We start from the raw sequence: 55,372 nt of genomic DNA, 5'->3' as shown, positions 1-55,372 counted from the left end.
CGCGCATAAAGTCTCTGCGCGACCGCATCACGGTCGAAGCAGATGAAAGCTTGTCAGAAACGCAGGCGCATCTGTCCTTGCTGCGTCGCGACGGAATCCGCCTCGACGCTACCCATGATCTGCTAACCCCGATGTCGATATCTGACCGCGAGGATCGCGTGCGCGCCAAAGCGGCCAAGCTGATCGGAGCGGATGACTCGGACGCGATCTGGTCGATGCTGCGCACCGGTGGTCGCGCCCTTGATTTGGCCAACTGCGTGGCGGGTTAAGCCACGCGCCAATGCAGTGGAAAGCCAGGGTCAAACACTGTGACAGGGCCGTCGCCCGAGTCGATCTTTGACGGATATTCCACCGGTTCGCCCTTGGTCAGAGTAATTGTCTCTTCGTTGACCGGCAGACAGTAAAAGTCCGGCCCGTTGAGCGAGACAAAGCTTTCCAGCTTGTCCAATGCGTCTTCCCGCTCAAACATTTCGGTCACCAGCGACATAGTATTGGTCGCGGTGAAACATCCCGCACAGCCGCAGGCCATTTCTTTATTCGCATCAGTGTGCGGTGCGCTGTCTGTGCCCAGAAAGAACCGTGTGTCGCCCGAGGTTGCGGCGGCCAGCAGTGCCAGGCGGTGTTCTTCGCGCTTGGCGACCGGAAGGCAATAGTAATGCGGCTTGATCCCACCTACCAGGATGTGGTTGCGGTTTATGATCAGGTGGTGCGCCGTGATCGTTGCGCCCAGATCGGTCTCGTTGGCTTTGACATAGTCCACACCGTTCGACGTGGTGATATGCTCCATCACCACACGCAGACCCGGCGTCGCTTTGCGGATCGGGTCCAGAACACGGTCGATGAACACGGCCTCGCGGTCAAAGATGTCGATCTCGGCATCCGTCACTTCGCCATGCACACACATGGGCAGGCCGATCTCGGCCATCTTGTCCAGAACCGGACGCACTTTGTCAAAGTCACGCACGCCCGAAGCCGAATTGGTCGTGGCGCCTGCCGGGTACAGCTTGACGGCTTTGATCAGCCCGCTGGCATGGGCTGCTGCCACGTCCTCGGCGTCGGTGTCTTCTGTCAAATACAAGGTCATCAGCGGCTCAAACGTCATGCCGTCGGGCAGGGCGGCCAAGATGCGCTCGCGATAAGCGACGGCCTCATCTCCGCGCACAACAGGCGGCACGAGGTTCGGCATGATAATCGCGCGGGCGAAATGACGCGCAGTTTCGGGCAGGACGGCCTGCAACATGGCGCCATCGCGCAGATGCAGATGCCAATCGTCGGGGCGGCGGATCGTGAGGGTATCGGTCATGATATCCCGCTAGCATAGCTGCCACGAAAGACCAACCGGGGCTGCGCGGGTTGCCGAAAAAACTTGTCAACCAACCGGAACGTCGTAGCTCTGACAGGGGCTGAGGCCTTGACGCACAGGCGCTTGCGTGACCTGTTTGTCCGCGAAGAAGACGAGGGGTTCTATGACTCAGCCAAATTCCATCGAAGCCGTGCAGCAGATGCTGGGAAGTCAGGGCTATGTATGTGGCCGTGCCCTGGCGACGGTTGTGTTCCTGTCGCTGAAGCTTGGACGCCCGTTGTTCCTGGAAGGTGAAGCGGGTGTCGGCAAGACCGAGATCGCCAAGGCTCTGGCATCCGGGCTGAACCGTCGTTTGATCCGGTTACAGTGCTACGAAGGGTTGGACGCGTCCTCTGCAGTTTACGAATGGAACTTTCCGGCGCAGATGGTCGCTATACGAACGGCTGAGGCCTCGGGCGGAGCTGACCGAGGCGCCTTGCAGGCGGAATTGTTCTCGGATGAATATCTGATTGAACGTCCGTTGCTGCAGGCGATGCGTCCGGACGAAAATGGCGCCCCGGTTCTGTTGATCGACGAGCTGGACCGAACCGATGAACCGTTCGAAGCGTTTCTGCTGGAAGCTCTCAGCGATTTTCAAGTCACCATTCCCGAACTGGGAACCGTCAAGGCACCTGAACCGCCCGTCGTGATCGTCACGTCAAATCGTACTCGGGAAGTGCATGATGCGCTAAAGCGCAGGTGTCTTTACCATTGGGTCGACTACCCCGATTTTGACCGCGAAATTGAAATCCTTCACGCTCGCGCGCCTGAAGCTGCCGATGCGCTCAGTCGCGAGGTAGTGGCTTTCGTTCAGCGTTTGCGCACCGAAGACCTTTTCAAGAAACCCGGCGTGGCCGAAACCATCGACTGGGCCAAATGCTTGCTGGCGCTGGACGTGATGAACCTCAGCCCTGAGGTGATCGGCGATACGCTGGGGGCGATCCTCAAATATCAGGACGACATTCAAAAACTGCAGGGTTCCGAGGCAAAACGCATTCTCGACGAGGCAAAAGCCACATTGGAACCGGCCTGATGTTTCATATTTTCCAAAATACTCCGGGGGTATGGGGGCAGAGCCCCCGTAACGGCTGATGGCCGAACAACTTCCGCTGGATATTCCGGACAATCCAAAGCTGGCGCAGAACATCACGCATTTTGCCCGTGCGCTGCGGAAAGCGGGGCTGCCCATTGGTCCGGGCCGCGTGATTGACGCAATTCGCGCCGTTCAAGCGGCAGGTTTTTCCGAGAAACGGGATTTCTACTGGACCCTGCATGCCTGTTTCGTAAACCGTCCTGAACATCGCACCGTGTTTGCGCAAGTCTTCCGTATGTACTGGCGCGACCCGCGTTACATGGAGCACATGATGGCCATGATGCTTCCCGCCATTCGGGGTGTTCAGGAAGAGCGCAAGGCGGATGCCGGAGAAAAACGTGCGGCTGAGGCTTTGTTGGATGGTGTCGAACGTGACGTGCCAGAACCGGCCACGCAAGACGAAGGCGAAACCGAAATTGAGATTGACGCAACCCAAACGGCATCGTCCGAGGAGCGTCTGCGTAATCTGGATTTTGAACAGATGAGCACGGCAGAAATCGCACACGCCAAACGTGTATTGGCGCGGATGACCCTGCCGGTCAAACCTATTAAATCGCGGCGGGGTCAGGCCAGTCATCTGGGACACCGCATTGACCGAGCCCGCACCTTGCGCGCTGCCATGCGGCAAGGGGGGGAGTTGCGCGATATCGCCCGGCTACAGCCTAAACCGCGGTGGCCAAATCTTGTGGCCCTTTGCGACATTTCAGGTTCGATGAGCCAATACAGCCGTATTATCCTGCATTTCCTGCACACGGTATCGAACGCCAAGGGTGCCGGTTGGGCAAGGGTTCATGCCTTCACTTTCGGCACACGCCTGACCAACATAACCCGTCACCTGCATCACAGGGACGTTGACGCAGCTCTTGCCGCTGCCGGGGCCGAAGCGCAGGACTGGGAGGGGGGCACGCGCATAGGGGATTGTCTGCACCAGTTCAACAGGGACTGGTCAAGACGCGTCATGGGGCAGGGGGCCGTTGTTCTGCTGATCACCGATGGATTGGAGCGGGGTGACCCAGAGAGCCTGGAGAAAGAGATTGAGCGTCTGCATCTGTCTTCCAATCGCCTGATCTGGTTGAACCCGCTGCTGCGTTGGGACGGGTTCGCGCCCAAAGCTCAGGGGGTGGCGGCAATGTTACCCCATGTCGACAGTTTCAGGGCGGGTCATTCCATCGCCTCGCTCGAGGATCTGGCCGCCGTGATCTCTCAACCCGACGACCAGGGGCAGAAAGCACGGCTGATGGCCGCGCTTTCCGAATAGTAATTACGACAATTGTTCTTCGTTGCATTTACGGGCCATTTCCATGGCCTTGTAGGTGCCGGTCAGATCGACAGTGAAGGCGTAGGATGTCTCGGGGAACACGATCATGACCTTTTTCTTGGCTAGATCATCCGCGAATTGAGCGCTGTCCGACAGAACGTAGCCACCGGAATAGCCTTTGGTGATATTGCCCTTCATACCCGTGGCTTCACCCAAATAGATGTTGTCGCCAATCAGGATGGCCACCTCTTGTGTTTCGCCACGTTTGATATCGGTATCGGCTTTGGTGAAAACACCCACATAGCCGACGCCACGATCCTCGGTCAGGCCCATTTGAACGACGTTTTCCGCATCGTCCACGGCCTCGATCAGGCAGGATTTCTTTTCGTTATCAATAAAGACTTTCCAGCCCTCAACCTCTCCATAACGTTCGAAAGTGTCCGCCCATGCCGCGGTCGAGGTCAAAAGGCCAACCGCCGCGCCCAATGTAAGAAAACGTTTCAACTGCTTGTCTCCGATCTATAAATTGTTCGATATGCAGTCCGGTCTTATGGCCGGTTGCCCGCGCAGGCTAAAACCCGGATCGCTAACAATCAATGCTATGATTTATTGAATGTAGTTTGGGCCTTGGCGTTGGCCCGCAAGGCTAAATATAGACGTTTTGGTGAGGCTGCCGCGCTTTTCATCGCGCCAATCCTGCCTATGTTGGTCACTGACGGCATCTGGAGGTTCTGATGGAGCGATTCGACAACAGCCCGGAAACGGCACTGGATTGGCACCGCAATGGCAGCGGTGCCGCGCTTGCCACGGTCGTCGAAACCTGGGGTAGCGCGCCGCGGCGGGTCGGTTCCCAACTGGTGATCGGTGGCGATGGCCGGATCGAAGGTTCCGTGTCGGGGGGGTGTGTCGAAGGCGCGGTGATCGTCGAAGCTCTTGAAGCCATTGACGAAGGCGAAGCCCGGTTGCTGGAATTCGGAGTGAGCGACGAGGACGCCTTTGCTGTCGGACTGGCCTGTGGCGGAACCATACGCGTTCTTGTCGAACCTGTTGGGAAGGTTTTGCCCGAGCCGATGCTGGCTGAACTGGTTGCCGCCCGTGCGGCGCGCGAGCCCGTCGCTTACGAAGTCAATATCGACACCGGGCACAGGGCTTTGCGCCGAAATGTCTATGCCGAAAGGCTGCGCATGGATCGGTCGGGTTTTGAAGAGGACGGCCAGACATTTGTGGCGGTACATAACCCGCCACTACGGCTGATCGTTGTCGGAGCGGTTCATATCGCGCAGGCTCTGGTGCCGATGGCGCGGATTGCAGGGTATGATCCTGCTATTATCGACCCGCGCGATGCATTTGCCTCCAGCGCCCGTTTTCCAGGGGAATCGATCCTGACGGATTGGCCGGACGAAGCCGTGGCAAATCTCGGGTTGGATGCGCGCACCGCAATTGTCTTGCTGACGCATGATCCGAAACTGGATGATCCGGCGCTACAGGCCGCGTTGGGCGCAGGTGTGTTCTATATTGGCGCACTGGGCTCGACACGTACCCAAGCCAAACGTGTTGAGCGTATGAAGGCAGCCGGGTTCACTGAGCCGCAGATCTCCAGAATTCACGGACCCATCGGTTTGGACATCGGGGCCGCTGGGCCATCCGAGATAGCCGTCGCGATTTTGGCGCAGATGACGGCCGTTTTGCGAGGCAAGGCATGAAGTTTGGACCGGTAACCGTCTCCGAATCGAAAGGAGCCATTCTGGCGCATTCGGTTACGGCGGACGGTCAAAAGTTGCGTAAGGGCCTGTCGTTGCAGGCGGAGCATGTGGCTCAACTGGCTCAGGCGGGGATCACCGAAGTCATAGTTGCCCGCCTTGAACCCGGTGATTGCAACGAAGATGAAGCCGCACGTGTTTTGGCATCGGCCCTTGCACCCGATGCGGGTTCGGCCAACCTGCGCGTGACCGACTCGTTTACCGGCCGGGTCAACCTGTTGGCGGACGGGCCGGGGGTGGCAGTGCTGGATGTAGACGCGCTGGAGATGTTCAATCGGGTCAACCCGATGATCACGGTCGCGACAGTTCCCCAATACCAGCAGATGGGTCCGAAAGGGATGGTGGCCACCATCAAAGTGATCTCGTATGCCGTGCCAGAGACTGATGTTCGGCGTGCAGCCAATCTGGCGCAGGGGGCCGTTCGTCTGGCAAGGCCAGTTCATAGGACTGCCGGACTAATCGTGACAGATATCCCCGGAGGCCCCCCGAACGAAAAAGGGATCGCGGCCATTCGCGGTCGAACCGAGGCTTTGGGGTTGGACCTTTGCGATGTTCAGATCGTACCTCACCGTGCAGACGCGTTGGCCAAGGCGGTTTCTACAACACGTGGCGATCTTTTGATGATCCTGACCGGATCTGCGACTTCGGACCCGGATGATGTTGCCCCATCAGCTGTTCGGCTTGCAGGTGGACGGGTGGATCGGTTTGGTATGCCGGTTGATCCGGGAAACCTGCTGTTTCTGGGGGCTATACAGAACCGGCCCGTGATCGGGTTGCCGGGATGCGCGCGATCTCCGGCTTTGAATGGGGCCGATTGGGTATTGTCACGGGTCGCTTGCGGGATCGAAACGACCGGAGCGGATATTGCCGGAATGGGTGTTGGGGGATTGCTGAAGGAAATCCCAACCAGACCTCAACCGCGTGCTAAGCGCATGGAATAGTCCGTCTCTATACCTGCGATGACGCAAATCTGCTACTTGATCAGCAGAGGTGTAACCGTGTTCCCTCAAGTTTCTCAGCCTTGGAAACGCATCGGGCCGCCGGTAATCTGCAGTTTCGCGGCGCACTTTATCTGCCAAGGTAATGAGGGTGCGCGTCATACACTCAAAAAAACATTTGTTTTCTTATGGCCAAATTGAAAAAGAAATCGATGGGTATTAGCTGGGGCTAGAAGAATCAGAGGGTGCAATGACAGCGAACGCAGCGAAAAACTTTAGTCGACCGTATATTCTGGTCGCACCCAACGGGGCCCGGCGGAGCAGGCGGGATCACCCTGCTTTGCCAGTCACGACGGATGAGATCGTAAGGGCCGCACGGAACTGCCATGCCGCAAGTGCGAATGGTGTGCACCTGCATGTCCGGGATGCTGACGGCAACCATACGCTGGACGCCGGATTGTATGGCGAAACGCTGGCAGAGCTGCAGCGCGCGGTGCCGGAAATGGATGTTCAGATCACTACCGAAGCGGCGGGTGTGTTCGATGTGCCGTCGCAATTTGAGTGTCTGCAACAGGTTCAACCTGAATGGGCTTCAATTTCAGTGAGAGAGATTGCGCGAGACTCTGATCTTGTGCCTCGGGTCTATGCTTTGTGTGCGGATCAGGGCACGCGGGTTCAGCATATTCTGTATGATATGGAAGATGTGCGATTGCTGGAAAACTGGCAGGCCGAAGGCGTTGTGAAGGCGGATCAGACAGATCGTTTGCTGGTGCTGGGGCGATACAGCGATGGCCAGCAATCTGTTCCATCGGATTTGGATGTCTTTCCCTCCAGCCCGCACAACTGGATGGTGTGCGCCTTTGGGGCACAGGAACATGTGTGTCTGGCCGAAACTGCGCGTCGTGGTGGCGACGTACGTGTCGGATTTGAAAACAGCCTGACGGCACCAGATGGCACGTCTTGGGCGGACAACGCGGCATCGGTCGCGGCTTTGGTTGAAACACTTGGAAGGATTGAAACATGAGTCATGTTTTCCCGCGCCACACGAAATCTGACCTTCCCATAGCGGCCAGCGGAGATGGCTGTTACCTGATCGACGCCGAAGGCAAGCGGTATCTGGATTGCGGCGATGCGGCTGTGTCCTGCCTGGGGCATTCAAACCCAGCGGTAATACAGGCTGTGCAACAGCAGGTGGAACAGATCGCTTTTGCGCATACCGGGTTCATGACGTCGGAACCGGCCGAGGCGCTGGCGGACTTGCTGATCCAGCATGCGCCGGGGGATCTGGATCGTGTGTATTTCGTCTCAGGCGGGTCCGAGGCAACCGAAGCGGCGATCAAGCTGGCTCGGCAATATTTTCTGGAAATTGGTCAACCTGAACGCCGGCATGTCATCGCCCGCAAACAGAGCTATCATGGCAACACGCTAGGGGCCTTGTCAGCCGGTGGCAATGCCTGGAGACGAGCACAGTTCGCGCCGATGTTGATCGAAATGACTCATATCTCGGCCTGTTATGAATATGCTGAGAAGCCTGAGGGCGAGGGCAGTTTTGACTACGGCCAACGCGTCGCCAATGAGCTTGAGGCGGAAATTCTGCGCCTTGGGCCGGATACGGTGATGGCTTTCATGGCCGAACCGGTTGTCGGTGCAACCCTTGGCGCAGTTCCGGCGGTTGAGGGGTATTTCAAACGCATTCGGGAAATCTGCGATCAATATGGTGTGTTATTGATACTGGATGAAGTGATGTGCGGCATGGGGCGTACCGGCCACCTGTTTGCCTGCGATCATGACGGCATCGCGCCAGATATTCTGTGCGTCGCCAAAGGGCTGGGTGCAGGGTATCAGCCGATTGGGGCCATGCTGTGTACCGGAAAAATCTATGACGCGATCCGCGATGGATCAGGGTTTTTCCAGCATGGGCATACCTATATTGGACACCCGGTTGCCACAGCTGCTGCGCTGGCAGTGGTTCGTGAGCTAACAGAACGCGAATTACCGGCGCGCGCCGGGGTTATGGGCACCAAACTGCAATCCGCATTGGAGGCCGCTTTCGGACAACATCCCAACGTGGGTGACCTGCGGGGGCGTGGCCTGTTTCGCGGGGTTGAACTGGTGGCGGATCGTGAAACCAGAACTCCATTTGATCCATCTATGGGTATTGCTGGAAAGGTGAAAAAGGCAGCACTGACCGAGGGGCTGATCTGCTACCCCATGGCTGGCACGCGGGATGGTCGGAACGGAGATCATATCCTGCTCGCGCCACCCTTTGTTATTGAAGACGAGCAGATTGGCGAGCTTGTCAGTAAACTGGAGCGCGCCCTTTCAGCAGTGCTCTGACATTACTGTGACCTCCCTTTTCGCCCGCATCACATTCACTAGTGTCGCGGGCGAAGGATCGGTAAAGGGCGACGTCTATGGTGCTGGATATCTGGTGCAGTTTCCGAACGCTTCCCATGTGGGTGCAGGTTTGGGTGGCCGTGATATTGGTGCCGGTCAATCTGGTTCCGATGGCATTTCTGGATCAGCCACCGGGACAGGTTGTCGCCTTTCTCGCCATAACCGGCATGGCGCTGAACGTTCCGATCATGGTGGCTGCGCGCGGGATGAGCGGCGCGATGGCTTTGCCGCACATCGTCTGCTGGGTACCACTTGTCGTTATCGTCGCGCTTCTTCTGTCTTCAGAAGAGATCCTGAGCCCAGCCTTTGTTCGCTTTCTTTGGGTGCTTCTGATCGTCGACATCGTCTCTTTGATCTTCGACTTTAGGGATGCCGCCCATTGGTTTCGAGGCAGGCAGGCGAACTGAACAAAAAAGCCCCTCCGCGCGCGAAGGGGCTTTGATCGTTTCGGCCCTTGGACCGGATTATTTCTGCGGAAGCGGGCCGATCATCATGATCATCTGACGACCTTCCATCTTGGGCATGTTTTCGATCTTACCCAGTTCCTTGACGTCCTCAGCAACACGTTCCAGCAATTCGCGGCCCAAATTCTGGTGCGCCATTTCGCGGCCACGAAAGCGCAGGGTGATTTTGACCTTGTCGCCGTTCTCCAGAAACTTGAACACATTGCGCATCTTCACGTCATAGTCATGCGTGTCGGTGTTAGGGCGGAACTTGACCTCTTTCACCTCGATGATTTTTTGTTTCTTGCGCGCTTCGGCTTCGCGTTTCTGCGTTTCGTATTTGAACTTGCCGAAGTCCATGATCTTGCAGACCGGAGGGTTCGCATTGGGCGAAATCTCAACCAGATCAAGACCGGCATCTGCGGCCATTTGCATGGCTTTGGCGGGATGAACCACCCCGACATTTTCACCTTCGGCGCCAATCAGGCGAATTTCGGGGGCACGGATCTTATCATTGACGCGCGGGCCGGTATCTCTTTGTGGCGGCGCGTTGTGAGGTCTGCGAGCTATGGGTTCATTCCTTTGATAATTGCAGAATTTCGAGCCCGGAATTTAGACCGGGCCGGGCCGCACTTCAAGCGGCATAAACGCAGGCAACAACGAAAAAACGGTGTTTTGTTCGGTGTTTTTCGCGTTCGGGACCGCAAAGCCCCGAACGCGGGGTCACTTTAGCCGACAAAGGCTTTTTCGATCACGAATTCCTTGGGTTCCGAATTCGCACCTTCGCGCAGACCAAAACCTTCGAGGATTTCTTTGATGTCCAGGTTGAAAGCCAGCGAACCGCAGACCATCGCGCGGTCGGTTTCGGGTTTGATGCCGCCTTCGATGCCCAGATCGGCAAACACTTCGCCGTCCTGCAGCAGGGTGGTGATACGGCCCATCTTGGGGCTCTCTTCCCGAGTGGTGGTCGGGTAATAGCGGATCTTGTCGGCAAAGCCTTCGCCCATCAGCTCGGCCAGCATTTCGTCCTGACGGATGCCGTCGATTAGCTGACGGCCATATTCCAGTTCGGCCACTTCGCGACAGGTGTGGGTAATGATGACCTCGTCGTAATCTTCATAGGTTTGCGGTTCACGCAGCAACGACGCAAACGGGGCAAAACCGGTGCCGGTAGCGAAGAACCACAGGCGTTTGCCGGGCAGCAGAGCGTCATGAACCAGCGTGCCAACAGGTTTGGGCCGCAGGATGATCTGATCGCCAGGCTTGATATGCTGCAACTTCGATGTCAGCGGGCCGTCCTGCACCTTGATCGAATAAAACTCCAGCTCTTCGTCCCACGAAGGCGAGGCAATCGAATAGGCGCGCAACAGTGGCTTGCCGTTGTCGCCCAGCAGGCCAATCATCACGAACTCGCCCGAGCGGAAACGCAGCGAGGCGGGACGCGACACCTTGAAAGAGAACAGGCTGTCTGTCCAGTGCTTGACGTCGGTTACTGTTTGCGCGTCCGGCAGGACGGGGGCCTTTACGGCAGTTACTTCGCTCACGGGCTTCATCTCTGTCATCGTTTACCTGCCGGTCTGCTAAACCGACATCTCCGTTTAATCGTTGATCCAAGTCAGGAAAAGGGGACAGATTGCCCCCTTTGTGTCACAAGCTTGCGATTGGCGGCTTTTAACCGCGCAGGCGGGCCTGATAGTTGTTTTCTTTCCAGTTGGCGCGGGCCAGCCATTGATCTTCAGACTGGCGATCGGCCAGGTCCCCACCGATTTCAACCTCATCAAAACCGCTGCGGCGCGCCATTGCATATTGGTCCGCCAGCACATGGCCCTTCGCACGCAGCCGACCGGTGTACCCTTTCAGGCGCAGTGTGCGCGCGATGGTAAATCCGCGACCATCCGCGAAGGACGGGAAATCCACCCGAACCAGCTTGGCGCTGCCCAGCCGGTCAAAAAGTTCATCCGGGTCCGTGTCCGAGCTGACATCCAGCGCGACCACGTCATTTGCGGCATCGTCCAGAGTGACAAAGCCGTCGGTCCAGTCATCGGGCGAAAAGCCCTCATCCGTTACGATTACGTTCATGTTTTCTCTCCGGCGCGCACCATCTTGCCATCGACAAAGTGGATGCCGCATTCTTCCTTGTTCTGATCGCGCCAACGACCGGCGCGGGGGTCTTCGCCCTCTTTGACTGGCGATGTGCAGGGCGCACAGCCGATCGAAGGGTATCCTTTGGCCACCAGCGGATGCCGGGGCAGGTTGTTCTCAATCATATACGTGCGCACGTCCTCGGGCGCCCAATGGGCCAGCGGATTGACTTTGATCCGGCCTGTTCCGTCCTCGACCTCGAAGAAATCGAGCATGGCGCGAGTCCCGGCCTGAAAGCGTTTTCGTCCTGTGATCCAACCACAAAAGCCCGTCAGAGCCAGCTGCAACGGAAACGTTTTGCGTAGATTGCAGCACGCATCCGTATCCCGCAGGCGCAGCGCGCCATAGGGGTCTTCCCGCTGAATGTCCTCGTCATCCGCGTGGATAATGCGAACGTTCTTCAGGCCCAGACGCTCGCTGACCTCCTGCTGGTATTCCAGCGTTTCGGTGAACAGCATCTGGGTGTCCACGAACAGCACCGGGGTCATCTTGTCGACGACCGCCGCCATGTGCAGCAGCACCACCGATTCCGCGCCAAAGCTTGACACAAGCGCAAGCTCGTCGATCTCTTCAATGGCTCCATGCATCACGTCATGGGCGCTATGATGACGGAACCGGGCGTTCAGTGCGTTGACCTTCTCGGTCAAGTCGGCACGGTCGGCCCCCAGTTCCGTCTGGATCAGGTCAAGCGGCATTTGCGCGGGCCTCTGGGTAGAGAGCAACCTTGAACGGTGCCATGCCCACCCGGCGATATGTCTCCAGGAATGTCTCCTCGGCGCTTTCACGTTGGTTCAGATAGGTTTCTACGATGCGCTCAACGGCCGGCACGATCTCGTCATAGGCAAAGCCCGGACCCGTGCGATCGCCAATTGCTGCCGTTTCTGTCGAGTCGCCGCCCAGAGTGATCTGGTAGTTCTCGACGCCTGCGCGGTCCAGACCCAGGATGCCGATATGGCCCACATGGTGGTGACCACAGGCGTTGATGCAGCCCGAGATCTTGATCTTCAGGTGGCCGATATCATGCTCAAGCTTCATATCTTCAAAGCGTGTCGCGATTTCCTGCGCAACCGGGATCGAACGCGCTGTCGCCAGCGCGCAATAGTCCATGCCGGGGCAGGCGATGATGTCGCTGATCAGGCCGAAATTGGCGGTGGCCAGCTCGTGCTCCTTCAGTTTGGCGTGGATCGCAGGCAGGTCCGATTTGTGGACATGCGGCAGGATCACGTTCTGCTCGTGGCTGATGCGCAGCTCGTCATAGGCGAACAGTTCGGCCAGATCGGCCATCACGCGCATCTGTTCAGCTGTCGCATCGCCTGGCGTTTGACCGTGCTTCTTGATCGAGATCGTGACAATCGCGTGGTCGGCGTTCTTGTGTGGTGCGATGTTGGTATCGACCCACGACCGGAAAACCGGATCGTTGGTATAGGCACTTTCAAATGACGCAACCGAACCTTCGCGGAAGGCTGGAGGGGCAAAATGGCCTTTGATCTCTTCCAGCAAGTTCATGTCAGCGCCCTTGAACTGCGGGCGAACCTGCAAAAAGCGCTCGTTGACCTTGGCGCGGATCGTGTCGATGCCGTTTTCGTGCACAGTGATCTTGATACGCGCTTTGTATTTGTTGTCACGTCGGCCGATCTGGTTCCACACGGAAACGGTTGCTTCAAGGTAAGCCAACAGGTCGTCAAAGGCGACGAATTCGGACAGTTCCTTGCCGATCATCGGCGTACGGCCCAGACCGCCGCCAACAATCACGCGCGCGCCCAAAACGCCGTCGCGCTCGACCAGTTGAAGGCCGATGTCATGCGCTTTGATCACGGCGCGGTCGTTTTCCGAGCCGGTAATGGCGATCTTGAATTTGCGCGGCATGAACTGGAATTCCGGGTGGTCGGTCGACCACTGGCGCAGCAGTTCGGCATAGGGGCGGGGATCGGCGACCTCATCCGCAGCGGCACCGGCAAAGTGGTCGGCGGTCACGTTACGGATGGTGTTGCCCGAGGTCTGGATTGCGTGCATGCCAACCTCGGCCAGCGCGTCCAGCATATCCGGCACGTCGTTCAGTTTCGGCCAGTTGTACTGGATGTTCTGGCGGGTGGTGAAATGGCCATAGCCTTTGTCCCACTTTTCGGCCAGCAGAGCCAGCTGACGCATCTGCGCGCTGTTCAGTGTCCCATAGGGAATGGCGACCCTCAGCATGTAAGCGTGCAGCTGTAGATACAGGCCGTTCATCAGGCGCAGGGGTTTGAACTCGTCTTCGGTCAGCGACCCGTCAATGCGGCGCTCGACCTGGGCGCGGAACTGTGCGTTGCGCTCTGCCAGAAACTCATGGTCAAACTCGGAGTAGCGATACATGTCTAGCTGTCCTTGGTTGCAGCCCCGAACCGGGGCCTTGAAGGGGAGAGAGAAGGGCCAGAGGTCAGGCCCGGGGCTGCGGGGAAGTTTCCTGTTTGCCGTGGGCATAGTTGGACGGACCAGTCCGGCGGAAATCTTCCCGAAAGTGTGTGGGCTCGGGGCCGTTCTCGCCGACAACGGCATCAGCCAGGTAAGCGCCCACGATTTTGTTTGCCTGGCGCGCCGCGTCCAGCAGGCGCACCTGAGCATGTGCTTCGTCGGTGATCAGTTCCGCGTCAGACAGTTCACGCGACCAGCGGTCATCTTCAGTCTGGTAAATAACGTCACCTTCCAGCAAATCATTTGCGGTGACGACTTTGGGGGTAAAAGCGCGGGCCATCAGGCAAGCTCCTTGTTGAATTCAGATACAGCCTGTGCCGCTTCGCGCGGTGCAAGGCCATAGAAAGTCAGGGCCGGGCCGTCCATTTCGGTGGCAGCCAGATCGGTGGGCAATTGGTCCAGCGTCGTGGCCAGAATGCGTTGGTCGGGACGCGAGGCATTCTCGACCAGAGTGACAGGCGTGGCGCGATCGGCACCATGCATGATCAGACGACCCTGAATGAAACGGGCCGATTTCTTGCCCATATAGATCGCAGCAACCGATCCTGCGCGCGCCAAAGCCGCCCAGTCATGATCGGCGAAACCTTTCATGTCGTGCCCGGTCATAAATCGTACGGATGAGTTGCGGCCCCGGCGGGTCAGGCTTTGACCGATGCTGGCGACTGCGGCTGATGCGGCTGTGACGCCAGGGATAATCTGCCATGAGATACCAGCCGCCTCTACGGCTTCTATCTCTTCGTCCAGACGGCCAAAGACAGTTGGGTCGCCTGACTTCAGGCGCACCACGTGGTTGCCCTTCAGGGCATATTCGACCAGAAGCGCGTCGATATCACTTTGCTTCCATGACGGGCCGAACCCGGCCTTGCCGACATCGACCAGCACGGCGCTTTGTCCAGCCAGCTCCAGCACCGGCGCGCTGATGAGGCGGTCGTGCAATACGACATCCGCCCGCTCAAACGCAGTCAGCGCCTTGAGCGTCAATAGTTCGGGATCGCCTGGACCAGCGCCGACAAAATCGACATGTCCTATGGGGCTGATTGTGTGAAAATCCTGCATCGGATCATCCCGGGTGTGGTTTGACTTACCCTGCAATATAGGAAATATTCCCACCAAAGCGCCATATGTTGGCCTAAATAAGAACATATGTTCCGAAATTTCCAGAAACTGGAACAGGAACGTTGAAACGGAAGGAAATTTGGAATGGCGGTGCGGATAGACGACACGGATCGGAAAATTCTGGCCGAGCTGCAGCGCGATGCGGGGCAATCTCTGGACGAAATAGCAGCCCGCGTCGGCAGTTCAAAGACGCCCGTCTGGAATCGTATCCGCAAGCTCAAGAGTGCCGGAATTATCGGCCAGCAGACAGTTCTTCTGGATGCTGAAGCCCTTGGGTTTGAAGCGACGTTCTTTGTTTTGATCCGAACCTCAGAGCATGAGGCGGATTGGCAGCGCAAGTTCCTGAAAGCACTGCGAGATCACCCGGAAGTGCAAGAAGCTCATCGGCTGGCAGGCGATATCGACTACATCCTGAAGGTCAGAGTTAAAAACGCGCGCGCCTATGATGAGTTTTACCAATCGCTGATCTCGGAAGTCCGGGTTCATAACGTTACAGCATTACTTTCAATGGAAGAGATCAAATCCACGACGATGCTGCCGCTGAGTGCTTTGGCAGAAGGGGCGTGAAAAGGGGCGCGCTGCCCCCGGCCGGAAGCATCGCGCATACGTGGATATGTGCAGGTTAGATTTTAACCAGCAACTGATTCAGGCCGTGAAAGTGATAACTGTCCGAATAAACCGGCGGCGCGGCCAGTTGCAGGTTCGGACAGCTTTCGAACAGGATCGGTAAAGCAATGCGCATTTCCAAACGTGCTAATGGCGCGCCTAAGCAGAAATGAATGCCTCCGCCAAAACTCGTATTTATCTCGGTCGGGCGGGTCGGTTGGAACGTGTTTGAGTCTTCCCAGATAGCAGGGTCGCGGTTCGCCGACCCAAGCAACAGTGCCACCTGATCGCCTCGTTTGAAGGAATGACCAAAGACTTCGGAATCCTCATACGCGTAGCGGGTGAACATATGCAAAGGCGGATCGTAACGCAGGATCTCTTCGATTGTTGCGTCGATTCCATCTGCTGCCAGTACGTCGGGGTTGGTATTGGTCTGCAACAGGGTCTTCACACCGTTCCCCAGTGAATGCACAGTTGCCTCATGGCCAGCGTTCAGCAGCAAGATGCAGGTCGCGACCAGTTCGTCGAGGGATAGTTTTTCACCTTCTTCTTCGGCGCTTATCAGTCGTGTAATCAGATCATCGCGCGGATCACTGCGTCGCAACTTTATGTACCCTTGCAGGAACTCGGTGAATTCCTGAGACGACCTGGCGGCTTGGTCTTCGGTGTCCCGTTTGCGGTTGGCCTGATACATCGCAACCATGTCATGGGACCACTGCAACAAATCGGGCGCCATGGCTTCGGGAACGCCGAGAAGTCGACAGATCGTGATCACCGGGACCTGAGTGCAATAGGCATTCAACAGGTCGAAAGGACCATCGGGAAACGCCTTGATCAGATCATGGCACAAGGTTTCGATGGTTAGTTGTAAGGCCGAAATGGCGCGCGATGTGAAGGCACGCATGACGAGTGAGCGTAAACGCGTGTGCCGTGGAGGTTCAGCTTCCAGCAGCGAATGAGCTTCGACCGCCAGCCAGGGCGCCAGATGGGAAGGGCCTTGCGTTGCGCGTTCGGGCGGTTCTTCTCGTCCAAATCTGCGGTCCCGAAACAAGGCCCGAACCGCCCGATTGGAGACCGCTGCGACCATGCCATAATCCCGCCAATAAATCAGGTCGCCGGCGTTTCGGGCCTGATCGTAAAACAGGTAAGGGTTTTGAACGAAACCCGGGTCGGTCGGAGTTTGTGAGAATGACTTCATGCGCCGCACACTTGCCATGCGGCGCGTTGAATGCAAGACCCATGTCTATGCAAAGGGTTTGGTTCATTGCCAGTTTCGTACTCGCCGTTGGATTTCTGTCGGCCTCCGTATGGTCATACGGTTATAGGCAGGCGCTGTCTCAACTGAGTGAAAAGGCCGAGGCCGACCTTGAGCTTGCGGCCGACCGGTTGAGCACGCAAATGCAAGTGTATCAGGAACTTGCGGTGTTGATGGCAACGCACCCCATTCTGCATGAGTTGGATACACAGGCTGACATACGCCAAGCTCAGGCGATGCTTCTTGACGTTGCGGACAAGACTGCAGCGGTCAATATGATGTACCTGAACAAGAGCGGTCAGGTCTTGGTTGCGGCGCAGCCGGTGTCCCAGCGAAACATGGCCGGGCACCCCGCTTTCCGTCGTGCGATGCAGGGTGCCTTGGGTAATGCGCATGAGGTCGTGCCCTTGGGCGATGACCGGATTTATTCCTACGCCGCACCAGCCTTCGGCCCGTCTGGCCATATTGAAGGCGCGCTGATGGTCGTTGCTGATGTTCAGGACGTTGAACAGACTTGGCGTGGCAGTACCGAAGCGGTTTTCTTTGTCGATTCAGATGGTGTTGTCTTCATCTCCAACAGGTCGGACCTGCTGTTCTGGTACCGGGCGGAGGGTGAACCGGGGCTGACACCGCCAGATGGCGCGACCGTTGATTTTGCTTCGACGCAAGTTGGTAGGCACGAACTATGGCAATTGAATTGGGGGCGTTATCTGCCGCGCGATGCCCTGCACCTTACCCTTGATTTGCCGGTCATAGATATGACGGCTGAGGTTTTGGTGGATGTGGCGCCAGCCCTGCAACTTGCCAGGCTTCAGGCGGCAGCAGTCGCGGCGATCTGTCTGGCTTTCGGCGCAATGCTCTTTCTTGCCATGGAGCGGCGGCGGACTCTGGCACAGGCGAATGCCGTTCTGGAAAGTCGCGTGGCCAAACGCACCCGTGACCTGACAGTTGCCAATGCCAGCTTACGCAGGGAAGTGACGGAACGGGAAGAAGCCGAGGCAGCCCTGCGGCGGGCTCAGGCGGATCTGGTGCAAGCGGGGAAACTCAGCGCTTTGGGGCAAATGTCGGCCGGGATCAGTCATGAATTGAATCAGCCCCTTATGGCGATCCGGCAATTTGCGGACAACGGCTCGGCATTCATGACGCGTGGAAAACCCGAGAAAGCAGCCGATAATCTGGGGCGCATATCCGAAATGGCGGCGCGTATGGCGCGGATCATCAAGAACCTCCGCGCTTTTGCCCGCAACGAAAGCGAACCGATGGGGCGTGTCGATCTGGTTCAGGTTCTGAATACGGCTGTCGAACTGACCGCAGCCCGCCTGCGAGACGATAGTATGACCTTGAACTGGGAACCGCCCATAAGTGCTGTGTATGCGTGGGGGGGGGATGTACGTCTAGTGCAGGTCTTTGTGAATCTGATCAACAATGCGGCGGATGCAATGTTGGGACGACCCGAACGGAACATAACGATTTCGCTGCGAGAAGGCGCGCGGTTGAGCGTTTCTGTGCAGGATACAGGCCCCGGCATTGAAGACCCCGACCGGATGTTCGAACCGTTCTATTCAACCAAGAGTGTGGGGTCGTCAGAAGGATTGGGGCTGGGGCTTTCGATTTCCTACGGGCTGGTTCAAAGTTTCGGCGGCGATATTCGAGGGGCGAATACGGCGGATGGGGCCATGTTTACCGTCGAACTGGAACCCTGTGACAAAGAAGAGGCAGCGTGATGCGAAGGGTTTTGTTGGTCGATGATGATGCTGCCGTTCGCGAGGCCCTGTTTCAAACTCTGGAATTAGCGGATTACCTGCCAACGACCGCAGGGTCTTTTGTGGCCGCCAAGGATCATATCCGTCGGGATTTTCCCGGTGTCATCATCTCGGATATCCGCATGCCGGGGCGGGACGGGTTCCACCTTTTGTCTTATGCACGAGAAATCGATCCGGACCTGCCCGTAGTTTTGCTGACGGGAGAGGGCGACATACCCATGGCTGTGGAGGCCATGGGAAAGGGCGCATTCGACTTTCTGGAAAAGCCGTGCGCGGCGTCTGACCTGCTGGAGGTACTTGAGCGTGCCTTTGCAGCCCGTTCCCAAGTCTTGGAGCAAAGAGCGGTGAAATCCGAGCTGGAGCGTGGAGATCCTGCCGCGCGGCTGCTGTTTGGCTTGTCGCCGCAGGCCGAGGCTCTGCGCGAGCGGGTCCGGACCGTTGCACCGACAGGGGCCGAGGTACTAGTGACGGGACCGCCGGGAAGTGGCATCTCAAAGGTCGCTGAGGTCGTACACCTGATGTCATCCGCAGGGCAGGGACCGTTTGTCAAACGCACGGCCTCTAGCCTTAGTCCCGATGATCTGGCCAAAAGCTGCGATGACGCCGCTGGCGGTTCTTTGTTTCTGGACGAAGTCTCTGCCATGCCCCGAGCTACGCAATTTGCGGCTTTGGAGCTAATTGAACATGGGCCGGGCGGGCGCATCATTGCGGGCACCACTGCCGATCTGTCCGTGTTAAGTTCCGAAGGGCGGTTCAACGCAGACTTGTTTTACAGGCTGGATGTTATGCGCGTGCGCATCCCATCCTTCGCGGAACGTCCTGACGACATTCCGGTGATTTTCCGCCATTACGTCGCACAGTCGGCGGAACAGGCAGGGATCGCCGCACCGGAGATTTCGTCCGAACATCTGGCGTCGCTGATGGCCAGCGACTGGCCTGGAAATGCACGATCGCTGATGTCAGCCGCCATGCGCTTTGTGCTGGGGATGCCAGAGGAGGTTGCGCAGGCGGCGGACCTTGGGCTGAGCGAACAAATGGCACGGGTGGAACGGTCACTGCTGATCGCAGCACTGGGGCGGCACAATGGCAAAGCATCCGATGCCGCGAAGGCGCTGAAGCTACCTCGCAAAACCTTCTATGACAAGCTGGCCCGCTATCAGATTCGGGCCGAGGACTACCGACGGTAACGAGCGGGCTCCCGCCACCTTTTTCGCATTATCATGTGATGAAAGCTGTTGGGCCGGGCAGTCCGCTGTTGCGGACTGCGGTTGTGTAAGCAGTGATTCGGCCATTTGATTCGTGAGTTGTGCGGAATCTCGCACAACATGGTGTTTTGCTGTGCGGATTTTCGCACTCGGCAGTTACGGTATTTCGGATGCATGTTTTTTGGTGTGCTCGAGAGCACTGAAATCAAATGAAAAATAGGAAAGTCCGAATGCAGAAAACAAATCGTTGAGCGGTGCACATCGAATCGTTTCACTTCGCGGCATCCGATGCCGAACTGGCGTCGAAGGACAGTTTCTAGGAAGTCTGGGAGGAAAAGACAGATGAAATTCCTGACAACGGCCGCAACCGCTCTGGCCCTTAGCGTCACAGCCACTGCAGGCATGGCAGCCTGTGATGATGGTGAAATCGTCGTTAAGTTCGCACATGTGACAAACACAGACAAACATCCCAAAGGCATCGCTGCTTCGCTGCTGGAACAGCGCGTCAATGATGAGATGAACGGCGTGATGTGCATGGAGGTCTATCCGAACTCGACGCTCTACAATGACGACAAAGTTCTTGAGGCGATGCTGCAAGGCGACGTTCAATTGGCTGCGCCTTCGCTGTCGAAGTTCGAGAAGTTCACCAAGCAGTTCCGCCTGTTCGACCTGCCGTTTATGTTCAAGAACATCGATGCTGTGGACGCGTTCCAGGCTTCGGCTGACGGTCAGGCGATGAAGGACAGCATGCAGCGCCGCGGCCTGCAGGGACTGGCCTTCTGGCACAATGGCATGAAACAGATGTCTGCAAACAAACCGCTGGAAAATCCGTCGGATGCCAATGGCCTGAAATTCCGCGTGCAATCCTCGGACGTGCTAGTGGCACAGATGGAAGCCATTGGCGGCAGCCCGCAGAAAATGGCGTTCTCGGAAGTCTATGGCGCGCTGCAGCAGGGTGTTGTGGACGGTCAGGAAAACACCTGGTCGAACATCTATGGCAAGAAGTTCTTTGAGGTTCAGGACGGTATCACCGAAACCAACCACGGCATCATCGACTATCTGGTCGTGACCTCCGTTGACTGGCTGGACAGTCTGGATCCGGCAGTGCGTGACCAGTTCGTGACCATTCTGGGTGAAGTGACTGAAACCCGCAACAAGGAAGCCTTTTCCGTGAACGAAGCCGCCAAGGCATCGATCACAAATGCGGGTGGCATCATTCGTGAGTTAAACCCGGAGCAGCGGCAGGCTTGGGTCGACGCGATGAAGCCTGTATGGGACCAGTTCGCCGGTGACGTTGGTCAGGACAAGATCGACGCCGCACAGGCCATCAACGCCGGGTTCTAAACCGGGCAGAGGCCGCGCGTCCGGGACTGGGGAGTATTTGACGCGATGGCCGGGCGGGCTGATCAAGCCCGCCCCACACTCTCTCATACAAAAAATGCGGGGACAGAAAGATGTCTGGTGCGAATTCCGGCCAAGGCGGGCTGGTCGACCATATCGAAGAAACCCTGATTGCGTTGCTGTTGGGCCTGATGACGGTCGTGACATTTGCAAACGTGATCGCGCGGTTTGTTTTCAATTCCAATATCCTGTGGGCGCTTGAACTTACGGTGTTCACCTTTGGCTGGCTGGTGCTGCTTGGCGCATCTTATGCGGTCAAGAAACACTCCCATCTGGGTGTGGACGCTATCCTGAACATGCTGGCGCCTGCGCCACGGCGCGTTCTGGCTTTGATCGCAGTGGGGTGCTGTCTGGTGTTCTCGTTGCTGTTGCTGAAAGGCGCCTATGACTATTGGGCCGTCTTTGCTGACTTGCCTCCAACCTCGGGTCGTTGGTTCCCGACCGGATTCAATTTCGATGCACGCAGCCAAAGCTTCTACGAGGTGGATGACATTCCAATGGTCGCCCCCCTGCGTTTTCTGGAAGGCCTGATCAACTATGGCGAAGGGTACGAGAAGCTGCCCAAGGTCGTGCCGTATCTGGTGCTTCCGGTGTCGATGCTGCTGCTGGTGATCCGGTTCGCGCAGGTTGCCGTTCAAATCTGGCGCGGTGAGACAGACCGCCTTGTCGCCAGTCATGAAGTCGAGGACGAGATCGAAGAAGTCCGCGCTCAGCAGGGAGAGCAAAACTAATGGACGTCATTCTTCTTTTCTCGATGGTCATCGGCCTGCTGCTGATCGGTGTTCCGATCGCAGTTGCGCTAGGCCTAAGCTCGACCCTGTTCCTTCTGATCTACTCTGACAGTTCGCTGGCATCGGTCGCGGGTACGCTTTTTGAGGCATTCGAGGGTCACTTTACGCTGCTCGCGATCCCGTTCTTCATCCTGGCTTCGTCATTCATGACGACCGGTGGCGTGGCGCGGCGGATCATCCGGTTCTCAATCGCCTGTGTGGGGCATCTGCCAGGTGGTCTGGCGATTGCGGGTGTTTTTGCCTGTATGCTGTTTGCTGCCTTGTCCGGGTCTTCTCCGGCTACGGTTGTGGCCATTGGGTCCATTGTGATCGCAGGAATGCGTCAGGTTGGCTATTCAAAGGAATTCGCCGCCGGTGTGATCTGTAATGCCGGCACGCTGGGCATCCTGATCCCTCCGTCCATTGTGATGGTTGTGTATGCCGCAGCCGTTGAGGTCTCGGTTGGTCGTATGTTCCTGGCAGGTGTTATTCCGGGATTGATGGCGGGTCTGATGTTGATGATCACCATCTATGTGATGGCCAAGGTCAAGAACCTACCAAAGGGTGAATGGAAAGGCTGGGGAGAGATCTTTACGTCAGCCCGCGAAGCCGGTTGGGGTCTATTCCTGATTGTCATCATTCTGGGCGGTATCTATGGGGGCATCTTTACTCCAACCGAAGCTGCTGCGGTTGCTGCTGTTTACGCGTTCTTCATTGCAAGTTTTGTCTACAAGGACATGGGGCCGCTGAGCACGGAAGAGGGCGCACAAAACCTGCCGCTGCTGAAAAAGCCTTACGCGCTGATTACGGCGTTCTTCCACCCCGACACCAAGCATACACTGTTCGAGGCTGGCAAGCTGACCGTGACGCTGCTGTTTGTAATCGCGAACGCGCTGATCCTCAAGCATGTGCTGACCGATGAACAAGTGCCGCAACACATCGCCAGCGCCATGCTGTCGGCGGGTCTGGGGCCCGTGACCTTCCTGATCGTGGTCAATGTGATCCTGCTGATCGGTGGTCAGTTTATGGAACCCTCGGGCCTGCTGGTCATTGTGGCCCCGCTGGTGTTTCCAATCGCAATTGAGCTGGGCATTGATCCGATCCATCTGGGCATCATCATGGTGGTGAACATGGAGATCGGGATGATCACACCTCCGGTCGGGCTGAACCTGTTCGTAACTTCGGGTGTCGCGGGAATGCCAATGATGAGCGTTGTGAAGGCGGCGCTGCCGTTCCTGGCTGTTCTGTTCGTCTTCCTGATCATGGTGACGTATATTCCCTGGATCTCGACCTTCTTGCCCAACACCTTCATGGGACCGGAAATAATAACAAATTAGATGGTCTGACGATGAACACAGCCGGGCGGTTTCGACCGCCTGGCTTTTTCATGTCTTGAATCCACGTGCCGGGTTCATATCTGGAGTTCAGAGGACGACCTCCCCATTTTGGGACATCATTCGGGACGACCCGAACGGATGCGAGGTTGCCTTATGCCCTGGATTTTTCTTTTAATTGCTGGCCTGTTGGAAATCGTCTGGGCGGTTGCCATGAAGCAATCGGCTGGTTTCACACGTTTGTGGCCTACGGCCGTTATGGGCGTTTCGATGGTCGGCTCTTTCGGTCTGCTGGCTCTGGCGATGCGCGATCTGCCTTTGGGCACGGCCTACACCATCTGGACCGGAATCGGAGCGGTCGGGGCGTTTACGCTGGGTATTCTTTTTTTGGGCGAGGCGCTGACCCCAATGCGTGTATTTGCAGCGGTTTTGATAGTGACCGGCTTGATTGTAATGAAGCTGGCATAAGCCCTTCATTGACCCTGGCTGTGCTCTTGGGCAGGCTGTAGGAAACCCACTGAATGGAGCTCAGAATGCTGAGCGAGACTGACAAACACCTGCTACGTATGGCCTATCAGGAGGCCAAAGCCGGATTTGATGAGGGTGGAACCCCATCGGTTCGGTTCTTGTCAGAGGCGGCGAGCTCGTATCGCAAGGCCGCAATCAGCGCGTGCAGGGCGGCGATCCGATTGCACATGGTGAAATGGACGCTCTGCGCAAGGCAGGGCGTCAGAAAACGTATCGCGATACGGTCCTGTACACCTCGCTGTCACCCTGCATGATGTGTTCGGGCACCATCGTTCAGTTCGGAATCCCGCGCGTGGTGATCGGTGACACACTGAATTTCGGCGGCAACGAAGACTTTCTGCGTGAACGCGGGGTCGAAGTGATCATTGTCGATGACCCCGACTGCATCGCACTAATGCAACGGTTTATTGAAGAAAAGCCAGAACTCTGGGCCGAAGATATTGCAGAATAAAGCTTTTCAGACGCTTTCCAGCGCCTGAACAATGCCTGAGAAATCTGCAGCCTTCAGGCTGGCCCCGCCCACCAGTGCACCATCGACATTCGAAACTGCGAAGATGTCGGGCGCATTCCCGGGTTTCACGGAACCACCATAGAGTAGGCGGACGGAACGGCCCACACCTTCTCCAAAGCGACGCTCCAGTCGTGCACGCATGAAGTCGTGAACCTCTCCGATTTCTTCCAGGGTTGGGACTTTTCCGGTGCCAATCGCCCAGATCGGTTCATAAGCCACGATCAGGTTCTCGCCGGTGGACAGATCAGGGATCGAACCGGACATCTGGCCGCCAATGATGTCGAGCGTGTTAGCTGCCTCACGCTGCTCTAGGCTTTCACCGACACAGATGATCGTCTTCAATCCGGCTTCCATCGCTGCACGGGCCTTGGTGCGCACATCTTCATCATGCTCGCCATGATCCACACGACGTTCGGAATGGCCCAGAATGACCGAGGTCGCACCGGCATCCACCAGCATTTCCGCGCTGATATCTCCGGTATGTGCGCCTGACGTCGCTGCATGGCAATCCTGTCCACCGACAGAGATTGCAGTTCCTTGTATCGCAACTGATGCGCGGCTGAGCAATGTGGCCGGGGGGCAAATCAGGATATCGACTGATGCTTTGGGATGGTGTTGAGACAGCGCTTTCAATTCACTGAGCTCTGCGCCGGTGCCATTCATTTTCCAGTTTCCAGCCGCCAGCTTTCGCCGCATATCCGTATCTCCCTGATCATTCGGTGATTTAAGGATGCGGATAACATTGTCGAGACCATCTTACAATTCTGCGCGCAGGATAGGCTCAGATGCATAAATCGCCGACTGGGCCACCAGGCGAGGCGAACAAGCTGAATTGCGATGCCCGTTTAGCTTTGCTGAGCGATGTTCTCGTCGAACTTTATAGACTCTCCGCAGCCGCAAGCATCGACAACGTTAGGGTTCTTGAATTTGAAACCCGCCTCCAACAAGGACACTTCATAGTCGATTTCGGTTCCAAACAGGAACATTTGCGCCATGGGTGCAATCATGATGCGTGCGCCGTCTTGTTCGACGACTTCGTCATGAGGATCTGACTGATCGACATATTCCATGGTATATTCCATGCCTGCACAGCCGCCTTTTTTTACGCCAATGCGCAAGCCAGCGTGGCCACCTGAACTCATCAGGCGGGTGATCTGCTCTGCGGCTTTAGGCGTAATGGTCACAGCCTGTTTGCCGGGAATGCCGAACATATAAATCTCCAATTTCGCGCGCTACGTCTAATCTAAGGTCCAAGGCCCCCGGGCTCAAGTCGATGAGGGGTAAAGAAATTGAATTTGCTGAGGTGATTGGCCTTTCTGTTTTGTGGAACCGTAACTTGCTTTGGCACGGAATGCAGGCTTAGCATTGGTTGCAGAGACGTAACGGAGCAATGCGCGTTCTTGGCGTTTGATGGGAAAGGTTATTGATATGAATGTTTTGCGGGGTGTTGTTAAAGTATCGCCACACAGGCCGGTGCTATTTGCGGTGTTTGCATGCTTGGTGTCTGCGGGCGTTTCAGCGGCCACGGAGGCCGAAAGGCATCCAGTGAACTGTGCGACTGCAGAAGGGGACTTGCGTGCCATTGAGGCTGAAAAGAAACACGCGGAGGACAAACAATTGGAAAGTGTCGCCGCTATCACTCCTGCTGGGGCGCTATTGGGCTTGGTCACCGGTACCGAACACAAAAGGCTTCAAATGCTGTCTGGCGACTATGTAAAACAGCTGGACGCCAGAGCCGCAGAAATCAAAGAAACCTGCAATCTGAAGTAATCGCCATTTCGTGTGCAAGAAAGGAAAGGACCGTTCTCGGGCAAGAACGGTCCCAGTTCCTGAGCCGGGGAATCGGGGGGCGATCATAGCGAACCCGGCCCGAGGCACAGCATCCGTTAATGCCGTCCGAAAGCATTTTCCGCTAATTTTGTGACAGGTACCGCACGATTGAGTAACGAAAGTGCCAATGTTTTGTGATAGTTGGCCAGGGCGCAGTGCCAGGTAGCTACATAAAACCCAGTTCCAGACGAGCCTCGTCGGACATCATTTCCATGCCCCAGGGCGGTTCCCAAGTCAGTTCAACGTCAACCTCTTTGACGCCTGCAACGGGTTCGATGGCCTCCATGATCCAGCCGGGCATGTCGCCAGCGACCGGACATCCAGGTGCCGTCAAGGTCATGATGACCTTCACTGCGTTGTCGGCCGCAATGTCGATCGTGTAAATCAACCCAAGGTCATAGATATTAACCGGAATTTCCGGATCGTAGACCGTGCGGCACGCATCGACCACCGGTTCATAAAGAGGGTGTTCAATCGTTGACGGCGCAATCAGCGGTGTGCCTTCAAACTGTTCGCTCGGGTGAGTCATCTTTGCCTCGGGTCAGTTGCCTGAGTGATTATATAGGGAATACCCGCAACAGCGTCCAGTGGGGCAGCGACGCCCAAGTGGGCGCCGCGGCAATTTAGTCATTGATATCGTGCGTGAAGGTTTTGACCTGACCATGCGGCAAGGCAAAAAGCTTGCGCAGAACAAGCCATGCGATTAGCGAAAGCACTGCGAAGATCAGCGCAAGAACATGCAGCGACAATGTCAGACCGGGAATGAAAAGGATAAGACCCGTAATCGCCGCCCCGATTGCAAAGCCCAGAAAAATGAATCCGGGCAGAACGATTTCCAGGATACCCAGTGCCAGCGCGGCGGCCAGCCAGATCCACCAGGTCAGCCAGAACGGGTCAGCCATCATTTTCCTCCTTTGAGCATCTTGAACGCGTCACCAAAGGCTTCAAGCGCATTGGCGGGTACGACAATGGTTTGCTTGCCAGTACCGTTGCCCAAAGCGTTCAGCGCTTCAACCTGCTTCAACGCAACCTGATACTGAGCCGCCTCGATCCCGTTGTCCTGAATTGCCTTGGCTACAACGCCGGTCGCGTAAGCTTCGGCCTCGGCTTGAATACGTCTCGCCTTGGCGGTTTGTTCTGCCGCATAGAGCTCAGCATCAGCCTGCAGTTCAACAGAGCGCTTCTGACCTTCGGCTTCGGTCACCTGCGCACGGCGGGCGCGTTCAGCGTTCAGCTGTTGCAGCATCGCGTCGCGGGTGGCCTGATCCAGATTTACGTCCAGAATTTCGGCCCGGGTGACTTCGATCCCCCAGTCATCAACGGCGGTTTCAACGCTTTCCTGAATGCGATCAATCAGTTGTGACCGGTTAGATTGTACTTCGTCCAGGTCCATCTTGCCGATCTCGGCGCGGACGATACCGGCCACAGTGGTCGCAATCGCACCATCGACGTCACGGATTCGATAAACCGTCTTTTCTGGCTCAAGAATACGATAGAAGACCGACGTATCGATCTGAACCAGTACGTTGTCTTTGGTGATTGCGTCCTGCGTTGCATTTGGCAACTGACGTTCGAGGATCGAGATCTTGTGGCGCGCAACGTCCAGAAAAGGGACAATAAAGTTGATGCCGGGGCCAAGCACGGAATGCAGCCGTCCGAACCGTTCGACCACGTATTTCTCGGATTGAGGCACAATCTTGATGCCCTTGAGAATAACGATAACCACCAGCACCGCGGCCAGCAGGTAAATGATGTTTGATGAAAGTAATCCGATGATCTGTTCTTCGGTCATTCTGTCCTCTTATTATTATTGTGTACTATGGTATACATATGGGGGTTGAGTCGCCCAATTTCAACTCTGGTATGGAGGGTAAACAACCGGATGCAAATGTCCCAATATGGGAATGCGACTTTGAATATGGCCTCTGTGGCTGCTTTGCATCCCGGCTTGATTGCGGTATCGGGCTAGGATGAAACTGATTATCGACACAGATCCCGGCATCGACGATGCCATGGCCATCGCCTATGCTGTCGCCGCACCTGAAATTGACCTGATCGGCCTGACCACAGTATTCGGCAATACACATGTTCACCAATCCAGTCGCAATGCCCGGTTCCTTTTGAACAAGCTGGGTCTGGACATTCCGGTTGCAGAAGGGGCCGCGTACCCGCTGGGGTCTGACACGCACGCACCGTCTGAACATGTACACGGCCCCGAGGGATTTGGTGACCTGACCGAGATTCTCGAGATCGGATCGAACCATGATCTTCCAGCCGCAGAGTTTCTGGTTGAGATGGCCCGGATACACAAAGGTGAGCTGGTCGTTTGTGCAGTCGGACCATTGACCAACATTGCCAACGCCATGCGGTTGGACCCGGAATTTACCGGTAATCTAGGTCAACTGGTGATCATGGGCGGCGCTGTATTCTGTTCAGGCAACATCACTGAACATGCTGAGGCCAATATCTATCACGATGCCCTCGCGGCCGATGAGGTCTTTTCCGCTCCGCCCGACACCGTTTTGGTCGGGTTGGATGTCACATTAAAAACGCTCTACGAGACTGCGGATTTCGAGGATTTGGCAAGACGCTCGCCTGACATGGGGGCTTTCCTGCGTGACATCTCTCGCTTCTACCTGAACTTCTATAGAGAAGTTGGCGGATTGGAAGGGTGCGGGTTGCACGATTCAACCGCCGTGATCGCGTGTTCTCACGGGTCAATGTTCAACATGGTTGAAACGGGCCTGCGGGTCGAGACCGAAGGAGACCGGTTGGGGGCGACGCAGCCTGATCCTGCGCGTTCCGTGGTTCGTGTCTGTCGTAATGTGGATGGGGCAGGGGTTGTTCGTCTGTTTACGGAACGCGTTGCCTCGCTGCCTTGATGGGTTGCAAAGACCAATCGGATCGGGCAAAGCCTGCCCGGTTCGGCGATCCGAGGCGATGATATGACCCTGCAATTCTCATTTAACCTGAAGGCCACTGACGGCAAGGCCCGCACCGGCGTGATCAGCACGCCCCGCGGCGATGTACGTACGCCGGCCTTTATGCCCGTTGGCACCGCAGCTACGGTCAAGGCGATGATGCCTGAGAGCGTCCGGGCGACCGGAGCGGATATTCTGCTGGGTAACACCTATCACCTGATGCTGCGCCCAACTGCGGAACGGATTGACCGTTTGGGCGGGTTGCATAAGTTCATGAACTGGGAACGTCCTATTCTGACGGATTCCGGCGGATTTCAGGTCATGTCGCTGGCCGGGCTGCGCAAGCTGACTGAAAAAGGTGTGACCTTCAAATCCCATATCGACGGGTCAAAACATGAGCTGACTCCGGAACGGTCGATGGAGATTCAGCGCCTGTTGGGCTCGGATATTGTCATGTGTTTCGACGAGTGTCCCGCGCTGCCAGCCGACCGGGACCGGATTGCCGAGTCCATGCGCCTGTCGATGCGTTGGGCCGCACGGTCGCGTGAAGCATTCGGGGATCGTCCGGGTCATGCGCTTTTCGGCATTATGCAGGGTGGTCTTGAACAAGATTTGCGCGAAGAAAGCGCCGAGGCGTTAAAAAAGATCGGCTTCGAAGGGTACGCCGTTGGTGGTTTGGCCGTGGGCGAGGGGCAGGAGGCCATGTTCTCTTGTCTCAATTATGCGCCCGAATTCCTACCCAAGGATAAGCCGCGATATCTGATGGGCGTCGGAAAGCCGGACGATATTGTCGGTGCCGTCGCGCGTGGGATCGACATGATGGACTGCGTTTTGCCTTCGCGGTCCGGGCGCACGGGGCAGGTGTTCACGCGCTACGGTGTTGTGAACATCAAGAACGCGCGACATGCTGACGACCTGCGTCCGCTGGATGAGAATTGCACATGTCCGGCCTGTTCGAGTTACTCGCGGGCCTATCTGCACCATGTTTTCCGCGCCAATGAGATGATATCGGGCATGTTGCTGACCTGGCATAACCTGCATTACTTTCAGGAAATCATGCAGGGCATGCGCGATGCGATTGCGGCAGGTACCTTTGAGGCTTGGCAGGCCGAGTTCCATGCGCAGCGCGCGCAGGGGGATATCGAGCCCTTGTAAGTTCTCCCTTCAGGTGACAATTGCGTAGTTTTCCAGTAATCTTGGGTCACTTCAAGCAATACTATTTTAGTTTGTGACCCGGAGATTTTTTATGTTTCGCCTTTTTCTGGGCGCCGTGCTTTTGAGCGCCACACCCGCCACTTCAGACGTTTGGAGTTTTGAAACCCCATCTGAGAACATTCAGTGTTCGGTTGGTTTAAGTGCAGATTCCTCTGACATCCAATGCACGATCATCGAGAAATCGGGCCAGCCCGCCATGCCGCGACCGGCGAATTGTCAATCTGACTGGGGGCATGACTTCCTGATGTTCGATACCGGTTCAGTTGAAATGTTGTGCCAACCTCTGAGCCGAAATAGAGATGCACAAGGCCGGGCGGAATACGGAGCCACCGAAAACTTTGGAGGGTTCACCTGCAGCTCTTCCACCAAGGGACTGGAATGTCGCAACCGGAACGGCCATGGATTCTTCCTGTCACGCGCGGTGCAACGGGTGTTCTGACCTAAAAATTACGCTGCACTCAGGAGCGTTGTGTCAATTTCGGTGGATATGTTCGCGGGACGCCTTGCAGTCGGTCAAACCTCGGTTCATTCTGAATGACGATACATGGCGGTAAGGTTGAAAAAGGGCGATGAGGCCCCACCTTTATCGTCCAAGACAGGAGACGGCCAAGTGTTGCCTCGATGAGGGACAGGAGCCGTCTTGCCAACGATAAGGATAGAGCATGCAAGAGCCTCTGAATTCCTCATACCCCGTCCTGCCGCTGCGCGATATTGTGGTGTTTCCACATATGATCGTGCCGCTTTTCGTAGGCCGTGACAAATCGGTCCGCGCCCTGGAAGAGGTGATGCAGGATGACAAGCAAATTCTTTTGTCCAGCCAGATTGATCCAGGCGTTGATGATCCCGATGAAGATGGGATTTATCGTGCAGGCGTATTGGCCAATGTGCTGCAACTGCTGAAGCTGCCCGATGGAACCGTGAAGGTGCTGGTCGAAGGTCAGGCGCGGGTGCAGATCACGGAATTCCTTGAAAACCAGGACTTCTTCGAAGCCCGAGCCGAATATCTGACCGAAATTCCCGGTGACGTCACCACGACTGAAGCCCTGTTGCGAACGGTCACGGATGAGTTCGAACGCTATGCCAAAGTGCGTAAGAACATTCCGGAAGAAGCTCTGACCGCCGTGGGTGAAACCACAGAGCCCGCAAAGTTGGCTGACCTTGTGTCGGGTCATCTGGGCATCGAGGTTGAGCAAAAACAGGAACTGCTGGAAACCTTGTCCGTCAGTGAGCGGCTCGAGAAGGTCTATGGCCTGATGCAGGGCGAAATGTCGGTTCTGCAGGTCGAGAAAAAGATCAAGACGCGCGTTAAATCCCAGATGGAAAAGACGCAGCGCGAATATTATCTGAATGAACAGATGAAGGCCATTCAGAAAGAGCTTGGCGATGGTGAAGACGGCGGCAATGAGGTTGCGGAACTGGAAGCCAAGATCGCTGAGACAAAGCTGTCGAAAGAAGCGCTGGAAAAGGCCGAAGGCGAGCTGAAGAAGCTCAAGAACATGTCGCCGATGTCGGCCGAAGCCACGGTTGTGCGCAATTATCTGGACTGGATTCTCGCATTGCCGTGGGGCACCAAATCCCGCGTCAAAAAGGATCTGGCGCGCGCTCAGGACATTCTGGATGCCGATCACTATGGCCTTGAGAAGGTCAAAGAGCGGATCGTTGAGTATCTGGCGGTTCAACAGCGTTCGAAAAAGCTGAAAGGCCCGATCATGTGCCTTGTCGGCCCTCCGGGTGTGGGTAAAACTTCACTGGGTAAGTCGGTTGCACGTGCAACTGGACGCGAGTTCATTCGCATTTCGCTGGGTGGTGTGCGCGACGAATCCGAGATCCGTGGCCACCGTCGGACCTATATCGGGTCGATGCCGGGCAAGATTATTCAGGCGCTGAAAAAGGCCAAAACCACGAATCCGCTGATCTTGTTGGATGAAATCGACAAGATGGGGCAGGATTTCCGTGGCGACCCGGCTTCGGCGATGCTTGAAGTGTTGGACCCAGAACAAAACAGCACGTTCATGGATCACTATCTGGAGGTCGAGTATGACCTGTCCAACGTAATGTTCCTGACCACGTCGAACAGCTACAACATGCCCGGGCCTCTGCTCGACCGGATGGAGATTATCCCGCTGGCCGGCTACACCGAGGACGAGAAAAGCGAGATTGCCAAGCAACACCTGATCGGCAAGCAGGTCAAAAACCACGGTCTGAAAGACAAGGAATTTGAACTGACCGATGCAGCGCTGCAGAAGATGATCCGCACATATACCCGCGAGGCGGGTGTGCGGAACCTCGAACGTGAAATCGCCAAGGTGGCGCGGAAGTCGCTGACCAAGATCATCAAGAAACAGGCGGAAACCGTTAAGGTCACGCCGGAAAACCTGGATGAGTTTCTGGGGGTTCCGAAGTTCCGATATGGCCTGGCCGAGCAGGATGATCAGATCGGTGTTGTGACTGGATTGGCCTGGACGTCGGTCGGGGGTGATCTGCTGCAAATCGAGGCGCTGAAACTACCCGGTAAGGGGCGGATGAAGACCACCGGTAAGTTGGGCGATGTGATGAAGGAATCCATCGACGCGGCCTCATCCTATGTCCGTTCGATCTCGCCCAAAATCGGTGTGAAACCACCAAAGTTCGACAAGCTGGACATCCACGTGCACGTGCCGGATGGTGCAACGCCCAAGGATGGTCCGTCAGCGGGTCTGGCGATGGTGACATCGATCGTTTCGGTTCTGACTGGAATTCCGGTACGCAAGGACATCGCCATGACGGGTGAAGTATCGCTGCGTGGGAATGCAATGCCGATTGGCGGTTTGAAAGAGAAACTGCTGGCTGCGCTGCGCGGGGGCATCAAGACCGTCCTGATCCCAGAGGAAAACGAAAAGGATCTGGCGGATATCCCGGACAATGTGAAGGAAGGTTTGAAGATCATCCCGGTAAAGCACGTCTCGGAAGTTCTGGAGCAATCTCTGGTGCGCACTCCCGAACCGATTGAATGGGACGAAGCCGCCGAGGAGGCTGCGGCGGCCGCAGCTGCCTCGCCCGAAGCGACCGGGCCATCGGCCACTGCACACTAAGAAGACGGATTGAACGAATGAAAAAGGCGGGGCAATTGCTCCGCCTTTTTACAATCCAACGACGGGCTTCTTTGGATCAAGTATCTCTTCTTCAGCGATGTATTCTTTGAACTTTTCTTGCGAAAGCGCTGAGCGGACCGCAAGAACGAAGATGATTGATGAAAACAGGATGCAAAGCAGAATATCCCATCCAAACGGAATTTGCTTCAACGATCCGGTTCCAAACTGCCCAAGGAAAGAGATAAACCCAAGACCGGCGAAGTAAGGCATCAGCCACAAGGCCTCGGTAACATCCATTTCGTCTAAACGCCCTCGGAAACGGATAAGCAACAGAACCATGCCGACGATCAGCGCGATGCCAAGCCGCCAGACCGTGTCCCATCCGCTCCAATAGACAATTAACGTGGCAATGGTAAAGGCAGACAGCGCGACAAGGCGAACGGACGGTATGCGGATCGACCGAGGATGTTCAGGTAAAAGATCCCGCAGACAAACCACCGCAACCGGTCCGACAGCAAATGACAAGACGATGGCCGCACCGTTCAAAGCAATGACGGTGGTAAAGGGCACTGTCAGCAAGAACAGCGTTCCGATCAGGAAGTTCATTGCAAGCGCCCACAAGGGGACCCCGAATGATGATAAGGTTTGTAGTCGTTTGGGCAGGAACCCATTTTGCGAGAGGGCGAGGGCGATACGGGCATTCGACCCGGTTGCAACTAGCCCGTTGCCGAAGGGGCCGATCACAGACCCGACATTCAGCAGGCTCAGAAACCAAACCAAGCCAACGGACATGATAACCGCGTCCAATGGACCCTCGCCACCAAAGCGCAACTGTGCCCACCCTTTGGATAACATAGAAGGGTCCAGCGCGCCGATGAAAGCCACTTGCAGGCCAAGGTAAATGGCGGCGCACATGACAATCGACAGCACCAAGGCGGCTGGAATGGCAAATTGCGGATTTCGAACTTCGCCTGCCATATCGACCACATGGCGAAAACCTATGAACGAAAAGATAACACCTCCGGTTGAAACAGCGGCCATGATCCCTTGCAAGCCGTAAGGTGCAAACCCTTCCGGCTGGGTGAAGTTCTCAACGTTGAATCGGCTTGTGATAAGCAGAATTGACAGGACCACAGGGATGGCGATTTTTACCCATGTAAGCGCTGCGTTAACCCGTGTGAAAAACTTGACCCCAAGCGCGTTCACGGCGACGAACAACAGCATGAAAACCAACGCGACGAAAACACCTGCCCCGGTCAGATCGCCCGTCTCAGCCGTATGCAGCCAAGGCGCGTAAGGCGCGAGGTATTTCAACATGGCCTCCACTTCAATTGGCGCTGTAGTGTTATAGCCGATCCAGGCCGTCCACCCCATGGCCATCGACACGATGTTGCCATGCGAAAACTGTGGCACACGCGCAATCCCGCCCGGAATGGGAAGCATGGCGGAAATCTCGGCGAAGGTGATTGCCAATATGAACATGGCAACCGCGCCAATAATCCATGAGATTACAGCCGCAGGCCCAGCGTGCTGAACTGCCAGTAGAGGCCCGAATAACCAGCCCGAGCCTATGATCCCTCCAACTGAGATGAAGGTAAGCCCTAATAGGCCAATGTCTCGCTTTAACCCCGTCATTATGAGTTCAGCCTCTGCGTGTGACCATTTTTTGGGTCAAATAGGTCACGATAGTCGCCGTAAACCCGACGTGGCAAGCCCACTGGTTTTAAACGAAATTCCAAGAAGGGAATGGTGGGTGATAAGAGATTTGAACTCCTGACATCTTCGATGTGAACGAAGCGCTCTACCACTGAGCTAATCACCCATGGGACGCGGTCATATCTTTCCAAAGAATTTGCTGCAAGTAAAATTGACCTGTTCGCAGGAGCAAAAACAGCTCGTGAACAAAAAACTGGATTCTGACAAAAAACTTCAAAACGCCGCTTGACGCTGCCCGACCGTAGCCATAATACACCCAAACGTTCAGCAATGAACATGCAGCGGGCGGTTGTAGCTCAGATGGTTAGAGTACCGGCCTGTCACGCCGGGGGTCGCGGGTTCGAGCCCCGTCAACCGCGCCACTGCTGCCAACCTTGGTCCAGGATAAAGGCCGTGAAAGAGATGCGCGGTTGTAGCTCAGTTGGTCAGAGTACCGGCCTGTCACGCCGGGGGTCGCGGGTTCGAGCCCCGTCAACCGCGCCATTATCTTCCCAAAATCAACCATTGGCCATGAAGCACTGCGTCGGAATAATCTATTTTTTGATCGCAGTTTGATTTGGTCGGCGAAAACCTGTACGTTCACTAAATGTTCTAACTTTTTTGTTGGAGACTCAGGCAAGCTCGCCTATCTCTTAACCACTTGTTTGTTGGGGGCCGGAAATGGCTGAGCTGAAGAATATCGAGGTGCGCGGCGCGCGTGAGCATAACCTCAAGGGCATCGACGTCGATATCCCTCGGGATCAGCTGGTGGTGATCACCGGTTTGTCGGGCTCGGGTAAGTCCTCGCTAGCGTTTGACACTATTTACGCTGAAGGTCAGCGCCGTTACGTCGAAAGTCTGTCGGCCTATGCGCGGCAGTTTCTCGACATGATGGAAAAGCCCGATGTCGATCACATCAGCGGCTTGTCCCCGGCGATCTCCATCGAGCAGAAAACAACCTCCAAGAACCCGCGTTCGACAGTGGGCACTGTTACCGAAATCTATGACTATCTGCGTTTGCTCTTCGCCCGCGCGGGTACGCCCTACAGCCCGGCCACCGGGCAACCGATCGAGGCGCAACAGGTGCAGGACATGGTTGACCGGATCATGACGATGCAGGAGGGCACACGGGGCTATCTGCTTGCCCCGATCGTGCGCGACCGGAAAGGTGAATACCGGAAGGAATTCCTTGAACTTCGCAAGCAGGGTTTTCAGCGCGTGAAAGTGGACGGCGAGTTCCATGAACTGGATCAGCCACCCACGTTAGACAAGAAATTCCGTCACGATATCGATGTCGTCGTCGACCGCTTGGTCGTTCGTGAAGGGATGGAGACGCGTCTGGCTGATAGTCTGCGCACCGCTCTGGATTTGGCAGACGGGATCGCAATTCTGGAAACTGCGCCACGTGAAGGTGACCCGGAACGGATCACCTTCAGTGAAAATTTTGCCTGTCCGGTCAGCGGTTTTACGATCCCTGAAATCGAACCGCGTCTATTTTCGTTCAATGCGCCGTTTGGGGCCTGCCCGGATTGCGACGGGTTGGGGGTTGAACTGTTCTTTGATGAACGGCTCGTCGTGCCGGATCAGACGCTGAAGCTGTATGACGGGGCCTTGGCGCCGTGGCGCAAGGGCAAGTCGCCGTACTTCCTGCAAACCATCGAAGCTATTGCCCGCCACTATGAGTTTGACAAAAACACGCCTTGGAAAGACCTGCCCAAAAAGGTGCAGGAAGTTTTCCTGCGCGGATCTGGTGAAGAAGAGATTCAGTTCCGCTATGACGAAGGTGGGCGGGTCTACCAGGTGACCCGCAGTTTCGAGGGCGTGATCCCGAATATGGAGCGTCGCTATCGCGAGACAGACAGCGCGTGGATCCGCGAAGAATTCGAGAGGTATCAGAACAACCGCTCCTGCGGCACTTGTGAAGGGTATCGTCTGCGAGCTGAAGCTTTGGCGGTAAAGATTGCCGGGCTGCATGTCGGTCAGGTAGTGCAAATGTCGATCCGCGAAGCTTTGGCCTGGGTTGAAGAGGCACCAAAGCACCTGAGCGTTCAGAAAAACGAGATCGCGCGGGCGATCCTGAAAGAGATTCGAGAACGTTTAGGTTTCCTGAATAACGTTGGTTTGGAATACCTTACACTGTCGCGCTCAAGTGGGACTCTCTCGGGTGGCGAAAGCCAGCGTATTCGTCTGGCCAGCCAGATCGGCTCGGGCTTGACCGGGGTTCTATACGTGCTGGACGAGCCGTCGATTGGCCTCCATCAGCGTGACAACGACCGGTTGCTGGGAACGCTGAAGAACCTTCGTGATCAGGGCAATACCGTCATCGTCGTGGAACACGATGAAGAAGCCATCCGCGAGGCGGACTATGTTTTCGACATTGGTCCTGGCGCGGGTGTGCATGGCGGGCAGGTGGTCAGCCAGGGAACACCTTCTGAAATCACTGCTGATGCGGCCTCGATCACCGGTCAGTACCTAGCCGGAACACGTGAAATCGCGGTCCCGGCCGAGCGTCGCAAAGGGAAGAAGCAGAAAGTGACCGTGGTGAAGGCTACGGGCAACAATCTGAAAAATGTCACGGCCGAATTTCCCTTGGGCAAGTTCGTTTGTGTCACCGGAGTGTCCGGTGGTGGTAAATCGACCCTGACCATTGAGACATTGTTCAAAACGGCATCGATGCGGCTGAACGGTGCGCGGCAGACGCCTGCGCCGTGTGAGACGATCAAAGGGCTTGAACATCTGGACAAGGTCATCGACATCGACCAGCGCCCGATTGGGCGAACTCCTCGTTCAAATCCAGCGACTTACACGGGGGCTTTCACTCCAATAAGGGATTGGTTTGCCGGATTGCCCGAGGCGAAGGCGCGGGGCTACAAGCCCGGTCGCTTCAGTTTTAACGTCAAAGGAGGCCGGTGCGAGGCCTGTCAGGGTGACGGGGTCATCAAGATCGAGATGCACTTTTTGCCCGATGTCTATGTCACCTGTGAAACCTGCAAAGGGGCCCGGTACAACCGTGAGACGCTTGAGATCAAGTTCAAGGGCAAGTCCATCGCGGATGTACTTGATATGACAGTGGAAGACGCCCAGGAGTTCTTCAAGGCCGTACCATCAATCCGCGATAAAATGGACGCGCTGGCCCGCGTCGGGCTGGGTTACATCAAGGTTGGTCAGCAGGCCACGACATTGTCCGGTGGTGAGGCGCAGCGTGTGAAGCTGTCCAAGGAATTGTCGAAACGCTCGACCGGGCGTACGCTTTATATCCTGGACGAACCAACGACGGGGCTGCATTTCGAAGATGTGCGCAAGCTATTGGAAGTGCTGCACGAACTGGTTGATCAGGGCAATACTGTTGTGGTGATCGAACACAATCTGGATGTGGTCAAAACTGCTGATCATATTATTGATATTGGCCCGGAAGGCGGCGACGGTGGTGGTGAGGTTGTGGCAACCGGAACACCCGAAGATGTGGCCGCTGTTGAGTGCAGCCATACCGGGCAGTACCTGAAGTCAATGCTGGATGGTGCGCGTGTTGCGGCTGAATAGACAAATTTAGCGCTGTTTCAGTTCAGAATGTCCGCAACCGCACCGATGAGGTTCAAAACTTTGCGTGTGTCGGGGTCGACCCGGTACACGTAATCACCTGCGCGAACATAGGAATAGTTTCGGTTCAACCCATAGCGATAGGGGTTATCGACCCAGCGATAATCGTCGCGGATGAAGTCACCATTTCCATAGATTTTTTTCGCTTGGCCCGGTGGAACGCACGGAACTGATTTCTTGGCCAGACCCGGTGGGCAATGCCCGGCCTTGTTCTTGGCCATTGCAAGGGCAGGCGTAAACAAAAATGCAGCCAACGTGACCGTCGTTACCAAGAGTTTCGTCATGTCACAGTCCTTTGCGAACAGGCCTAAAACGGCTGTTGTACATGACCTTAGGTGGCCGTTTGCTGAGAGACTGTCAAATCTCTGAGCAAGATGCCGCTCAGACGTCTATTTGCGTCCGCGTTTTTCGAACCGAGGCAGCATGGCGCTGAAGTCACGGCCTAAACCGTCTTCGTTCTCGACGAATTGTTCGTAAAGCGAAGTCGCGACCTGTCCCATCGGGGTATCCGCATCAGCGCTGTCCGCGGCTTGTTGGCTGAGACGCAGGTCTTTCAGCATCAACTCTGCCGCAAAGCCAGGCGTGTAATGATTGTCAGCCGGGCTTTGCGGGCCGACACCAGGGGCCGGACAATAGGCGTTCATCGTCCAGCTGTACCCGGATGATGTGCTGACTACGTCGAACATTTTCTGGCGGTCCAGACCCAGTTTGTCGGCCAGGGCAAAAGCCTCGCAAGTGGCGATCATGGTGACGCCCAGGATCATGTTGTTACAGATCTTTGCAGCCTGACCAGCCCCGGCTTCACCGCAGTGAACCGCCTTTTGTCCCATGATATCGAACAGAGGAGCAGCCTTGGCAAAGGCGGCTTCTGATCCCCCAGCCATAAAGGTTAGCGTACCACCAGATGCACCGCCGATACCGCCCGATACTGGCGCGTCGACCGACAACAGGTCAGCGCCAGCAGCCTGTTCTGCGACTTCACGTGTGCTGTCTACGTCGACTGTCGAGCAGTCAATCAACACGGCGCCTTTCGCCATGGCGGGAATGACCTGATCCGCAACTGCCCGTAGGATCGCACCATTTGGCAGCATTGTGATGACAGCATCCGCCGAAGCGACGGCCTCGGCGGCCGTTTCTGCCTGAGTAACCCCGTTCACGGTGACACCTGCAGTGTCAAAACCAAGAACCTGATGCCCGGCCTTTGCCAGATTGGCCGCCATGGGTGCGCCCATGTTTCCCAGCCCTATGAACCCGATCTGCATCTCTTAGTCCTCCTCAAAAGTCAGGGTGTCCTCGCCCAACGGCTGCAACATGTTCGACACAGCCACCAAAGGGACGTCCATATCGGGAAACTGCCAATTCGGTTTGCGGTCTTTGTCAATGATCTGCGCGCGGATACCTTCCAGAAAATCACCATGTTCCATTGACCGAAAGGTGAAGCGGTATTCCATATCCAAAGCGCGCCGCATGGTCAGGGACGGGCCGCGTAGTCGGTGTAACATCTCGATCGTGCAGGCGGCGGAAAGCGGCGCGTTCTTCGTTATTTTTCCCAGAGTTTTCGTCGAAAACTTCTGATCTCTACTGCGTAGGCTGGTCAGGATGTCGCTTAGTGTTTCGCCGGAAAAATGCTGATCGATTTCGGTTTGCAACCCTGCCAATTCACCATCGCGTGGCGTTTCGGCGTGTTCGGTTGCCAGTTCTGCATTTCCAGACGCTTCCAGCATTTCGATCAGATCGGACCATTGCGACTGCGGGATGAAATGGTCTGCAAATCCCGCAAGGATGGCGTCCGCAGGTCCCATTCTAAATCCTGTGGTCCCCAGGAACTCACCCAGTCGCCCCGGCGCAAGCGCCAGCATCAGCGTTCCGCCAACATCCGGCACCAGACCGATAGAGCATTCGGGCATGGAAATCTTTGAGCTTTCTCCGACGACGCGATGGCTGCCGTGGCATCCGATGCCGACACCACCACCCATGGTAAAGCCCTGAAGAAAACTGATGACCGGTTTGGGGTATTCGAAGATCAGAGCATTCAGGCGGTATTCGTCGCGCCAGAATTTCTGACCATACGCGTAATTGCCCTTGGTGCCGGTTTCATAAAGTTCGGCAATGTCTCCGCCCGCGCAAAAGGCTTTGTCTCCCTCGGCGTCCAGGATGATCAGATCGACGGCGTCGTCTTCACGCCAGTTGCGCAGAGCCGTGTCAATGGCCATGCACATGTCGTAGCTCAATGCGTTCAGTGCGTGAGGGCGGTTCAGGGTGATGCGTCCTGCACGACCCGTGGCGCGGATTTCGATATTTGACATTAGAGCCTCAGCGATTGGTGAGCATCTGGCGCGAGACGATCACACGCATGATTTCGTTTGTGCCTTCCAATATCTGATGCACGCGAAGATCGCGCACAAGTTTTTCGATGCCGTAATCCGCAAGATAGCCATAGCCTCCGTGCAGTTGCAGGCATTGATCCACCACCTTTGATCCGGTTTCGGTTACGAATTTCTTGGCCATGGCGCAAAATTTCGTGGCATCCGGCGCGCCCTGATCCAGTTTCCACGCCGCCTGACGCAAGAAGATGCGCGCGGCCTGTAACTCGATTTCCATATCCGCCAGACGGAATTGAAGGGCCTGAAACTGATCAATGGATTGGCCGAAGGCCTTGCGCTCGGACATATATTGCAATGTCATATCCAGCCCGGTCTGCGCGGCCCCCAGCGAACAGGCCGAAATGTTGAGCCGCCCGCCATCCAGACCCATCATCGCGTATTTGAACCCGTCACCTTCAGTGCCAACAAGATTGCCTGCCGGAATTTTGCAGTCATCGAACTGAACCTGCGCGGTCGGCTGGCTTTTCCACCCCATTTTCTGTTCCAGCGCGCCAAAGCTGAGCCCCGGCGTTTCGTCTTCGACATAAACGGTCGAGATACCCTTGGGGCCATCTTGACCTGTGCGTACCATGCAGACGTAAGCGTCCGAATACCCACCACCCGAAATAAAGGCCTTGGTGCCGTTCAACGTATACCCTTCATTGGTGCGTTCGGCGCGGGTTTTCAGCGCTGCGGCGTCAGAACCGGAACCGGGCTCGGTCAGGCAGTAGCTCAGAACCGTATTCAGGCTCAGTACGTCAGGCATGATGCGAGCTTTGAGATCATTATCTGCAAATGTATCCAACATCTTGGCGCACATGTTGTGGATCGACAGAAAGGCCGCAACCGAAGGGCAGGCCATAGAAAGAGCCTCAAACACCAGCGTTGCGTCAAGACGGGTCAGATTTGATCCGCCGCTGTCCTCGGACACGTAAAGTGCACCGAAACCAAGCTCTCCGATCTGCGGCCACAGGGTCTTGGGAATGGTGCCGTCGTCTTCCCATTGGCGTGCGAAAGGTGCGATGTGTTCCTGCCCAAACGCCTTTGCCATGTCGAATATGGCTGTTTGCTCCTCGCTGAGTGCGAAATCCATGGCGCTCCCTCCCGTCGGCACTGAATTGAACAGTTGTTTATTTCTGAATTCTTACAGAAATTTTGCAGGCTCAACAATGAGTCGCAGCAGTAGGGATTTATTGCCGCGTCTGATCACAGATCGGCATGAAATTCTTCGATCAGATGGCGAACGACGGCCTGACCGGGATCATCCCCACGTGCCGTGGCTTCTGCATGTACCCGGCGCTGACGCGTGGACGAGGTGCCGTTTTCAGCAATCTGCTGCAATCTCGCCAGCTCTGTCATGGTGCCCAAGGTCTCGGCATCTTCGGCCAGCATTCCCATCAGGTCGCCAATCAACTCGGACATGGGTTTGATCGAGCGGTCGCCGAAATCAATCAGCCCTTCACCGACGCCATATCGCTGCGCGCGCCAGCGGTTTTCACTGATCAGAAAACGATCATATTGGCGCCAACGCAGGTTGCGGTCCTTCAGGCGGCATAGCATTCGCGTCAAGGCCTGCACCAGTGCCGCCATGGACAAAGTGTGCTCCAGCCGAGGCTGAACGTCCATAATCCGCGTCTCAAGCGTTGGAAAACGATGAGATGGGCGCAGATCCCACCAGATCTTGGTGGTATCTTCGATGACCCCAAGCTCAACCAGAATACCTGTGGTCCGCTCATACTCGCCCCAACTGGCAAAAACCGGTGGCAGCCCGGTGCGGGGCAGGTTATCGAACACCGTCAGACGGTACGAAGACAGACCGGTATCCTCGCCATTCCAATAGGGAGAGGAAGTGGACAGCGCCAGAAGATGCGGCAGGAAATACGACAATTGCGGCATCAGATCGGCGCGCAGGGCAGGGTCCGCGACCCCAACATGCACATGCATTCCGCAAATCAGCATACGGCGGGCAACACCACCCAACGCATGTTGCAGCGCGTCATACCGTTCTTTACGGGTGTGATGCTGGTCTTTCCAATTGGCGAACGGGTGACACGATACGGCGATCGGCGACAAGTTGTATTCGGCGGCCCGTTTAGACACGCAGGAGCGCAGACGTTTCAGATCTTCTCGTGCAGATGCGACGGTGGTGTGCGGCCGGGTGCCGACCTCTATCTGACATTGCAGGAATTCGGGGCTGACTTGACCTTCGAAATCGTTCTGGCAGGCCTCCATCAGCGCTTCGGGGGCTTCGGACAATTGTAGGCTGTCTCGGTTGACCAAAAGATATTCTTCTTCGATCCCAAGCGTAAAATCCTGCTGCATGGCGGCCCTCGCATTTTTTAGTTCAAACAGTGAATACGGAAATTGACGTTTTGCCAAGGGTTTGCCCGCTTGTCCTTGCAGAGGCACGGTCAGCAGCGGTAAGGAACGTTGCAACACAGATTGCGGAGCCTGCGCCTTGAAACCCAGAAAATTTCCAAAGATCAACGCCGCCCTTGAGGAGTTGGGGGTGAAACTGGTTGATAAAGTCACGGAACAGGATGAACGGGCGCGACTGGAGGCTTTCGAGAAGGCAGGTGGGCTGACACGTCCTGCCTATGCGCCGTCACCTGGGATGGAGGGGTTCGATATCTCTCGGCTTTTGGCGGAATTCGAATGTCATAAGGCAGCGTTGGAGGCGTTGAAAGACCCAACGCGCAACCAGACCGGCTATCGTACAAATAACGGCTATTATGATAGCCCGGATGCGGATGCTTTGTATCTGATGATCCGCCGTTTTCAGCCCAAACGTGTGATCGAGGTCGGATGCGGCAATTCAACTCGTGTGACCCGGCAAGCGATCATCGATGGTAAGCTGGACACCACCATAACGGCGATCGACCCATATCCTCGCGCAGACATCGCCCATGTGGTCGATCGGTTCGAGCAAAAACGCCTGGAAGAGACCGATCCGGCGTTGTTTGCCGAACTGGAGGCCGGAGACATTCTGTTCATCGATTCCAGCCATGTTGTACGCATGAGCAACGACGTTGCGCATCTGTTTTGCCGCATCATTCCGACGCTGAAGCCCGGTGTGGTGATCCATGTCCATGATGTTTTCCTGCCCTATGAATACCCCAAACGGTTCTTTTATGACTGCCCCGGCTGGGGGGAACAGTACATGCTGCACGCGTTGTTGCAATCTGGTGCGTATTCAATGCTTTGGCCGGGATACTACCTGCAACAGGACCGCCCGGATGCAGTAAAGGCTTTGCCGTTTCTCGCCGATGGGCGCGCGCAAAGCATCTGGGTGCAGCTCAAAGAAAATTGATCTCAGAATGATCCGGTCCGGCCGAAGTCCCGTACCCCTTTCCATAACAAGCTGGAGAGGAGAAGACAGCCATGTTCCGTCGTACATTTATGGGTGCCGCCGCCGCAATTGCGTTTGCTATACCACTCAAGGCACAGGCCGCAGATATTGTTGACACCGCAGTTGCAGCGGGTTCATTCAACACTCTGGTCGCCGCCGTTCAGGCCGCAGGTCTGGTTGATACCCTTAAAGGAGATGGCCCGTTCACCGTATTCGCTCCTACCGATGAAGCTTTTGCTGCATTACCCGAGGGCACGGTGGAGACTCTTTTGAAGCCCGAAAACAAGGATCAACTGGTATCGATCCTCACCTATCACGTGGTCCCGGCCAAGGTAATGTCCAGTGATATTGCCGGCAAGCGCGCAAAGGTTCTGACCGTTCAGGGTGACCGGTTAAGCGTCAACGCCAAGAACGGCGTCAAGGTGAACGACGCAAAAGTCGTACAAGCAGATATTGAAGCCAGCAATGGCGTGATCCATGTGGTCGACGCGGTTATCCTGCCGGAATAAAACTGTTTCTCTGAAAACAAAAAAGCCCCGAGGTTTAACCGGGGCTTTTTTGATTCAGAGCTGACCGATCAAACCAGTCGCACCTGTGTGCCGACCTGAACCAGCGGATACAGTTCTTCGACATGTTGGTTGTACAGACCGATGCATCCAGACGAACTCTGGCGACCGATCTTACGCGTGTCCTGTGTACCGTGGACCAGGTAAGCTGGCCAACCCAGGTACATAGCGCGGGTTCCCAGCGGGTTGCCCGGATCACCGCCCTCCATCCGGAGTGGAAGCGAAGGATCCCGTTCGCGCATCGATGCTGTCGGCGTCCAGCTTGGATATTCTGTTTTACGAACGACTTTCGTGTAACCGCGTTTTGTGAGCTCTTCGCTCATTGGGACTGAGCTTGGGTACAGTTTGTAAGTGCCGTCGGCCCCCCAAAAGTGCACAGCGCGGCTGGTGATATCGGCCAACAGACAACCGACACCCAGTTCGTCAAAATGATCCTGCCAGTTTTGTTGCGAAAATGACGATACATTGCGTCGTACCGGCAGCTGAGTGCTGATTGCGTCTTCCGTTTCAGGAAAGGCATCCGCGCTTTGAGCTCGAACAAGGGCAGGGGTCGTCATCAAGGATGCAACGCCCAGCAGGGCGGAACGGCGGGTCATACGGGATTGGGACAAGACTGCCTCCGGTAAATTGAATGCTCGATACATGCTTTGGCGGTAAGATATTGGCGATGATCCCATTTTTCCAGAGTGCCCGATCTGAATTTCTTGTGAACAGAGGCTTGGGCAGTGAAATCGGCGGAAAAATGCAAAAAACCCGACCCTCACAGGGGCCGGGTTTCAATAGTCTTGATGCTTTGGATCAGTCCATGGCTTTGAAGTTGAACTCGCCGCCTTCCTTGATACCCGACGGCCAGCGCGCGGTCACAGTTTTGGTACGGGTATAGAACTTGAAGCTGTCGGCGCCATGCTGGTTCAGGTCGCCAAACATGGATTTCTTCCAGCCACCAAAGGTGTGATAGGCCAGCGGAACCGGGATCGGAACGTTGATGCCAACCATACCGATATTGACCCGGCTGGCAAAATCACGCGCAGTGTCGCCGTCACGGGTGAAGATCGCGGTGCCGTTGCCATATTCGTGATCCATCGCCAGTTTCAGCGCTTCTTCATAAGAACCGGCGCGCACGGTGGACAGGACCGGGCCAAATATCTCTTGCTTGTAGATATCCATTTCCGGGGTCACGTTATCGAACAGGTGCGGGCCGACAAAGAAGCCGTCCTCGTAGCCTTGCAGGCTGAAGTCGCGGTTGTCGACAACCAGCTTGGCGCCTTGTTCGACACCCGAGTTAATCAGGCCCAGAATGCGCTGTTTCGCGGCGGCGGTCACAACCGGGCCCATATCGACATCGTCGCCCGCAGTGTAGGGACCGACTTTCAGTTTTTCCACGCGCGGGATCAGCTTTTCGATCAGTTTGTCTGCAGTTTCTTCACCAACGGGAACGGCGACAGAGACTGCCATGCAACGTTCGCCTGCCGCTCCGAAACCGGCACCAACCAGCGCGTCAGCAGCCTGATCCAGGTCAGCGTCGGGCATGACGATCATGTGGTTTTTGGCACCACCGAAACACTGAGCGCGTTTGCCGTTGGCGGTTGCGCGGCTGTAAATATAATGCGCGATCGGGGTAGACCCCACAAAGCTCACGCCTTGGATGATTTCGCTGTCGAGGATCGTGTCAACGGCTTCTTTGTCCCCGTTCACAACCTGGAAAACGCCTTTGGGCAGGCCAGCCTCGACGAACAGCTCGGCCAGCATCAGCGGAACCGAGGGGTCACGCTCGGACGGTTTCAAGACCACGGCGTTACCACAGGCCAGCGCCGGACCAACGTGCCAGAGCGGCATCATGGCCGGGAAGTTGAACGGCATGATCGAACCAACAACACCCAGTGGCTGACGCATTGAATACATATCGATGCCGGGACCCGCGCTGTCGGTGAACTCACCTTTCAGCATCTGTGGTGCGCCGATACAGTATTCGATCACCTCCAGACCACGCTGCAGGTCGCCCTTGGCGTCAGGGATGGTTTTGCCGTGCTCGCGGCTCAGTGCCTCGGCCAGTTTGTCCATGTCGCGGTTCATCAGGCCGACCATGGCCATCATGACACGTGCGCGTTTCTGTGGGTTGGTCGCCCCCCACGCAGGTTGAGCGGCTGCAGCAGCTTCAATAGCTGCGGTGGTTTCCGCCACGCTGGCCATCGGGCACTTGTACTGAACTTCGCCCGTCGCTGGATTGAAAATGTCGTCGAAACGACCGGACGTTCCGGCGACCATTTCGCCGTTCAGGAAATGGGTCAGGTCTTGCATCAATAGCTCCTCCGATAGATTTGCGCGCAGAATAGACTTGCAGAAATCCAACGAACAGAGGCAATGTCCCAAAAGAGTTTTGCAAAAATGCAAAAGGGAAGAAAATGACCCCGAATTGGGACGATATGCGAATCTTTCTGGCTGTTGCGCGGGAAGAAAGCCTGTCTTCTGCGGGCCGGATTCTGAAAATCGATCCTGCCACTGTGGGTCGGCGTATTGCCCGGCTGGAAGCAACGCTTGATTCGACTTTGTTCACCAAGTCGCAACAAGGCTATGTTTTGACCCCGGCCGGACAGCGTCTGTTGGAACATGGGCTGCATGCGGAAGAGGCGATGCGCGCGGCCGCCGGGGCGGTCACCGGACCGACGAAAACACTCAGCGGGCAAATCCGAATCGGTGCGCCGGATGGCAGTGCCAACTACCTTCTGCCCCAGGTTTGTGCCAAAATCAGTGATGCAAACCCGGATCTGGATATTCAGATCCTGGCATTGCCGCGGGTGATCAACCTGTCCCGACGCGAAGCGGATATGGCTGTGACGGTCAGCGCGCCGACTGCAGGGCAATTGCTGGTGAAGAAAATCAGTGACTACAAGCTGCACATGGTTGCGACCGAAGATTATCTGCAACGCCATGACCCGATCCGTTCGGTTAAGGACCTGGAAGGGCACAGGTTGATCGGTTACATCCCCGATATGATTTTCGACCGGGAACTGGATTATCTGAACGATATTGGCGTTGACCGTGTCGCTCTTGCATCGAACTCGGTGTCGGTTCAGTTGCGGCAAGTCTGTCTTGGAACAGGTGTTTGCGTGGCCCATGATTTCACGTTGCCGTTCCACCCGGGGCTTCGGAAAATCCTGACGGATCAAGTGAGTTTGACCCGCAGTTTCTATCTGGTCCGACATCAGGGTGACCAGCGCAACGAGCGGTTGAACCGCTTTGCGGACGCCCTGACGCGCGGCATTCGCGAGGAAGTGCTTCGTTTGGAAGCAGGTGCCGACGCTTGACAGGTCGCAGCAATCGCGCAACGCTTTGGAATAAGAGTTTTTATTCCGGAGGTATCCTTCATGCTTGTACAGGCCATCCTGAAGTCCAAAGCGTCAGACGGTGTCGTGACCGTTGCGTCAACGGCGACAGTTTCAGAGGCCTCGAAGATTCTTGCGGAAAAACGTATCGGGACGGTCGTGATATCCGACGATGGTGGCGAAACCGCCGCTGGCATCCTGTCGGAACGTGACATCGTCCGGGAACTGGCGGCCAGCGGCAGCGGCTGCCTGGACCAGCCGGTAAAATCCTACATGACGCAGAATCTTGTGACGGCGACCCGCCAGACCACTGTTGAAGACATCATGTCGCGCATGACCGAGGGGCGCTTTCGTCATATGCCGGTGATCGAAGACGGCAAACTTGTCGGTATCGTCACTTTGGGCGATGTGGTGAAAGCCCAGCTTTCTGAGCTGGCGATGGAAAAAGACGCCCTCGAAGGCATGATTATGGGGCATTAACGGCAAGGATCGCCGCAGCGACCACTTGCACCTGCAGCAAAGTTATGTTTGCTTGCGCAGAAATATTGTTGCGCAGGAGGGCGCGATGCGGGTTGGATTATATCCTGGAACCTTCGATCCCATCACCATGGGGCACATCGATATTATCCGTCGGGCGGCGGCCTTGGTCGACAAGCTGGTCATCGGCGTTGCCATTAACCGGGACAAGGGCCCTTTGTTCTCATTGGAAGAGCGTGTGGCTATGATCGAAGCCGAATGCTCTCAACTCTCTGAACAGACTGGAACAGAAATTGTTGCGCATCCCTTTGAAAACCTGCTCATCGATTGCGCACGCGATGTCGGCGCGCAGATCATTGTGCGGGGTTTGCGCGCGGTTGCCGATTTTGAATACGAGTTCCAGATGGTCGGTATGAACCGCGTTCTGGACGATTCGATTGAAACGGTCTTTCTTATGGCCGAAGCCCGGCATCAGGCGATTGCCTCGAAACTGGTGAAGGAAATCGCCCGATTGAACGGGGACGTGTCGAAATTCGTCACGCCCCGCGTCAACGCCGCGCTGCGTGAGCGGTTAAGCTAAAGCCCCCATTGCGGCGGCTGTGTCCAACATCCGGTTCGAAAAACCCCATTCGTTGTCATACCAGGCCAGCACGCGGACCAGCGTGCCGTCGGTGACTTTGGTTTCGGCCAGTGACACGGTCGAGCTATGTGGATCGTGATTGAAATCGACGGAAACCAGCGGGCGGCTTTCCGCGGCCAGAACACCGGGGATCTTGGCCGCGGCGTCGACGAACAGCTGGTTGACCTCTTCTTCTGTCGTCGGGCGCGAAACTTCGGCGACAAGATCAACAACTGAAACGTTCGGCGTGGGAACACGGATCGCCTGACCGGTCAGTTTCCCTTTCAACTGTGGCAGCACGAGCCCAACGGCAGCGGCAGCACCGGTTGTGGTCGGTATCATTGACAGTGCTGCCGCGCGCGACAGATAGGGGTCTTTGCCGACCGTATCGTGCACCGGCTGGCTGGCTGTATAAGCGTGAACGGTGGTCATGTTGCCATGCTTGATGCCAATACCGGCATCCAGAGCGGCGGCAACCGGTGACAGGCAGTTCGTGGTGCAGGACGCATTCGAAACGACTAGGTCATCGGCGGTCAGTTCGTCATCGTTGACACCAAAGACAATGGTCTTCACGCCGCCATCCCCTCTGGCAGGGGCAGAGATCAGGACTTTCCGTGATCCGTTTTTGAAGTGACGCTCGGCCGCGTCACGGGTCCGGAACACGCCTGTGCATTCCAAAACCACGTCGATATCCGACCACGGCAGGTCTTCGGGGTTGCGTTCGCTGCTCAGCCGAATTGGACCACGGCCCACGTCCAAACCTGCATCGCTGAGTGTAACGGCGTTCGGATACCGACCGTGAACACTGTCAAATTCGAAAAGATGAGCGTTCATGTCCGGTTTGCCCAAATCGTTGATCGCGACGATCTCGACATCCGTGCGCCCACTTTCCATCACCGCGCGCAGAACCCCGCGCCCGATCCGTCCAAATCCGTTGATCGCTAGTTTCAGGGTCATGGTCCGCTCCGTCCAAATGTCTCTGTTAGATAAGTTAGCGCTAACAAAGCCAGATCAACAAAAAAGTCAAGAAAAACCTCAGTCATCGCCAGAATGCGAGCCAGTCCAGAAAGTCGTAAAGCTTTTTTCCGAGGAAGAGCAGGTGTTCGGTGCCGTTCATCGCTACGTCCAGCATCACGCCGCCGAGCAGAAGAATGCCGAGCCAGATAGCGATTTGATTGGTCATGGCTGTTCCGAACGAAAAATGCCCGCCCAGATAACCTGAGCGGGCATCAAGGTACAAGCGAAGTCCGAAGGGTCAGTTAAGACGGCCCATCGCAACGGCTACGTCGGCCATACGGACTGAGAAACCCCATTCATTGTCATACCATGCCAGAACGCGGACCATGCGGTTGTCGACAACGCGGGTCTGATCCGGAGCGAAGATCGAGCTTTCTTCGGTATGGTTGAAATCGGTCGAGACCAGCGGCGCAGGTTCATAACCCAAAACGCGCTGCATCGGGCCTTTGGCCGCTTCTTCAACGATGGCGTTGATTTCGGCCGTGGAGGTGTCACGCGAGGCGCGGAAGGTCAGGTCAATCGCCGAGACATTCGGGGTCGGGACGCGGATGGCGGAACCGTCCAACCGGCCTTTCAGGTTGGGCAGAACTTCACCCAAAGCCTTGGCGGCGCCTGTCGAGGTCGGGATCATGGACATGGCGGCCGCGCGGGCACGGTACAGATCGCTGTGACGACGGTCCAGAGTTGGCTGGTCGCCAGTATAGGCGTGGATGGTGGTCATGATGCCATGTTCGATGCCGACACCTTCGTCGAGAACTTTCGCCAGCGGTGCCAGGCAGTTGGTCGTGCAAGAGCCGTTGGAAACCATGTTGTCATTTGCTGTCAGCGTGTTGTGGTTCACGCCGAAGACGATGGTCTTGTCCACATTTTTGCCGGGGGCAGACAGCAGAACCTTGCCAGCACCACGCTCAAGGTGAGTCTTCGCCTTGATGCCGTCATTAAATTTACCGGTGCATTCCAGAACGACGTCGCAGCCTTCCCAGTCCAGATCGTTCATGTCGTAGGTTGAAAACATCTGCATCGGACCGCGGCCCAGATCCATGGTGTTGCCGTCAATGGAAACTTCGCGTGGGAACCGACCGTGGATGCTATCATATTTCAACAGATGCGCCGAAGTTTCCAAAGGGCCAGTGGCGTTGACTTTGATCACTTCGATGTCGTTGCGCCCCGAGGCGGCGATGTGCGACAGGGTGCAGCGGCCAATGCGGCCAAAACCATTGATACCGACCTTGATGGTCATATGACGTCTCCAGATGCGCTTGCGTTGAGGGCCATATAGCGGCGAAAAGGGAATCTCAAAAGGGCAAAAACGGCATATTTTTAAGGTGTTAGCGCAAACCTGCGCCGGTTGCGCTAACGCTTGCGCTAGCCGTTGGATCAGGTAGGGTCCGGGTTGCGGCAGATCAAGTGAAAGGAAGCGCAATGAGTGGTCTATTGGCCCTGTTGGATGATGTAGCAGGCATTGCCAAGGTTGCGGCGGCATCAGTGGATGATGTGGTTGCGGCGGCAGGCAAGGCAGGGGCCAAGACCGCCGGTGTGATTATCGATGACGCAGCGGTGACGCCTAAATACGTGCAGGGCTTTGCCCCGGCGCGCGAATTGCCGATCATCTGGCGCATTGCGCGTGGTTCGATCTTCAACAAGATCATACTCTTGTTGCCCGTAGCTTTGTTGTTGGCCAATTTTGCCCCGTGGCTGATCACACCCTTATTGATGCTGGGTGGGTCGTATTTGTGTTTTGAAGGAGCCGAGAAAATCTTTCACGTTCTGTTTCCTCATGGAAGCCATGTCATCGACGAAGACATGAAAAACCGAGATCCAGGCCATCTGGAAGAGCAAAAGGTCAAAGGCGCCATCAAGACGGATTTCATTCTTTCTGCCGAGATAATGACCATTGCACTCGCGGCGATTGAGGCTCCGAACCTTTGGATGCAAGCCGCAACTTTGGCCGTGGTGGGGATTGGCGTGACGGTGGCCGTCTACGGTTCTGTGGCTCTGATCGTGAAGATGGATGATGTGGGGCTGTTTCTGGCGAATAACGCACCAACGCCCGTTGGTCGCGGCCTGGGTCGTGGATTGGTCAAGGCAATGCCAGCCGTAATGAAAACCCTGTCGATCGTCGGAACTGCTGCGATGCTATGGGTCGGTGGCTCGATTGTTATCCACGGGCTGGAAGTGCTTGGCTTCGGCTGGTTGCAGCATCAGATCTACGATTGGGCCAAGGCGATTGCATATTCGGCGCCCGAAGACTGGGCCGCTGCGGTGAAGTGGATGGCTAAGGCGACGATGGATGGTGTTCTTGGTCTGGTCTGGGGGCTGGTTTTGATCCCGCTGGCCACCAAGGTGATTACACCTTTGTTCAGTAAGTCCAAAGCGCACTGATACGAAAAGGAAAAGGGCGGCAATGGCCGCCCTTTGCTTGATCACTGGTGCCTGACTTACTGGCCCAGCAGTTCCTTGACCTTGGCCACGGTCGCCTCGGCGGTGATGCCAAAATGCTGGTACAGCTCGCCCGCAGGTGCCGAAGCGCCGAAACTGGACATGCCGATGAAGTCAGCCTTGGCCTCACGACCACGCTCACCCAGAAGCCAGCGATCCCAGCCTCCGCCCCGGACAGCTGCTTCGATCCCCACACGAACGGGACCTGCGGGCAGGACGCGCTTGCGATAGGCTTCGTCTTGCTGTCCGAACAGTTCCATGCAGGGCATTGAAACGACCCGGGTGCCGATACCGTCGGCCTCAAGCATCGCCTTGGCTTCCATCGCCAGCGAAACCTCTGAACCGGTGGCAATCAGGATAGCCTGACGTTTGCCTTCAGATTCGGCCAGAACATAAGCGCCCTGAGCTGTCAGGTTCTTGGTCTTGTGATCCTTGCGCACGGTTGGAACGCCCTGACGTGTCAGCGACAGAACTGAAGGGCTATCTTTGAAAGTCAGTGCCAGTTCCCACGCTTCTGCTGTTTCTACGGTGTCGGCGGGGCGGAACACGAAGGTGTTGGGCGTCGCGCGCGAGATCGCCAGATGTTCGACCGGTTGGTGGGTCGGGCCATCTTCGCCCAGACCGATCGAGTCATGGGTCATCACGAAGACCGTCGGGATCTTCATCAGAGCCGCCAGACGCATGGAAGGGCGGGCATAGTCGGTGAATGCCATGAAAGTGCCGCCATAGGGACGGATACCGCCGTGCAGCGCCATACCGTTCATTGCAGCAGCCATACCATGTTCACGGATGCCGTAATGGATGTAACGACCTTTGCGGTTCTCCGGCAGGAACACGCCCATATCGGCCGATTTTGTGTTGTTTGATCCGGTCAGGTCAGCCGAGCCGCCAACCGTCTCGGTCATGATCGGGTTCACAACGTTCAGAACTTTTTCAGATGAGGCGCGGGTGGCCAGTTTCGGTTGGTCTTCGGACATCTGTTTCTTGAAAGCGCGGATCGCACTGGCCAGACGCTTGGGGGCCTCAAACGCATAGGCGCGGTTGAACTCGGCCTGCTTGCGCTCGGACAGTTGCGCAAAACGCTCTTCCCAAGCGGCGCGTTCGGCTGCGCCACGTGCGCCAATGGCTTCCCATGCGGATTTGACGTTGGCAGGCACGTCGAACGCGTCATGTGGCCAGTCGTAGGCCGCTTTCGCGGCTTTCAGCTGATCCTGATCTGTCAGGGCACCGTGACCTTTCGACGTGTCTTGCGCCGCGTGGCCCAAAGCGATGTGGCTTTCGCAGGCGATCATGGTCGGTTTGTTTGACTTTTTCGCCTGAACAATCGCCGCATCAATGGCTTTGGGGTCGTGGCCGTCGATTTCGATCACGTGCCAACCCGAGGCAGCAAATCGGCGGACTTGATCGGTGCGATCAGCAATATCGACGGTGCCGTCGATGGTGATGTTGTTGTTGTCCCAGAAGACGATCAGTTTGCTGAGCTCATGACGCCCGGCCAAAGTGATTGCTTCTTGGCTAACGCCTTCCATCAGGCAGCCGTCGCCTGCGATTACGTAGGTGTAGTGATCCACGACTTTTTTGCCGTAATGAGCGCGCTGGACTTCCTCGGCCATGGCAAAGCCCACAGCGTTCGAGATACCCTGTCCCAGCGGTCCGGTAGTGGTTTCCACGCCGTCGACCAGGAAGTTCTCGGGGTGGCCTGCAGTCTTGGCGCCCAACTGGCGGAAGTTCTTGATCTCATCCAGCGTTACATCGGCATGGCCGGTCAGATAGAGCAACGAATAGACCAGCATCGATCCGTGTCCTGCCGACAGGATGAACCTGTCGCGATCAGGCCAGCTCGGGGCCGAGGCGTCGAATTTCAGGTGCTTTTCGAACAGGACGGTCGCAACATCGGCCATGCCCATAGGCATGCCGGAATGGCCGGAGTTTGCGGCGGCGACGGCGTCAAGGGTCAGGGTGCGGATGGCCGCAGCTTTGTCCCAATGTTCGGGGTTGGCATTGCGCAGCGCAGTCAGGTCCACGGGCGTTGTTCCTTTGGATAAAAAGCAGAATGCGGGCTCAATACCATTCAGCACCCAAAGTGCAAGCGGAACCGGGCTTTGACCGTTGCGGATGGGTGAAGAGCGCGGCCCAAGTAGTTGAAACCAAACAGTGGGTATTTTCTGTCGCATTCCGTTAGACTGTCAGTAGGCGGGATTCGATTTTGATTCGGATCACTTCGCAACAGAATGAACCTTGATAAAGAGGTGACAGGGGCATGAGCCACATAGAGGAACTGCAGCACCGCATTATTGCCGCGATGGACCGTATCGGAGCGGGCGTCGAGGCAATCGGCAGTGCGCCCCGGGATACCGGGAAGGACGAAGGGCTTCGGGCCGAACTTGAAGACGAAAGAGTTGCCAATGCGCAGCTTCAGGAAAGGCTTTTATCCCTGAAGGAGCAGCACGAAAGGCAAATGGATGGGGTTCGGGCAGATCTAGAGCAGCTGCGGGCCGCCCCAACCGACTCTGCCGAGACGGATTCATTGCGGGCAGAGCTGGAGGAAGCCAAGGCTAGGATCGCGACTGTTGAAGCTGC

Annotated in this window: 54 protein-coding genes, 3 tRNA genes and 2 pseudogenes (2 of these 59 running past the window's edge); 31 read left to right on the top strand and 28 right to left on the bottom strand. The window is 56.4% G+C overall.

What is annotated here, in order from left to right; all coding sequences use genetic code 11:
* Positions 1–269, top strand: the 3' end of a protein-coding gene (locus Q0816_RS05930; RefSeq protein WP_298848581.1) for an MmgE/PrpD family protein. The gene continues 1,024 nt to the left of window position 1, outside the view; only the last 269 of its 1,293 coding nucleotides appear in the window; its start codon lies beyond the left edge, outside the window; it ends in the stop codon at positions 267–269.
* Here the strand turns inward: Q0816_RS05930 and pyrC are convergent.
* Entirely contained in the window at positions 266–1,303 is a 1,038-nt protein-coding gene (pyrC, locus tag Q0816_RS05925) for a dihydroorotase (protein ID WP_298848579.1), read from the bottom strand. The two genes, Q0816_RS05930 and pyrC, sit on opposite strands and share 4 nt — an antisense overlap.
* 163 nt (positions 1,304–1,466) lie before the next feature.
* On the opposite strand from pyrC, the gene Q0816_RS05920 reads away from it, so the two are divergent.
* Together Q0816_RS05920 and Q0816_RS05915 are read left to right on the top strand one after the other, a co-directional pair.
* The gene (locus Q0816_RS05920) at positions 1,467–2,375 is read left to right on the top strand and encodes a MoxR family ATPase (protein WP_298848576.1); all 909 of its coding nucleotides are present in this window, start codon (positions 1,467–1,469) and stop codon (positions 2,373–2,375) included.
* Between the two features lie 58 nt (positions 2,376–2,433).
* On the top strand, positions 2,434–3,693 hold the full coding sequence (locus Q0816_RS05915) for a VWA domain-containing protein (protein ID WP_298848574.1): 1,260 nt from the start codon (positions 2,434–2,436) through the stop codon (positions 3,691–3,693).
* A gap of 3 nt (positions 3,694–3,696) precedes the next feature.
* Here the strand turns inward: Q0816_RS05915 and Q0816_RS05910 are convergent, their stop codons facing one another.
* On the bottom strand, positions 3,697–4,197 hold the full coding sequence (locus Q0816_RS05910) for a hypothetical protein (RefSeq protein ID WP_298848572.1): 501 nt from the start codon (positions 4,195–4,197) through the stop codon (positions 3,697–3,699).
* 230 nt (positions 4,198–4,427) lie between these two features.
* Here Q0816_RS05910 and Q0816_RS05905 point away from each other — a divergent pair, with 230 nt between their 5' ends.
* The 5 genes from Q0816_RS05905 to Q0816_RS05885 all read left to right on the top strand — a co-directional run bounded on the left by Q0816_RS05905 (position 4,428) and on the right by Q0816_RS05885 (position 9,195).
* Positions 4,428–5,396, top strand: a complete 969-nt coding sequence (locus Q0816_RS05905; protein WP_298848571.1) for an XdhC family protein — start codon at positions 4,428–4,430, stop codon at positions 5,394–5,396.
* Positions 5,393–6,394, top strand: coding sequence for a molybdopterin-binding protein (locus Q0816_RS05900; RefSeq protein ID WP_298848569.1), 1,002 nt, complete (start codon positions 5,393–5,395; stop codon positions 6,392–6,394). Before Q0816_RS05905 ends, Q0816_RS05900 begins: the two co-directional genes overlap by 4 nt.
* Before the next feature lie 247 nt (positions 6,395–6,641).
* Positions 6,642–7,415 carry a 3-keto-5-aminohexanoate cleavage protein gene (locus Q0816_RS05895; protein ID WP_298848567.1) on the top strand — a complete coding sequence of 258 codons (774 nt, stop codon included), beginning with the start codon at positions 6,642–6,644 and terminating at the stop codon, positions 7,413–7,415.
* Entirely contained in the window at positions 7,412–8,728 is a 1,317-nt protein-coding gene (locus tag Q0816_RS05890) for an aspartate aminotransferase family protein (protein ID WP_298848565.1), read from the top strand. The genes Q0816_RS05895 and Q0816_RS05890 overlap by 4 nt, the downstream gene beginning before the upstream one ends.
* A 77-nt stretch (positions 8,729–8,805) precedes the next feature.
* Entirely contained in the window at positions 8,806–9,195 is a 390-nt protein-coding gene (locus tag Q0816_RS05885; RefSeq protein WP_298848562.1) for a hypothetical protein, read from the top strand.
* Between the two features lie 57 nt (positions 9,196–9,252).
* On the opposite strand, the gene infC is transcribed toward Q0816_RS05885, so the two are convergent.
* From infC to cobA, 7 genes and pseudogenes are all read right to left on the bottom strand, one after another.
* Positions 9,253–9,801 (bottom strand): translation initiation factor IF-3, encoded by a 549-nt coding sequence (gene infC, locus Q0816_RS05880; RefSeq protein WP_367180469.1) that lies wholly within the window; start codon positions 9,799–9,801, stop codon positions 9,253–9,255.
* 158 nt (positions 9,802–9,959) lie between these two features.
* Complete coding sequence (locus tag Q0816_RS05875) at positions 9,960–10,793, bottom strand: ferredoxin--NADP reductase (protein WP_298848561.1); 834 nt, start codon at positions 10,791–10,793, stop codon at positions 9,960–9,962.
* A gap of 109 nt (positions 10,794–10,902) precedes the next feature.
* Positions 10,903–11,310 (bottom strand): DUF934 domain-containing protein, encoded by a 408-nt coding sequence (locus Q0816_RS05870; RefSeq protein ID WP_298848559.1) that lies wholly within the window; start codon positions 11,308–11,310, stop codon positions 10,903–10,905.
* Complete coding sequence (locus tag Q0816_RS05865) at positions 11,307–12,068, bottom strand: phosphoadenylyl-sulfate reductase (protein ID WP_298848557.1); 762 nt, start codon at positions 12,066–12,068, stop codon at positions 11,307–11,309. Before Q0816_RS05865 ends, Q0816_RS05870 begins: the two co-directional genes overlap by 4 nt.
* Positions 12,058–13,722, bottom strand: coding sequence for a nitrite/sulfite reductase (locus Q0816_RS05860; protein WP_298848556.1), 1,665 nt, complete (start codon positions 13,720–13,722; stop codon positions 12,058–12,060). Before Q0816_RS05860 ends, Q0816_RS05865 begins: the two co-directional genes overlap by 11 nt.
* A gap of 64 nt (positions 13,723–13,786) precedes the next feature.
* Positions 13,787–14,101, bottom strand: coding sequence for a DUF2849 domain-containing protein (locus Q0816_RS05855; RefSeq protein WP_298848555.1), 315 nt, complete (start codon positions 14,099–14,101; stop codon positions 13,787–13,789).
* Positions 14,101–14,847 (bottom strand): annotated as a pseudogene (cobA, locus tag Q0816_RS05850) (uroporphyrinogen-III C-methyltransferase); the annotation flags it as partial. The gene Q0816_RS05855 and the pseudogene cobA, both read right to left, overlap by 1 nt.
* A 174-nt stretch (positions 14,848–15,021) precedes the next feature.
* Here cobA and Q0816_RS05845 point away from each other — a divergent pair.
* Positions 15,022–15,504: an Lrp/AsnC family transcriptional regulator gene (locus Q0816_RS05845; protein ID WP_298848553.1), complete on the top strand. Its 483-nt coding sequence runs from the start codon at positions 15,022–15,024 to the stop codon at positions 15,502–15,504.
* Between the two features lie 55 nt (positions 15,505–15,559).
* Here Q0816_RS05845 and Q0816_RS05840 read toward each other — a convergent pair whose 3' ends face one another.
* Positions 15,560–16,741 (bottom strand): cytochrome P450, encoded by a 1,182-nt coding sequence (locus Q0816_RS05840; protein ID WP_298848551.1) that lies wholly within the window; start codon positions 16,739–16,741, stop codon positions 15,560–15,562.
* Positions 16,742–16,788: 47 nt separating this feature from the next.
* Here Q0816_RS05840 and Q0816_RS05835 point away from each other — a divergent pair, with 47 nt between their 5' ends.
* The 7 genes and pseudogenes from Q0816_RS05835 to Q0816_RS05805 all read left to right on the top strand — a co-directional run bounded on the left by Q0816_RS05835 (position 16,789) and on the right by Q0816_RS05805 (position 24,250).
* Complete coding sequence (locus Q0816_RS05835; RefSeq protein ID WP_298848881.1) at positions 16,789–18,522, top strand: ATP-binding protein; 1,734 nt, start codon at positions 16,789–16,791, stop codon at positions 18,520–18,522.
* The gene (locus Q0816_RS05830; protein ID WP_298848549.1) at positions 18,519–19,748 is read left to right on the top strand and encodes a sigma-54 dependent transcriptional regulator; all 1,230 of its coding nucleotides are present in this window, start codon (positions 18,519–18,521) and stop codon (positions 19,746–19,748) included. The genes Q0816_RS05835 and Q0816_RS05830 overlap by 4 nt, the downstream gene beginning before the upstream one ends.
* 360 nt (positions 19,749–20,108) lie before the next feature.
* On the top strand, positions 20,109–21,110 hold the full coding sequence (locus Q0816_RS05825) for a DctP family TRAP transporter solute-binding subunit (RefSeq protein ID WP_298848547.1): 1,002 nt from the start codon (positions 20,109–20,111) through the stop codon (positions 21,108–21,110).
* Between the two features lie 110 nt (positions 21,111–21,220).
* Positions 21,221–21,898: a TRAP transporter small permease gene (locus Q0816_RS05820; protein ID WP_298848545.1), complete on the top strand. Its 678-nt coding sequence runs from the start codon at positions 21,221–21,223 to the stop codon at positions 21,896–21,898.
* A complete protein-coding gene (locus Q0816_RS05815; protein WP_298848544.1) occupies positions 21,898–23,274 on the top strand; it encodes a TRAP transporter large permease in 1,377 nt (458 codons plus the stop codon). Before Q0816_RS05820 ends, Q0816_RS05815 begins: the two co-directional genes overlap by 1 nt.
* Before the next feature lie 153 nt (positions 23,275–23,427).
* Complete coding sequence (locus Q0816_RS05810) at positions 23,428–23,739, top strand: multidrug efflux SMR transporter (RefSeq protein WP_298848543.1); 312 nt, start codon at positions 23,428–23,430, stop codon at positions 23,737–23,739.
* A gap of 65 nt (positions 23,740–23,804) precedes the next feature.
* A pseudogene (locus Q0816_RS05805) lies at positions 23,805–24,250 on the top strand (nucleoside deaminase).
* 6 nt (positions 24,251–24,256) lie between these two features.
* On the opposite strand, the gene tpiA reads toward Q0816_RS05805, so the two are convergent.
* Together tpiA and Q0816_RS05795 are read right to left on the bottom strand one after the other, a co-directional pair.
* On the bottom strand, positions 24,257–25,006 hold the full coding sequence (gene tpiA, locus Q0816_RS05800) for a triose-phosphate isomerase (RefSeq protein WP_298848541.1): 750 nt from the start codon (positions 25,004–25,006) through the stop codon (positions 24,257–24,259).
* Positions 25,007–25,155: 149 nt separating this feature from the next.
* Positions 25,156–25,521: an iron-sulfur cluster assembly accessory protein gene (locus tag Q0816_RS05795; protein WP_298848540.1), complete on the bottom strand. Its 366-nt coding sequence runs from the start codon at positions 25,519–25,521 to the stop codon at positions 25,156–25,158.
* A gap of 199 nt (positions 25,522–25,720) precedes the next feature.
* Here Q0816_RS05795 and Q0816_RS05790 point away from each other — a divergent pair, with 199 nt between their 5' ends.
* Positions 25,721–26,080 (top strand): hypothetical protein, encoded by a 360-nt coding sequence (locus Q0816_RS05790; RefSeq protein ID WP_298848539.1) that lies wholly within the window; start codon positions 25,721–25,723, stop codon positions 26,078–26,080.
* Positions 26,081–26,306: 226 nt separating this feature from the next.
* Here Q0816_RS05790 and Q0816_RS05785 read toward each other — a convergent pair whose 3' ends face one another.
* From Q0816_RS05785 to Q0816_RS05775, 3 genes are all read right to left on the bottom strand, one after another.
* Positions 26,307–26,669, bottom strand: coding sequence for an SUF system Fe-S cluster assembly protein (locus Q0816_RS05785; protein ID WP_298848537.1), 363 nt, complete (start codon positions 26,667–26,669; stop codon positions 26,307–26,309).
* 94 nt (positions 26,670–26,763) lie between these two features.
* Complete coding sequence (locus tag Q0816_RS05780; RefSeq protein ID WP_298848535.1) at positions 26,764–27,042, bottom strand: hypothetical protein; 279 nt, start codon at positions 27,040–27,042, stop codon at positions 26,764–26,766.
* Positions 27,042–27,932 carry an SPFH domain-containing protein gene (locus Q0816_RS05775; RefSeq protein WP_298848533.1) on the bottom strand — a complete coding sequence of 297 codons (891 nt, stop codon included), beginning with the start codon at positions 27,930–27,932 and terminating at the stop codon, positions 27,042–27,044. Before Q0816_RS05775 ends, Q0816_RS05780 begins: the two co-directional genes overlap by 1 nt.
* Before the next feature lie 178 nt (positions 27,933–28,110).
* On the opposite strand from Q0816_RS05775, the gene Q0816_RS05770 reads away from it, so the two are divergent.
* The 4 genes from Q0816_RS05770 (at position 28,111) to lon (ending at position 33,347) form a co-directional block, all read left to right on the top strand.
* Entirely contained in the window at positions 28,111–29,022 is a 912-nt protein-coding gene (locus tag Q0816_RS05770; protein WP_298848532.1) for a nucleoside hydrolase, read from the top strand.
* A gap of 63 nt (positions 29,023–29,085) precedes the next feature.
* Positions 29,086–30,216 (top strand): tRNA guanosine(34) transglycosylase Tgt, encoded by a 1,131-nt coding sequence (gene tgt, locus Q0816_RS05765; RefSeq protein WP_298848530.1) that lies wholly within the window; start codon positions 29,086–29,088, stop codon positions 30,214–30,216.
* A gap of 91 nt (positions 30,217–30,307) precedes the next feature.
* Positions 30,308–30,715 (top strand): DUF6636 domain-containing protein, encoded by a 408-nt coding sequence (locus Q0816_RS05760; RefSeq protein WP_298848528.1) that lies wholly within the window; start codon positions 30,308–30,310, stop codon positions 30,713–30,715.
* A 223-nt stretch (positions 30,716–30,938) separates the two neighbouring features.
* Complete coding sequence (gene lon / locus Q0816_RS05755; protein WP_298848527.1) at positions 30,939–33,347, top strand: endopeptidase La; 2,409 nt, start codon at positions 30,939–30,941, stop codon at positions 33,345–33,347.
* A 48-nt stretch (positions 33,348–33,395) separates the two neighbouring features.
* On the opposite strand, the gene Q0816_RS05750 is transcribed toward lon, so the two are convergent.
* Both Q0816_RS05750 and Q0816_RS05745 read right to left on the bottom strand, forming a co-directional pair.
* Positions 33,396–34,982 (bottom strand): APC family permease, encoded by a 1,587-nt coding sequence (locus tag Q0816_RS05750; RefSeq protein ID WP_298848524.1) that lies wholly within the window; start codon positions 34,980–34,982, stop codon positions 33,396–33,398.
* Positions 34,983–35,094: 112 nt separating this feature from the next.
* Positions 35,095–35,169, bottom strand: a tRNA-Val gene (locus tag Q0816_RS05745).
* Positions 35,170–35,348: 179 nt separating this feature from the next.
* Between Q0816_RS05745 and Q0816_RS05740 the strand changes: the two genes are divergently transcribed.
* The 3 genes from Q0816_RS05740 to uvrA all read left to right on the top strand — a co-directional run bounded on the left by Q0816_RS05740 (position 35,349) and on the right by uvrA (position 38,582).
* Positions 35,349–35,425 (top strand) — tRNA-Asp (locus Q0816_RS05740).
* A 44-nt stretch (positions 35,426–35,469) separates the two neighbouring features.
* Positions 35,470–35,546: transfer RNA gene (locus tag Q0816_RS05735), tRNA-Asp, on the top strand.
* 177 nt (positions 35,547–35,723) lie between these two features.
* Positions 35,724–38,582 (top strand): excinuclease ABC subunit UvrA, encoded by a 2,859-nt coding sequence (gene uvrA, locus Q0816_RS05730; protein ID WP_298848522.1) that lies wholly within the window; start codon positions 35,724–35,726, stop codon positions 38,580–38,582.
* Positions 38,583–38,599: 17 nt separating this feature from the next.
* Here the strand turns inward: uvrA and Q0816_RS05725 are convergent, their stop codons facing one another.
* From Q0816_RS05725 to Q0816_RS05705, 5 genes are all read right to left on the bottom strand, one after another.
* The gene (locus tag Q0816_RS05725; protein WP_298848521.1) at positions 38,600–38,923 is read right to left on the bottom strand and encodes a hypothetical protein; all 324 of its coding nucleotides are present in this window, start codon (positions 38,921–38,923) and stop codon (positions 38,600–38,602) included.
* 105 nt (positions 38,924–39,028) lie between these two features.
* Positions 39,029–39,901, bottom strand: coding sequence for a 3-hydroxyisobutyrate dehydrogenase (mmsB, locus tag Q0816_RS05720; RefSeq protein ID WP_298848518.1), 873 nt, complete (start codon positions 39,899–39,901; stop codon positions 39,029–39,031).
* 3 nt (positions 39,902–39,904) lie between these two features.
* Positions 39,905–40,945, bottom strand: a complete 1,041-nt coding sequence (locus tag Q0816_RS05715) for an enoyl-CoA hydratase/isomerase family protein (RefSeq protein ID WP_298848516.1) — start codon at positions 40,943–40,945, stop codon at positions 39,905–39,907.
* Between the two features lie 7 nt (positions 40,946–40,952).
* Positions 40,953–42,095: an acyl-CoA dehydrogenase family protein gene (locus Q0816_RS05710; protein ID WP_298848514.1), complete on the bottom strand. Its 1,143-nt coding sequence runs from the start codon at positions 42,093–42,095 to the stop codon at positions 40,953–40,955.
* 113 nt (positions 42,096–42,208) lie between these two features.
* The gene (locus Q0816_RS05705; RefSeq protein ID WP_298848511.1) at positions 42,209–43,324 is read right to left on the bottom strand and encodes a carboxylate-amine ligase; all 1,116 of its coding nucleotides are present in this window, start codon (positions 43,322–43,324) and stop codon (positions 42,209–42,211) included.
* A 136-nt stretch (positions 43,325–43,460) separates the two neighbouring features.
* Here Q0816_RS05705 and Q0816_RS05700 point away from each other — a divergent pair, with 136 nt between their 5' ends.
* Together Q0816_RS05700 and Q0816_RS05695 are read left to right on the top strand one after the other, a co-directional pair.
* Entirely contained in the window at positions 43,461–44,312 is an 852-nt protein-coding gene (locus tag Q0816_RS05700) for a class I SAM-dependent methyltransferase (RefSeq protein WP_298848509.1), read from the top strand.
* A gap of 71 nt (positions 44,313–44,383) precedes the next feature.
* Positions 44,384–44,860: a fasciclin domain-containing protein gene (locus tag Q0816_RS05695; RefSeq protein ID WP_298848507.1), complete on the top strand. Its 477-nt coding sequence runs from the start codon at positions 44,384–44,386 to the stop codon at positions 44,858–44,860.
* Between the two features lie 68 nt (positions 44,861–44,928).
* Here the strand turns inward: Q0816_RS05695 and Q0816_RS05690 are convergent, their stop codons facing one another.
* Both Q0816_RS05690 and Q0816_RS05685 read right to left on the bottom strand, forming a co-directional pair.
* On the bottom strand, positions 44,929–45,513 hold the full coding sequence (locus Q0816_RS05690) for a L,D-transpeptidase (protein ID WP_298848878.1): 585 nt from the start codon (positions 45,511–45,513) through the stop codon (positions 44,929–44,931).
* A 202-nt stretch (positions 45,514–45,715) separates the two neighbouring features.
* A complete protein-coding gene (locus tag Q0816_RS05685; protein WP_298848505.1) occupies positions 45,716–47,215 on the bottom strand; it encodes a CoA-acylating methylmalonate-semialdehyde dehydrogenase in 1,500 nt (499 codons plus the stop codon).
* A 104-nt stretch (positions 47,216–47,319) separates the two neighbouring features.
* On the opposite strand from Q0816_RS05685, the gene Q0816_RS05680 reads away from it, so the two are divergent.
* The 3 genes from Q0816_RS05680 to coaD all read left to right on the top strand — a co-directional run bounded on the left by Q0816_RS05680 (position 47,320) and on the right by coaD (position 49,297).
* Positions 47,320–48,222, top strand: a complete 903-nt coding sequence (locus tag Q0816_RS05680) for a LysR family transcriptional regulator (protein ID WP_298848504.1) — start codon at positions 47,320–47,322, stop codon at positions 48,220–48,222.
* A gap of 60 nt (positions 48,223–48,282) precedes the next feature.
* A complete protein-coding gene (locus tag Q0816_RS05675) occupies positions 48,283–48,720 on the top strand; it encodes a CBS domain-containing protein (RefSeq protein ID WP_298848502.1) in 438 nt (145 codons plus the stop codon).
* Between the two features lie 85 nt (positions 48,721–48,805).
* The gene (coaD, locus tag Q0816_RS05670) at positions 48,806–49,297 is read left to right on the top strand and encodes a pantetheine-phosphate adenylyltransferase (protein ID WP_298848500.1); all 492 of its coding nucleotides are present in this window, start codon (positions 48,806–48,808) and stop codon (positions 49,295–49,297) included.
* Here coaD and gap (Q0816_RS05665) read toward each other — a convergent pair.
* From gap (Q0816_RS05665) to gap (Q0816_RS05655), 3 genes are all read right to left on the bottom strand, one after another.
* The gene (gene gap / locus Q0816_RS05665) at positions 49,289–50,293 is read right to left on the bottom strand and encodes a type I glyceraldehyde-3-phosphate dehydrogenase (protein WP_298848498.1); all 1,005 of its coding nucleotides are present in this window, start codon (positions 50,291–50,293) and stop codon (positions 49,289–49,291) included. The two genes, coaD and gap (Q0816_RS05665), sit on opposite strands and share 9 nt — an antisense overlap.
* An 82-nt stretch (positions 50,294–50,375) precedes the next feature.
* Positions 50,376–50,519: a hypothetical protein gene (locus Q0816_RS05660; RefSeq protein ID WP_298848496.1), complete on the bottom strand. Its 144-nt coding sequence runs from the start codon at positions 50,517–50,519 to the stop codon at positions 50,376–50,378.
* Positions 50,520–50,591: 72 nt separating this feature from the next.
* Positions 50,592–51,593 carry a type I glyceraldehyde-3-phosphate dehydrogenase gene (gene gap / locus Q0816_RS05655; RefSeq protein WP_298848494.1) on the bottom strand — a complete coding sequence of 334 codons (1,002 nt, stop codon included), beginning with the start codon at positions 51,591–51,593 and terminating at the stop codon, positions 50,592–50,594.
* A 182-nt stretch (positions 51,594–51,775) separates the two neighbouring features.
* Between gap (Q0816_RS05655) and Q0816_RS05650 the strand changes: the two genes are divergently transcribed.
* A complete protein-coding gene (locus Q0816_RS05650) occupies positions 51,776–52,735 on the top strand; it encodes a DUF808 domain-containing protein (RefSeq protein WP_298848493.1) in 960 nt (319 codons plus the stop codon).
* A 56-nt stretch (positions 52,736–52,791) separates the two neighbouring features.
* Here the strand turns inward: Q0816_RS05650 and tkt are convergent, their stop codons facing one another.
* Positions 52,792–54,816 (bottom strand): transketolase, encoded by a 2,025-nt coding sequence (gene tkt / locus Q0816_RS05645; protein ID WP_298848491.1) that lies wholly within the window; start codon positions 54,814–54,816, stop codon positions 52,792–52,794.
* A gap of 236 nt (positions 54,817–55,052) precedes the next feature.
* Between tkt and Q0816_RS05640 the strand changes: the two genes are divergently transcribed.
* Positions 55,053–55,372: the 5' end (the start) of a hypothetical protein gene (locus tag Q0816_RS05640; protein WP_298848489.1), read on the top strand. 535 nt of this gene lie beyond the right edge of the window; 320 of the gene's 855 nt are visible here — the first part of the coding sequence; its start codon is at positions 55,053–55,055; the stop codon falls past the right edge of the window.

This window comes from uncultured Ruegeria sp., assembly GCF_947497005.1.
Lineage (GTDB): Bacteria > Pseudomonadota > Alphaproteobacteria > Rhodobacterales > Rhodobacteraceae > Ruegeria.
The sequence above is the reverse complement of the archived record's forward strand: the minus strand, read 5'-3'. Positions and strand labels throughout refer to the sequence as shown.

What these genes read in the sequence shown, in the direction of transcription:
- Q0816_RS05660 (WP_298848496.1), bottom strand. Translation starts at nt 50,519, where the DNA reads ATGACCAATCAAATCGCTATCTGGCTCGGCATTCTTCTGCTCGGCGGC.
- Q0816_RS05690 (WP_298848878.1), bottom strand. Translation starts at nt 45,513, where the DNA reads ATGACCCGCCGTTCCGCCCTGCTGGGCGTTGCATCCTTGATGACGACC.
- Q0816_RS05785 (WP_298848537.1), bottom strand. Translation starts at nt 26,669, where the DNA reads ATGACTCACCCGAGCGAACAGTTTGAAGGCACACCGCTGATTGCGCCG.
- coaD (WP_298848500.1), top strand. Translation starts at nt 48,806, where the DNA reads ATGCGGGTTGGATTATATCCTGGAACCTTCGATCCCATCACCATGGGG.
- Q0816_RS05820 (WP_298848545.1), top strand. Translation starts at nt 21,221, where the DNA reads ATGTCTGGTGCGAATTCCGGCCAAGGCGGGCTGGTCGACCATATCGAA.
- Q0816_RS05675 (WP_298848502.1), top strand. Translation starts at nt 48,283, where the DNA reads ATGCTTGTACAGGCCATCCTGAAGTCCAAAGCGTCAGACGGTGTCGTG.
- Q0816_RS05770 (WP_298848532.1), top strand. Translation starts at nt 28,111, where the DNA reads ATGAAACTGATTATCGACACAGATCCCGGCATCGACGATGCCATGGCC.
- uvrA (WP_298848522.1), top strand. Translation starts at nt 35,724, where the DNA reads ATGGCTGAGCTGAAGAATATCGAGGTGCGCGGCGCGCGTGAGCATAAC.
- Q0816_RS05795 (WP_298848540.1), bottom strand. Translation starts at nt 25,521, where the DNA reads ATGTTCGGCATTCCCGGCAAACAGGCTGTGACCATTACGCCTAAAGCC.
- Q0816_RS05760 (WP_298848528.1), top strand. Translation starts at nt 30,308, where the DNA reads ATGTTTCGCCTTTTTCTGGGCGCCGTGCTTTTGAGCGCCACACCCGCC.
- Q0816_RS05860 (WP_298848556.1), bottom strand. Translation starts at nt 13,722, where the DNA reads ATGTATCGCTACTCCGAGTTTGACCATGAGTTTCTGGCAGAGCGCAAC.
- Q0816_RS05840 (WP_298848551.1), bottom strand. Translation starts at nt 16,741, where the DNA reads ATGAAGTCATTCTCACAAACTCCGACCGACCCGGGTTTCGTTCAAAAC.
- Q0816_RS05885 (WP_298848562.1), top strand. Translation starts at nt 8,806, where the DNA reads ATGGTGCTGGATATCTGGTGCAGTTTCCGAACGCTTCCCATGTGGGTG.
- Q0816_RS05680 (WP_298848504.1), top strand. Translation starts at nt 47,320, where the DNA reads ATGACCCCGAATTGGGACGATATGCGAATCTTTCTGGCTGTTGCGCGG.
- Q0816_RS05695 (WP_298848507.1), top strand. Translation starts at nt 44,384, where the DNA reads ATGTTCCGTCGTACATTTATGGGTGCCGCCGCCGCAATTGCGTTTGCT.
- Q0816_RS05920 (WP_298848576.1), top strand. Translation starts at nt 1,467, where the DNA reads ATGACTCAGCCAAATTCCATCGAAGCCGTGCAGCAGATGCTGGGAAGT.
- tgt (WP_298848530.1), top strand. Translation starts at nt 29,086, where the DNA reads ATGACCCTGCAATTCTCATTTAACCTGAAGGCCACTGACGGCAAGGCC.
- Q0816_RS05650 (WP_298848493.1), top strand. Translation starts at nt 51,776, where the DNA reads ATGAGTGGTCTATTGGCCCTGTTGGATGATGTAGCAGGCATTGCCAAG.
- Q0816_RS05710 (WP_298848514.1), bottom strand. Translation starts at nt 42,095, where the DNA reads ATGGATTTCGCACTCAGCGAGGAGCAAACAGCCATATTCGACATGGCA.
- Q0816_RS05855 (WP_298848555.1), bottom strand. Translation starts at nt 14,101, where the DNA reads ATGGCCCGCGCTTTTACCCCCAAAGTCGTCACCGCAAATGATTTGCTG.
- tpiA (WP_298848541.1), bottom strand. Translation starts at nt 25,006, where the DNA reads ATGCGGCGAAAGCTGGCGGCTGGAAACTGGAAAATGAATGGCACCGGC.
- Q0816_RS05775 (WP_298848533.1), bottom strand. Translation starts at nt 27,932, where the DNA reads ATGACCGAAGAACAGATCATCGGATTACTTTCATCAAACATCATTTAC.
- Q0816_RS05810 (WP_298848543.1), top strand. Translation starts at nt 23,428, where the DNA reads ATGCCCTGGATTTTTCTTTTAATTGCTGGCCTGTTGGAAATCGTCTGG.
- lon (WP_298848527.1), top strand. Translation starts at nt 30,939, where the DNA reads ATGCAAGAGCCTCTGAATTCCTCATACCCCGTCCTGCCGCTGCGCGAT.
- Q0816_RS05725 (WP_298848521.1), bottom strand. Translation starts at nt 38,923, where the DNA reads ATGACGAAACTCTTGGTAACGACGGTCACGTTGGCTGCATTTTTGTTT.
- Q0816_RS05870 (WP_298848559.1), bottom strand. Translation starts at nt 11,310, where the DNA reads ATGAACGTAATCGTAACGGATGAGGGCTTTTCGCCCGATGACTGGACC.
- gap (WP_298848494.1), bottom strand. Translation starts at nt 51,593, where the DNA reads ATGACCATCAAGGTCGGTATCAATGGTTTTGGCCGCATTGGCCGCTGC.
- Q0816_RS05685 (WP_298848505.1), bottom strand. Translation starts at nt 47,215, where the DNA reads ATGCAAGACCTGACCCATTTCCTGAACGGCGAAATGGTCGCCGGAACG.
- Q0816_RS05895 (WP_298848567.1), top strand. Translation starts at nt 6,642, where the DNA reads ATGACAGCGAACGCAGCGAAAAACTTTAGTCGACCGTATATTCTGGTC.
- mmsB (WP_298848518.1), bottom strand. Translation starts at nt 39,901, where the DNA reads ATGCAGATCGGGTTCATAGGGCTGGGAAACATGGGCGCACCCATGGCG.
- Q0816_RS05705 (WP_298848511.1), bottom strand. Translation starts at nt 43,324, where the DNA reads ATGCAGCAGGATTTTACGCTTGGGATCGAAGAAGAATATCTTTTGGTC.
- Q0816_RS05845 (WP_298848553.1), top strand. Translation starts at nt 15,022, where the DNA reads ATGGCGGTGCGGATAGACGACACGGATCGGAAAATTCTGGCCGAGCTG.
- Q0816_RS05780 (WP_298848535.1), bottom strand. Translation starts at nt 27,042, where the DNA reads ATGGCTGACCCGTTCTGGCTGACCTGGTGGATCTGGCTGGCCGCCGCG.
- Q0816_RS05865 (WP_298848557.1), bottom strand. Translation starts at nt 12,068, where the DNA reads ATGCCGCTTGACCTGATCCAGACGGAACTGGGGGCCGACCGTGCCGAC.
- pyrC (WP_298848579.1), bottom strand. Translation starts at nt 1,303, where the DNA reads ATGACCGATACCCTCACGATCCGCCGCCCCGACGATTGGCATCTGCAT.
- Q0816_RS05715 (WP_298848516.1), bottom strand. Translation starts at nt 40,945, where the DNA reads ATGTCAAATATCGAAATCCGCGCCACGGGTCGTGCAGGACGCATCACC.
- Q0816_RS05900 (WP_298848569.1), top strand. Translation starts at nt 5,393, where the DNA reads ATGAAGTTTGGACCGGTAACCGTCTCCGAATCGAAAGGAGCCATTCTG.
- Q0816_RS05835 (WP_298848881.1), top strand. Translation starts at nt 16,789, where the DNA reads ATGCAAAGGGTTTGGTTCATTGCCAGTTTCGTACTCGCCGTTGGATTT.
- Q0816_RS05905 (WP_298848571.1), top strand. Translation starts at nt 4,428, where the DNA reads ATGGAGCGATTCGACAACAGCCCGGAAACGGCACTGGATTGGCACCGC.
- Q0816_RS05915 (WP_298848574.1), top strand. Translation starts at nt 2,434, where the DNA reads ATGGCCGAACAACTTCCGCTGGATATTCCGGACAATCCAAAGCTGGCG.
- Q0816_RS05875 (WP_298848561.1), bottom strand. Translation starts at nt 10,793, where the DNA reads ATGACAGAGATGAAGCCCGTGAGCGAAGTAACTGCCGTAAAGGCCCCC.
- Q0816_RS05825 (WP_298848547.1), top strand. Translation starts at nt 20,109, where the DNA reads ATGAAATTCCTGACAACGGCCGCAACCGCTCTGGCCCTTAGCGTCACA.
- Q0816_RS05790 (WP_298848539.1), top strand. Translation starts at nt 25,721, where the DNA reads ATGGGAAAGGTTATTGATATGAATGTTTTGCGGGGTGTTGTTAAAGTA.
- Q0816_RS05815 (WP_298848544.1), top strand. Translation starts at nt 21,898, where the DNA reads ATGGACGTCATTCTTCTTTTCTCGATGGTCATCGGCCTGCTGCTGATC.
- gap (WP_298848498.1), bottom strand. Translation starts at nt 50,293, where the DNA reads ATGACCCTGAAACTAGCGATCAACGGATTTGGACGGATCGGGCGCGGG.
- Q0816_RS05890 (WP_298848565.1), top strand. Translation starts at nt 7,412, where the DNA reads ATGAGTCATGTTTTCCCGCGCCACACGAAATCTGACCTTCCCATAGCG.
- Q0816_RS05750 (WP_298848524.1), bottom strand. Translation starts at nt 34,982, where the DNA reads ATGACGGGGTTAAAGCGAGACATTGGCCTATTAGGGCTTACCTTCATC.